The organism is Paenarthrobacter sp. OM7 (genome assembly GCF_029873575.1).
In the GTDB taxonomy this organism is placed as follows: Bacteria; Actinomycetota; Actinomycetes; order Actinomycetales; family Micrococcaceae; genus Arthrobacter.
In genome coordinates, this window is record NZ_CP123579.1 from 1 (window position 1) to 57671 (window position 57671).

General features: G+C 63.1%; 52 protein-coding genes and 3 tRNA genes (1 of these 55 running past the window's edge). 31 read left to right on the top strand and 24 right to left on the bottom strand.

Features of this window, described 5'->3' with window-relative positions; translation table 11 throughout:
- The 11 genes from dnaA (at position 1) to QEH68_RS00055 (ending at position 12150) form a co-directional block, all read left to right on the top strand.
- Complete coding sequence (gene dnaA, locus QEH68_RS00005; protein WP_026541014.1) at positions 1 to 1419, top strand: chromosomal replication initiator protein DnaA; 1419 nt, start codon at positions 1 to 3, stop codon at positions 1417 to 1419.
- Between the two features lie 575 nt (positions 1420 to 1994).
- Positions 1995 to 3119, top strand: a complete 1125-nt coding sequence (gene dnaN, locus QEH68_RS00010) for a DNA polymerase III subunit beta (protein ID WP_089593048.1) — start codon at positions 1995 to 1997, stop codon at positions 3117 to 3119.
- A gap of 41 nt (positions 3120 to 3160) precedes the next feature.
- Entirely contained in the window at positions 3161 to 4045 is an 885-nt protein-coding gene (gene gnd / locus QEH68_RS00015) for a phosphogluconate dehydrogenase (NAD(+)-dependent, decarboxylating) (RefSeq protein ID WP_089593049.1), read from the top strand.
- A gap of 23 nt (positions 4046 to 4068) precedes the next feature.
- Positions 4069 to 5262, top strand: a complete 1194-nt coding sequence (gene recF / locus QEH68_RS00020) for a DNA replication/repair protein RecF (RefSeq protein WP_280625239.1) — start codon at positions 4069 to 4071, stop codon at positions 5260 to 5262.
- The gene (locus tag QEH68_RS00025; RefSeq protein ID WP_280625242.1) at positions 5249 to 5803 is read left to right on the top strand and encodes a DciA family protein; all 555 of its coding nucleotides are present in this window, start codon (positions 5249 to 5251) and stop codon (positions 5801 to 5803) included. The genes recF and QEH68_RS00025 overlap by 14 nt, the downstream gene beginning before the upstream one ends.
- A 337-nt stretch (positions 5804 to 6140) precedes the next feature.
- Entirely contained in the window at positions 6141 to 8219 is a 2079-nt protein-coding gene (gene gyrB, locus QEH68_RS00030) for a DNA topoisomerase (ATP-hydrolyzing) subunit B (protein ID WP_089593052.1), read from the top strand.
- A gap of 63 nt (positions 8220 to 8282) precedes the next feature.
- On the top strand, positions 8283 to 10952 hold the full coding sequence (gyrA, locus tag QEH68_RS00035) for a DNA gyrase subunit A (protein WP_207595586.1): 2670 nt from the start codon (positions 8283 to 8285) through the stop codon (positions 10950 to 10952).
- Positions 10949 to 11650, top strand: a complete 702-nt coding sequence (locus tag QEH68_RS00040; RefSeq protein WP_207595587.1) for a DUF3566 domain-containing protein — start codon at positions 10949 to 10951, stop codon at positions 11648 to 11650. Before gyrA ends, QEH68_RS00040 begins: the two co-directional genes overlap by 4 nt.
- A gap of 113 nt (positions 11651 to 11763) precedes the next feature.
- Positions 11764 to 11837, top strand: a tRNA-Ile gene (locus QEH68_RS00045).
- Between the two features lie 47 nt (positions 11838 to 11884).
- A complete protein-coding gene (locus QEH68_RS00050; RefSeq protein ID WP_232481486.1) occupies positions 11885 to 12004 on the top strand; it encodes a DLW-39 family protein in 120 nt (39 codons plus the stop codon).
- Positions 12005 to 12074: 70 nt separating this feature from the next.
- Positions 12075 to 12150, top strand: a tRNA-Ala gene (locus tag QEH68_RS00055).
- A 208-nt stretch (positions 12151 to 12358) separates the two neighbouring features.
- Here the strand turns inward: QEH68_RS00055 and QEH68_RS00060 are convergent.
- Positions 12359 to 14341: a beta-N-acetylglucosaminidase domain-containing protein gene (locus QEH68_RS00060; RefSeq protein WP_280625248.1), complete on the bottom strand. Its 1983-nt coding sequence runs from the start codon at positions 14339 to 14341 to the stop codon at positions 12359 to 12361.
- Positions 14342 to 14459: 118 nt separating this feature from the next.
- On the opposite strand from QEH68_RS00060, the gene QEH68_RS00065 reads away from it, so the two are divergent.
- Positions 14460 to 15368: a DMT family transporter gene (locus QEH68_RS00065; RefSeq protein WP_280625250.1), complete on the top strand. Its 909-nt coding sequence runs from the start codon at positions 14460 to 14462 to the stop codon at positions 15366 to 15368.
- A 38-nt stretch (positions 15369 to 15406) separates the two neighbouring features.
- Here QEH68_RS00065 and QEH68_RS00070 read toward each other — a convergent pair whose 3' ends face one another.
- The gene (locus QEH68_RS00070; RefSeq protein ID WP_207595590.1) at positions 15407 to 16282 is read right to left on the bottom strand and encodes a glycosyltransferase family 2 protein; all 876 of its coding nucleotides are present in this window, start codon (positions 16280 to 16282) and stop codon (positions 15407 to 15409) included.
- 142 nt (positions 16283 to 16424) lie between these two features.
- Positions 16425 to 17393 (bottom strand): hypothetical protein, encoded by a 969-nt coding sequence (locus QEH68_RS00075; RefSeq protein WP_280625253.1) that lies wholly within the window; start codon positions 17391 to 17393, stop codon positions 16425 to 16427.
- Positions 17394 to 17546: 153 nt separating this feature from the next.
- On the opposite strand from QEH68_RS00075, the gene QEH68_RS00080 reads away from it, so the two are divergent.
- Together QEH68_RS00080 and QEH68_RS00085 are read left to right on the top strand one after the other, a co-directional pair.
- Positions 17547 to 18089 (top strand): peptidylprolyl isomerase, encoded by a 543-nt coding sequence (locus tag QEH68_RS00080; RefSeq protein ID WP_090822161.1) that lies wholly within the window; start codon positions 17547 to 17549, stop codon positions 18087 to 18089.
- A gap of 21 nt (positions 18090 to 18110) precedes the next feature.
- A complete protein-coding gene (locus tag QEH68_RS00085) occupies positions 18111 to 18965 on the top strand; it encodes a rhomboid family intramembrane serine protease (RefSeq protein ID WP_280625258.1) in 855 nt (284 codons plus the stop codon).
- Positions 18966 to 19010: 45 nt separating this feature from the next.
- On the opposite strand, the gene QEH68_RS00090 is transcribed toward QEH68_RS00085, so the two are convergent.
- The 7 genes from QEH68_RS00090 to QEH68_RS00120 all read right to left on the bottom strand — a co-directional run bounded on the left by QEH68_RS00090 (position 19011) and on the right by QEH68_RS00120 (position 23824).
- A complete protein-coding gene (locus QEH68_RS00090) occupies positions 19011 to 19631 on the bottom strand; it encodes a GyrI-like domain-containing protein (protein WP_280625260.1) in 621 nt (206 codons plus the stop codon).
- Positions 19632 to 20451: 820 nt separating this feature from the next.
- Positions 20452 to 21051, bottom strand: a complete 600-nt coding sequence (locus QEH68_RS00095) for a DNA-3-methyladenine glycosylase I (protein ID WP_280625262.1) — start codon at positions 21049 to 21051, stop codon at positions 20452 to 20454.
- A gap of 94 nt (positions 21052 to 21145) precedes the next feature.
- Positions 21146 to 21862, bottom strand: a complete 717-nt coding sequence (locus QEH68_RS00100) for an alpha-ketoglutarate-dependent dioxygenase AlkB (protein ID WP_280625264.1) — start codon at positions 21860 to 21862, stop codon at positions 21146 to 21148.
- Positions 21859 to 22488, bottom strand: a complete 630-nt coding sequence (locus tag QEH68_RS00105; protein ID WP_207595596.1) for a methylated-DNA--[protein]-cysteine S-methyltransferase — start codon at positions 22486 to 22488, stop codon at positions 21859 to 21861. Before QEH68_RS00105 ends, QEH68_RS00100 begins: the two co-directional genes overlap by 4 nt.
- Positions 22485 to 23015 (bottom strand): RNA polymerase sigma factor, encoded by a 531-nt coding sequence (locus QEH68_RS00110; RefSeq protein ID WP_280625267.1) that lies wholly within the window; start codon positions 23013 to 23015, stop codon positions 22485 to 22487. The genes QEH68_RS00105 and QEH68_RS00110 overlap by 4 nt, the downstream gene beginning before the upstream one ends.
- Positions 23015 to 23524 (bottom strand): methylated-DNA--[protein]-cysteine S-methyltransferase, encoded by a 510-nt coding sequence (locus tag QEH68_RS00115; RefSeq protein WP_280625269.1) that lies wholly within the window; start codon positions 23522 to 23524, stop codon positions 23015 to 23017. Before QEH68_RS00115 ends, QEH68_RS00110 begins: the two co-directional genes overlap by 1 nt.
- Positions 23525 to 23569: 45 nt before the next feature.
- Positions 23570 to 23824 carry a cell division protein CrgA gene (locus QEH68_RS00120; protein WP_089593065.1) on the bottom strand — a complete coding sequence of 85 codons (255 nt, stop codon included), beginning with the start codon at positions 23822 to 23824 and terminating at the stop codon, positions 23570 to 23572.
- A 157-nt stretch (positions 23825 to 23981) separates the two neighbouring features.
- Between QEH68_RS00120 and QEH68_RS00125 the strand changes: the two genes are divergently transcribed.
- Both QEH68_RS00125 and QEH68_RS00130 read left to right on the top strand, forming a co-directional pair.
- Positions 23982 to 24809, top strand: coding sequence for a class E sortase (locus tag QEH68_RS00125; RefSeq protein ID WP_280628061.1), 828 nt, complete (start codon positions 23982 to 23984; stop codon positions 24807 to 24809).
- A 170-nt stretch (positions 24810 to 24979) separates the two neighbouring features.
- On the top strand, positions 24980 to 25621 hold the full coding sequence (locus QEH68_RS00130; protein WP_280625274.1) for an aminodeoxychorismate/anthranilate synthase component II: 642 nt from the start codon (positions 24980 to 24982) through the stop codon (positions 25619 to 25621).
- 105 nt (positions 25622 to 25726) lie between these two features.
- Here the strand turns inward: QEH68_RS00130 and pknB are convergent, their stop codons facing one another.
- Genes pknB through QEH68_RS00165 form a run of 7 tightly spaced genes read right to left on the bottom strand, consistent with a single transcriptional unit; the run spans position 25727 to position 35307 of the window.
- A complete protein-coding gene (gene pknB / locus QEH68_RS00135) occupies positions 25727 to 27646 on the bottom strand; it encodes a Stk1 family PASTA domain-containing Ser/Thr kinase (RefSeq protein ID WP_280625276.1) in 1920 nt (639 codons plus the stop codon).
- A gap of 9 nt (positions 27647 to 27655) precedes the next feature.
- Positions 27656 to 29500, bottom strand: coding sequence for a protein kinase (locus QEH68_RS00140; protein ID WP_280625280.1), 1845 nt, complete (start codon positions 29498 to 29500; stop codon positions 27656 to 27658).
- Complete coding sequence (locus QEH68_RS00145; protein WP_207595602.1) at positions 29497 to 30954, bottom strand: penicillin-binding protein 2; 1458 nt, start codon at positions 30952 to 30954, stop codon at positions 29497 to 29499. The genes QEH68_RS00140 and QEH68_RS00145 overlap by 4 nt, the downstream gene beginning before the upstream one ends.
- The gene (locus QEH68_RS00150; RefSeq protein WP_089593071.1) at positions 30951 to 32378 is read right to left on the bottom strand and encodes an FtsW/RodA/SpoVE family cell cycle protein; all 1428 of its coding nucleotides are present in this window, start codon (positions 32376 to 32378) and stop codon (positions 30951 to 30953) included. Before QEH68_RS00150 ends, QEH68_RS00145 begins: the two co-directional genes overlap by 4 nt.
- Positions 32375 to 34069 carry a PP2C family serine/threonine-protein phosphatase gene (locus QEH68_RS00155; protein ID WP_280625288.1) on the bottom strand — a complete coding sequence of 565 codons (1695 nt, stop codon included), beginning with the start codon at positions 34067 to 34069 and terminating at the stop codon, positions 32375 to 32377. Before QEH68_RS00155 ends, QEH68_RS00150 begins: the two co-directional genes overlap by 4 nt.
- A gap of 3 nt (positions 34070 to 34072) precedes the next feature.
- Positions 34073 to 34552: an FHA domain-containing protein gene (locus QEH68_RS00160; RefSeq protein WP_172322000.1), complete on the bottom strand. Its 480-nt coding sequence runs from the start codon at positions 34550 to 34552 to the stop codon at positions 34073 to 34075.
- A 5-nt stretch (positions 34553 to 34557) separates the two neighbouring features.
- Positions 34558 to 35307, bottom strand: a complete 750-nt coding sequence (locus tag QEH68_RS00165) for a DUF3662 and FHA domain-containing protein (RefSeq protein WP_207595604.1) — start codon at positions 35305 to 35307, stop codon at positions 34558 to 34560.
- A 370-nt stretch (positions 35308 to 35677) separates the two neighbouring features.
- Between QEH68_RS00165 and QEH68_RS00170 the strand changes: the two genes are divergently transcribed.
- Positions 35678 to 35760: transfer RNA gene (locus QEH68_RS00170), tRNA-Leu, on the top strand.
- A 138-nt stretch (positions 35761 to 35898) separates the two neighbouring features.
- Here the strand turns inward: QEH68_RS00170 and QEH68_RS00175 are convergent.
- Together QEH68_RS00175 and QEH68_RS00180 are read right to left on the bottom strand one after the other, a co-directional pair.
- On the bottom strand, positions 35899 to 36597 hold the full coding sequence (locus tag QEH68_RS00175; protein WP_280625292.1) for a FadR/GntR family transcriptional regulator: 699 nt from the start codon (positions 36595 to 36597) through the stop codon (positions 35899 to 35901).
- A 10-nt stretch (positions 36598 to 36607) separates the two neighbouring features.
- Positions 36608 to 37735 (bottom strand): mandelate racemase/muconate lactonizing enzyme family protein, encoded by a 1128-nt coding sequence (locus tag QEH68_RS00180; protein WP_090822204.1) that lies wholly within the window; start codon positions 37733 to 37735, stop codon positions 36608 to 36610.
- Between the two features lie 70 nt (positions 37736 to 37805).
- Between QEH68_RS00180 and QEH68_RS00185 the strand changes: the two genes are divergently transcribed.
- On the top strand, positions 37806 to 38090 hold the full coding sequence (locus tag QEH68_RS00185; protein ID WP_280625294.1) for a hypothetical protein: 285 nt from the start codon (positions 37806 to 37808) through the stop codon (positions 38088 to 38090).
- A 36-nt stretch (positions 38091 to 38126) separates the two neighbouring features.
- Here the strand turns inward: QEH68_RS00185 and QEH68_RS00190 are convergent, their stop codons facing one another.
- Positions 38127 to 38753, bottom strand: coding sequence for a response regulator transcription factor (locus QEH68_RS00190; RefSeq protein ID WP_242703461.1), 627 nt, complete (start codon positions 38751 to 38753; stop codon positions 38127 to 38129).
- On the bottom strand, positions 38750 to 39982 hold the full coding sequence (locus QEH68_RS00195) for a histidine kinase (protein ID WP_280625301.1): 1233 nt from the start codon (positions 39980 to 39982) through the stop codon (positions 38750 to 38752). The genes QEH68_RS00190 and QEH68_RS00195 overlap by 4 nt, the downstream gene beginning before the upstream one ends.
- 145 nt (positions 39983 to 40127) lie before the next feature.
- Between QEH68_RS00195 and QEH68_RS00200 the strand changes: the two genes are divergently transcribed.
- From QEH68_RS00200 to QEH68_RS00210, 3 genes are all read left to right on the top strand, one after another.
- A complete protein-coding gene (locus tag QEH68_RS00200) occupies positions 40128 to 40601 on the top strand; it encodes a hypothetical protein (protein ID WP_280625304.1) in 474 nt (157 codons plus the stop codon).
- A gap of 88 nt (positions 40602 to 40689) precedes the next feature.
- The gene (locus QEH68_RS00205) at positions 40690 to 41259 is read left to right on the top strand and encodes a sigma-70 family RNA polymerase sigma factor (RefSeq protein ID WP_280625306.1); all 570 of its coding nucleotides are present in this window, start codon (positions 40690 to 40692) and stop codon (positions 41257 to 41259) included.
- Positions 41256 to 42080 (top strand): hypothetical protein, encoded by an 825-nt coding sequence (locus QEH68_RS00210; protein WP_280625308.1) that lies wholly within the window; start codon positions 41256 to 41258, stop codon positions 42078 to 42080. Before QEH68_RS00205 ends, QEH68_RS00210 begins: the two co-directional genes overlap by 4 nt.
- A gap of 28 nt (positions 42081 to 42108) precedes the next feature.
- Here the strand turns inward: QEH68_RS00210 and QEH68_RS00215 are convergent, their stop codons facing one another.
- Complete coding sequence (locus QEH68_RS00215; RefSeq protein ID WP_280625310.1) at positions 42109 to 42816, bottom strand: TetR/AcrR family transcriptional regulator; 708 nt, start codon at positions 42814 to 42816, stop codon at positions 42109 to 42111.
- A gap of 106 nt (positions 42817 to 42922) precedes the next feature.
- Between QEH68_RS00215 and QEH68_RS00220 the strand changes: the two genes are divergently transcribed.
- The 3 genes from QEH68_RS00220 (at position 42923) to QEH68_RS00230 (ending at position 46822) form a co-directional block, all read left to right on the top strand.
- On the top strand, positions 42923 to 44299 hold the full coding sequence (locus QEH68_RS00220) for an NAD(P)/FAD-dependent oxidoreductase (protein WP_242703655.1): 1377 nt from the start codon (positions 42923 to 42925) through the stop codon (positions 44297 to 44299).
- Positions 44300 to 44402: 103 nt separating this feature from the next.
- Positions 44403 to 45284 (top strand): universal stress protein, encoded by an 882-nt coding sequence (locus tag QEH68_RS00225; protein WP_280625312.1) that lies wholly within the window; start codon positions 44403 to 44405, stop codon positions 45282 to 45284.
- Between the two features lie 23 nt (positions 45285 to 45307).
- Positions 45308 to 46822, top strand: a complete 1515-nt coding sequence (locus tag QEH68_RS00230) for an APC family permease (RefSeq protein WP_207595613.1) — start codon at positions 45308 to 45310, stop codon at positions 46820 to 46822.
- Here QEH68_RS00230 and QEH68_RS00235 read toward each other — a convergent pair.
- Together QEH68_RS00235 and QEH68_RS00240 are read right to left on the bottom strand one after the other, a co-directional pair.
- The gene (locus QEH68_RS00235) at positions 46794 to 48527 is read right to left on the bottom strand and encodes a prolyl oligopeptidase family serine peptidase (RefSeq protein ID WP_280625316.1); all 1734 of its coding nucleotides are present in this window, start codon (positions 48525 to 48527) and stop codon (positions 46794 to 46796) included. The genes QEH68_RS00230 and QEH68_RS00235 overlap by 29 nt on opposite strands.
- Entirely contained in the window at positions 48524 to 49747 is a 1224-nt protein-coding gene (locus tag QEH68_RS00240) for a hypothetical protein (protein WP_280625319.1), read from the bottom strand. The genes QEH68_RS00235 and QEH68_RS00240 overlap by 4 nt, the downstream gene beginning before the upstream one ends.
- 104 nt (positions 49748 to 49851) lie before the next feature.
- On the opposite strand from QEH68_RS00240, the gene amiA reads away from it, so the two are divergent.
- From amiA to QEH68_RS00275, 7 genes are all read left to right on the top strand, one after another.
- A complete protein-coding gene (amiA, locus tag QEH68_RS00245; protein ID WP_242703463.1) occupies positions 49852 to 49953 on the top strand; it encodes a streptamidine family RiPP in 102 nt (33 codons plus the stop codon).
- A gap of 74 nt (positions 49954 to 50027) precedes the next feature.
- Entirely contained in the window at positions 50028 to 50759 is a 732-nt protein-coding gene (locus QEH68_RS00250) for a hypothetical protein (protein ID WP_280625324.1), read from the top strand.
- Positions 50756 to 51865 carry a CocE/NonD family hydrolase gene (locus QEH68_RS00255; protein WP_280625326.1) on the top strand — a complete coding sequence of 370 codons (1110 nt, stop codon included), beginning with the start codon at positions 50756 to 50758 and terminating at the stop codon, positions 51863 to 51865. Before QEH68_RS00250 ends, QEH68_RS00255 begins: the two co-directional genes overlap by 4 nt.
- Positions 51862 to 53253, top strand: a complete 1392-nt coding sequence (locus QEH68_RS00260; RefSeq protein WP_280625328.1) for a YcaO-like family protein — start codon at positions 51862 to 51864, stop codon at positions 53251 to 53253. Before QEH68_RS00255 ends, QEH68_RS00260 begins: the two co-directional genes overlap by 4 nt.
- Complete coding sequence (locus QEH68_RS00265) at positions 53253 to 54401, top strand: hypothetical protein (protein WP_280625331.1); 1149 nt, start codon at positions 53253 to 53255, stop codon at positions 54399 to 54401. The genes QEH68_RS00260 and QEH68_RS00265 overlap by 1 nt, the downstream gene beginning before the upstream one ends.
- Before the next feature lie 13 nt (positions 54402 to 54414).
- The gene (locus tag QEH68_RS00270) at positions 54415 to 56133 is read left to right on the top strand and encodes an ATP-binding cassette domain-containing protein (RefSeq protein ID WP_280625333.1); all 1719 of its coding nucleotides are present in this window, start codon (positions 54415 to 54417) and stop codon (positions 56131 to 56133) included.
- Positions 56130 to 57671, top strand: the 5' portion of a protein-coding gene (locus QEH68_RS00275) for an ABC transporter ATP-binding protein (protein WP_280625336.1). 120 nt of this gene lie beyond the right edge of the window; 1542 of the gene's 1662 nt are visible here — the first part of the coding sequence; it begins with the start codon at positions 56130 to 56132; the stop codon falls past the right edge of the window. The genes QEH68_RS00270 and QEH68_RS00275 overlap by 4 nt, the downstream gene beginning before the upstream one ends.

Here is a 57671-nt window from a genome sequence, read left to right on the forward strand (position 1 = left end):
ATGACAGTAGACGAAGCCAACCACGCCAACACTGTCGGAAGTTCCTGGCGCAGGGTGCTGAGCCTCATGGAACAGGACGACCGGGTATCACCCCGTCAGCGCGGTTTCGTCATCCTCGCCCAGGCACAGGGCCTCATAGGTTCCACACTCTTGGTGGCCGTTCCCAACGAACTCACCCGCGAAGTCCTGCAGACCCAGGTCAAAGATGCCCTGGACGATGCCCTTCGCAGCGTTTTCTCTGACGACATCCGCTGCGCCATCGACGTCGACACCGATCTGGTGCCGGTCCATGCAGAGCCGGAACCCGTCGTCGAGCTTTCCGCCGTATCCGACTTCGCCGAGCCGAAGCCCCAGCCCACTCCGCCCAGTACCTCGCATGAGTTCGGCCGCCTGAACCCGAAGTACATCTTCGATACTTTCGTGATCGGTTCCTCGAACCGCTTTGCGCACGCGGCCGCCGTCGCCGTCGCCGAAGCGCCGGCCAAGGCGTACAACCCGCTGTTCATCTACGGCGACTCTGGCTTGGGCAAGACCCACCTGCTGCACGCCATTGGCCATTACGCCCGCCGGCTCTACAGCGGCATCCGGGTCCGCTACGTGAACTCCGAGGAATTCACCAACGACTTCATCAACTCCATCCGGGACGACGAAGGCACCAGCTTCAAGACCACGTACCGGAACGTGGATGTGCTGTTGATCGATGACATCCAGTTCCTGGCGGGCAAGGACCGGACGCAGGAGGAGTTCTTCCACACGTTCAACGCCCTGCACAATGCCAACAAGCAGGTTGTCATCACCTCGGACCAGCCGCCAAAGATGCTCGCCGGCTTCGAGGACCGCATGACGTCCCGCTTCGAGTGGGGCCTGCTGACCGACATCCAGCCGCCGGAACTCGAAACCCGCATTGCCATCCTCCGCAAGAAGGGCCTCAGCGAAGGCTTGTCGGCACCGGACGACGCCCTGGAGTACATCGCCTCGAAGATCTCCAGCAACATCCGGGAACTCGAGGGGGCTTTGATCCGCGTCACGGCGTTCGCCAGCCTCAACCGCCAACCGGTGGATGTAGCCCTGGCTGAGATGGTGCTCAAGGACCTGATCACTGACGACGGCGCCCAGGAGATCACGGCGAAGCAGATCCTGGACCAAACGGCGGACTACTTCAAGCTCAGCATGGAAGAGCTCTGCAGCAAGTCCCGCACCCGTACGTTGGTGACCGCCCGCCAAATCGCCATGTACCTGTGCCGTGAACTGACGGACATGTCCCTGCCGAAGATCGGGCAGGAGCTCGGCGGCCGTGACCACACCACCGTCATCCACGCTGATCGCAAGATCCGCGAACTGATGGCGGAACGTCGTGTGATCTACAACCAGGTCACTGAGCTCACCAACCGCATCAAACAGCAGCAGCGCGACTCCTGAAATCCACACCGCGGCCGCTACTACATACCTTATTAACAGGTGCATGTGGATAAGCCTGTGGATACTTAAGGGGACAAGCTCGGTTAATGGGCTTAAAACCCTTAAGCCGCCTGTGGATCGTTAAAAACCGGCTTGGGAGTTGTCCCCATCCACACCCTGTTTAAAACCCAGTTAACGCACAATGAGTGAACAGGGCTTAACCGCTGAACGACGCGGCAGGATCGGGTTATCCACAGTTTCCACAGCAGTTATTAACACTACGAATCCCAAAAAATTGAAATCCCTCAAATAACAATCTCGTTCTGCCACCGTCCCGCCCTGCCAGGGGCGGACCACAGACGGACCCCAAAGGCCGCCTGCGGCTGTCCACATACGAAGGGTCCGGCCCGACGGGGATGGGTTAATCGCGGATCTTCCGGCTAAGCTGTCAGCAGCGCTCCCATCCTTGGGTCTGTTTGTAGTTCGCTGAGTGCGGACCATGCAGGTTCCGGTGCCGGAATGCAGAGATTTAGCGGCTTCCACGCAGGAATCCGCAGCTACTACTTGGCAGCAGCAATGAAAGGCGGCACCCCTCCGTGAAGTTCAGAGTCGACCGCGACGTCCTGGCAGAAGCCGTTACGTGGACCGCGCGGTCGTTGTCTCCGCGGCCGCCAGTACCCGTGCTCTCCGGCCTCCTCCTCAAAGCTGAGGCAGGAACGGTCAGCCTCTCGAGCTTTGACTACGAGACTTCGGCGCGCCTGGAAATTCCGGCAGATATTGCTGTTGAGGGCACCATTTTGGTCTCGGGACGCTTGCTGGCCGATATCTGCCGCAGCCTTCCGTCAGCTCCCGTGGAAGTCGAAACCGATGGCAGCAAAGTGACTCTCACTTGCCGTCGAAGCAGCTTCCATCTCGCAACCATGCCCGAGGCTGAGTACCCGGCACTCCCGGCACTTCCCACCATCAGCGGCACGTTGCCCGGCGATGCTTTCGCCCAGGCTGTTTCCCAGGTGATTATTGCGGCCAGCAAGGACGACACCCTCCCGATCCTGACCGGCGTGCGCATGGAGATCGAGGACGACCTCATCACGCTCCTTGCCACCGACCGTTACCGCCTCGCCATGCGCGAAGTCCCTTGGAAGCCTGTTACTCCCGGGATTTCCACCAGCGCCTTGGTCAAATCCAAGACCCTGAACGAGGTAGCCAAGACCCTCGGCGGCAGTGGCGACATCAATCTCGCCCTTGCAGACGACGACAGCCGGCTCATTGGCTTCGAAAGCGGTGGACGCACCACAACGTCACTCCTGGTGGATGGCGACTACCCCAAGATCCGTTCGCTGTTCCCGGATTCCACACCCATCCACGCCACGGTTCAGACCCAGGAACTGGTTGAAGCCGTTCGGCGTGTTTCCCTGGTAGCCGAGCGGAACACTCCGGTCCGACTCGCCTTCACCCAAGGACTCCTGAACCTCGACGCCGGTACCGGCGAGGACGCCCAGGCTTCCGAGGAGCTCGAGGCACAGCTTTCCGGCGAAGACATCACCGTGGCCTTCAACCCGCATTACCTCGTTGAAGGTCTGAGCGTTATCGAGACCAAGTACGTTCGCTTCTCCTTCACCACCGCCCCCAAGCCGGCTATGATCACGGCCCAGGCAGAGGCGGATGGCGACGACCAGGACGACTACCGCTACCTCGTGATGCCGGTTCGCCTTCCCAACTAACCGGAACGTACCCGCCACCTTCGCAGAAAAGAGTTCACACTGTGCACATCGGTCTGATCGGCCTCGGCAAAATGGGTTTCAACATGCGCCAGCGCATGCGGAACGGCGGCATCGAGGTCACTGGTTTCGACCGCAACCCCGACGTCACTGATGTTGCTTCCGTGGATGAACTCATCGCAGCACTTCCCAGCCCGCGTCTGGTGTGGGTCATGGTGCCTTCAGGCGCGATCACCGATGCAGTGGTGACCGAACTGGGTGAGAAGCTCAGCCCAGGTGACTTGGTGATCGACGGCGGCAACTCACGTTTCACCGAAGACCAAAAGCACGCTGCGGCCCTTGCCGAAAAGGGCATCCGTTTTGCCGATTGTGGTGTTTCCGGAGGTGTGTGGGGCCTCGAGAACGGTTACGGGCTGATGGCAGGCGGCGCCGATGAAGACATCGAACTCGCCATGCCGGTGTTCGACGCCTTGCGTCCTGAAGGCGAACGTGCCGACAGCTTTGTCCACGTCGGCGGCGTTGGCGCCGGCCACTACGCAAAAATGGTCCACAACGGGATCGAATATGGCCTCATGCAGGCCTATGCCGAAGGCTACGAACTGCTGGCAGCCAAGGACATCGTGAAGGACCTCCCTGGTACTTTCCGGGCTTGGCAAAAGGGAACGGTGGTCCGCTCCTGGCTCCTGGACCTCATGGTCAAGGCGCTGGACGAAGATCCAGGCCTGGCGTCGATTGACGATTACGTCGAGGATTCCGGCGAGGGCCGCTGGACCGTGGAGGAAGCGATCGCCAATGCAGTGCCGGCACCGGCCATTACTGCGGCGCTTTTCGCGAGGTTTGCTTCCCGCGAGGACAATTCACCGGCCATGAAGATGGTTTCTGCCCTGCGTCACCAGTTCGGCGGACACGCCACCCGTCCGGCCAACTAGGCCGCAGGAGTCCTGCAAACGGCGTGTACCTCGAACATCTTTCACTGACTGATTTCCGCAGCTATGCCCAGGTTGACCTGAAACTTGGCCCTGGCGTGACTGTCCTTGTGGGATCCAATGGAATCGGCAAGACCAACCTGATGGAAGCCATTGGATATTTGGCGACGCTGAGCTCCCACCGCGTCAGCACGGACGCGCCTTTGCTCCGTTTCGGTGCGGAACGCGCCATGATCCGCGCCAAGCTGGTCCGCGGGGAACAATCCACGGTTCTCGAACTGGAAATCAACGCCGGGCGGGCCAACCGGGGCCGTATCAACCGCGGAAACCCGGTGCGGGCCAGGGACATTCTGGGGATCTGCCATACGGTGTTGTTTGCGCCGGAGGACTTGGCTCTGGTCAAGGGCGATCCCTCGAATCGCCGCCGTTTCCTGGATGAGCTGCTGGTCAGCCTCGTGCCACGGCATGCTGCCACGCGAAGCGACTATGACCGCGTCCTGAAGCAGCGCAACGCCCTGCTGAAATCCGCCCGGGCGGGAAAATTCTCGGCGGGTCATGAGGCAACCCTGGATGTTTGGGACCAGCATATGGCCCGGGCCGGCGCCGAACTGCTCCACGCCCGTCTGGAACTGGTGGAACGTTTGCGGCCCCACCTGAACAGCGCCTATGCGCAGCTTACCGATGGATCCAAAGAGGCGGGGGCGGTCTACCGCTCAACCATCCAGGGCGTCCTGGACGACGACGGCGGTCCAGCCGACCACGGTACGGAACCTTCGGCGTCGGTTGACGACCTCCGGCTGCTGTCCGTGGAAGAACTCACCGAACGCTACATCCAGGCTTTCGCAGCATCGCGGAAAAAGGAACTGGAACGTGGCATCTCCCTGGTGGGTCCGCACCGCGATGAACTGGAACTGGTGTTGGGCCAGGCTCCAGCCAAGGGTTATGCGTCCCATGGTGAAACCTGGTCCATGTGCTTGTCCCTGCGCCTTGCTTCCTACTACGTGATGTTGGATGACGCCCGTACGGGTGGAACCGCTCCGATCCTCATTCTGGACGATGTTTTCGCTGAGCTTGACGTCCAGCGGCGGCGTAAACTAGCTGCAATAGTGGCCGGTGCCGAGCAAGTGCTGGTGACTGCCGCCGTCGATGCCGATATCCCCGAGGAGCTGGCCGGACGGCGCGTAACCGTTGTTCCGGGAGGCATCGATGGCGAAGGATAGCCGCGACGGTCTTCAACCCGGTCGCGATCCGGATGAGATTGATGCTGCCCAGGCGGCGTTGAACCGTATGCGCGAGGCCGCGGCTGCACGCGGCGAAGTACGGCAGCGCGCGCCCCGGCCAGGGTCTGCCCCCCAACGCAAGGGAATCCGGGATACCAGGGGTTTTGCGAAATTCCACGGCAGCGGCCGGGATCCTTTGGGCCTCGGCAATGTGGTGGGCCGCTTGGTGGCTGAGCGCGGATGGACGTCCCCTGTGGCTGTTGGATCCGTGATGGCGGAGTGGGAGACACTTGTTGGGGCGGATATTTCCGCCCACTGCACGCCGGAGAGTTTCACTGACACTACGCTCCACGTTCGCTGCGATTCCACGGCGTGGGCGACGCAGCTCCGCTTGCTCAGCACGAGCCTCCTGGAGATGTTCCGCAATGAACTGGGTGAAGGAGTGGTGACCAGCATCCAGGTCCTGGGTCCTTCGGCTCCAAGTTGGCGTAAAGGCGGGCGCAGCGTCAATGGTCGCGGCCCGCGCGATACTTACGGCTAAACGGCGTGCAGGGCGATTCAACGCCCCGGAGTCGTATAGGCCCCCATCGGGACCACCGTAGGGCCATTGCAGATAGGGCCAGCGGCCTCCTATGGCCATATTCAGCTCTCGGCTGCCCCCGTATTTGCAAGGATTCGCGGGTTTCCACGATAGAATTGGCGTAGATCACTGAGCGCCGGTGAAACGTCGTCGGGGTCCTGGATCCACTCTTGTGGCATGGGGACCCTTTTCGTCGGAGTAATCGGCGCAATCAGTCACGTGCCCGTTGACGGCTGCGGTTCGCCGCGGACACCACCGGGAACGGCCGACATCGAGTACAGAGGAGTCGAAAGCGCCTGTGGCTAACGACAATGCAGAGACCTTGGCAGTAGAGCCCGAAGAGGAGACTGTTCCCAAGCCTGATACGCCCGCAGAGGCGCCCAGGGAGTACGGTGCCAGCGACATCACCGTGCTGGAGGGCCTCGAAGCGGTGCGCAAACGCCCCGGTATGTATATCGGATCCACTGGTCCCCGCGGCCTGCACCACCTGGTCTATGAAGTGGTGGACAACTCTGTTGACGAGGCACTGGCCGGGTATTGCAGCCACATCGAGATCACCCTACGCGCCGACGGCGGCGTTCGTGTCGTAGATGACGGCCGTGGTATCCCCGTGGACATTCACCCGACCGAAGGCAAGCCGACAGTTGAAGTGGTCATGACAATCCTTCACGCCGGCGGTAAGTTCGGAGGCGGCGGCTACGCTGTTTCCGGCGGCCTCCATGGTGTGGGTATCTCCGTGGTGAACGCTTTGTCCCGCCGTGTGGACACGGAAGTCCGCCGCCAGGGCCACGTATGGCGCATGACCTTCGCTGACGGCGGCAAGCCTCAAGGCGAACTCGTCAAGGGTGAGGCCACTGACGTTACCGGAACGTCCCAGACGTTTTACCCGGATGGCACCATCTTCGAGTCCACCGAGTTCGATTTTGAAACACTCCGGGCCCGTTTCCAGCAGATGGCCTTCCTCAACAAGGGCCTGCGCATCACGCTGACCGATGAGCGTCCGGTGTCCCGTGACGGCGATGATGATCTGGATCTCGACGCCGTTGCCACCGAAGGCGAAGTCGCCGCCGAGCACCGCACTGTGGTGTACCAGTACCCGGACGGCCTGCTGGACTACGTCAAGCACTTGAACTCGAACAAGAAGGTCGAGATTGTCCACGAGGACGTCATCGCTTTCGAAACCGAGGACACCGAACGGCATATCGCCGTCGAGGTAGCCATGCAGTGGACCACCGCGTATTCCGAGAGCGTCCACACCTACGCGAACACCATCAATACCCATGAGGGCGGAACGCACGAAGAGGGTTTCCGCGCCGCGATGACGTCGCTCATCAACCGGTACGCGCGGGAAAAGAGCATCATCAAGGAGAAGGAAGACAACCTCACGGGTGATGACATCCGTGAAGGCCTGACTGCCGTTATTTCCGTCAAGCTTTCCGAACCACAGTTCGAAGGCCAGACCAAGACCAAGCTGGGCAACTCCGAGGTCAAGGGCTTTGTCCAGCGGGTCGTCACGGATCAGCTGGGTGACTGGCTTGAACGCAACCCCGGCCCCGCCCGCGACGTGATCCGCAAGGCTATCTCGGCTGCCCAGGCACGCATGGCAGCACGCAAAGCCCGTGATAACGCCCGTCGGAAGAGCCCGCTGGAATCGTTCGGCATGCCCGGAAAGCTTTCCGACTGCTCCTCCAAGGATCCTTCACGTTGCGAGGTGTACCTGGTGGAGGGTGACTCCGCAGGTGGTTCCGCCAAGCGCGGCCGCAACCCGGAAACCCAGGCCATCCTGCCATTGCGCGGCAAGATCCTGAATGTCGAGCGTGCCCGCTTGGACAAGGCCCTCGGCAACGCCGAAGTCCAGTCCATGATCACCGCCTTCGGAACGGGCATTGGCGAAGACTTCGATATTTCCAAGCTGCGCTATCACAAGATTGTCTTGATGGCCGATGCTGACGTTGATGGCCAGCACATCACCACCCTTCTGATGACGCTGTTGTTCCGCTACATGCGCCCGCTGATCGAAAACGGCTATGTTTACCTGGCTCAGCCGCCGCTGTACAGGATCAAGTGGTCCAACGCAGCTCACGACTACGTTTACAGTGACCGCGAACGTGATGAGACCATCCGCAAGGGTGCTTCCATGAACAAGAGGCTCCCCAAGGACAACGGCATCCAGCGCTACAAGGGTCTCGGCGAAATGGACTACACCGAGCTGTGGGACACCACCATGGATCCGGATCGCCGCACGCTGCTGCAGGTCACCATGGATGATGCCCTGGCTGCCGACCAGACCTTCTCCGTCCTGATGGGCGAGGACGTTGAATCGCGCCGTAACTTCATCCAGCAGAACGCCAAGGACGTCAGGTTCCTCGATATCTAGGGCTCCACAAGGGCACCTTAATATTCTCGAACTGACATATACCTGAAACGGAAACCTTAGATTATGAGTGACGAAACTCCCGAAGTCCCGGCGGAATCCACTGCCGACGACGTAGTTCTTGAGGGCGATGTGCTGACAGACCGCGTGGAGCAGGTGGACCTGCAGACAGAGATGCAGCGGTCCTACCTCGACTACGCCATGGCCGTTATCGTCGGCCGCGCCCTCCCGGACGTCCGCGATGGCCTGAAGCCGGTGCACCGCCGCGTTCTGTACGCAATGTTCGACGGCGGTTACCGCCCCGACCGCTCGTTCAACAAGTGCGCCCGCGTGGTTGGCGACGTCATGGGTACCTATCACCCGCACGGTGACATGGCGATCTACGATGCCTTGGTGCGCCTGATCCAGGACTGGACCATGCGGTACCCGCTGGCACTTGGCCAGGGCAACTTCGGTTCACCGGGCAACGATGGCGCTGCTGCACCGCGGTACACCGAAACCAAGATGGCACAGCTGGCCATGGAAATGGTCCGGGACATTGACGAGGAAACCGTCGACTTCCAGGACAACTACGACGGCAAGAACCAGGAACCCACCATCCTGCCGGCGCGCTTCCCCAACTTGCTGGTCAACGGCTCTTCCGGCATCGCCGTCGGCATGGCCACCAACATTCCGCCGCACAACCTGCGAGAGGTTGCCGACGGCGTGCAGTGGGCTCTCGAGAACCCCACGGCCACGCGGGAAGAGCTTCTTGAGGCTCTGTTGCTGCGCATCAAGGGCCCCGACTTCCCCACGGGTGCCACCATCCTGGGCCACAAGGGCATCGAAGACGCCTACCGTACCGGCCGCGGCTCCATCACGATGCGCGCCGTGGTCAACGTCGAGGAACTCCAGGGCCGTACCTGCCTGGTGGTGACCGAGCTGCCGTACCAGGCCAACCCGGACAACCTGGCCATCAAGATTGCCGAACTGGTCAAGGACGGCAAGATTTCAGGCATTGCGGACCTCCGCGATGAAACCTCCGGCCGTACCGGCCAGCGCCTGGTGATCGTGCTCAAGCGCGATGCGGTGGCCAAGGTGGTCCTGAACAACCTTTACAAGCACACGCAGTTGCAGGACAACTTCTCGGCGAACATGCTGGCAATTGTCGACGGCGTTCCGCGCACCTTGAGCCTTGACGCCTTCATCCGTCACTGGGTTGCGCACCAGATGGACGTCATTGCACGCCGCACCCGTTACCGCCTGCGCAAGGCCGAGGAAGAAGCGCACATCCTGCGCGCGCTCCTCAAGGCACTGGACATGCTGGATGAGGTCATTGCCCTCATCCGCGCGTCCAACACCACAGAGGCTGCCCGTGAAGGCCTCATGGAGCTCCTCGAGATCGACGAACTCCAGGCGCGTGCCATCCTGGACATGCAGCTCCGGCGACTGGCCGCCCTGGAACGACAGAAGATCCAGGACCGCCACTCCGAGCTCGAGTCGATGATCGAGGAATACAACTCGATCCTCGCTTCGGAGGAGCGGCAGCGCCAGATCATCAGCGAAGAACTCGCGGAGATCGTGGCCAAGCATGGCGATGACCGCCGCACGCACATCCTGATGGGCTTCGACGGCGACATGTCCATGGAGGACTTGATCCCCGAAGAGGAAATGGTTGTCACCATTACGCGCGGCGGCTACGTCAAGCGCACCCGCAGCGACAACTACCGTTCCCAGCAGCGCGGTGGCAAGGGCATCAAGGGTGCACAACTGCGTGGCGACGACGTCGTGGAACACTTCTTCGTCACCACCACCCACCACTGGCTGCTGTTCTTCACCAACCTGGGCCGCGTCTACCGTGCCAAGGCCTACGAGCTCGCAGAAGCTGGACGTGACGCCAAGGGCCAGCACGTGGCCAACCTGCTGGCTTTCCAGCCTGATGAGCACATCGCCCAGGTCCTGGACCTCCGGGACTACCAGCAGGCCCCCTACTTGGTGCTCGCCACCAAGAACGGCCTGGTTAAGAAGACGAGGCTCGAAGACTACGACACCAACCGCACGGCCGGCGTCATCGCCATCAACCTGCGCGACGAGGACGAGCTGGTCTCCGCCCAGCTGGTCAGCGAGACCGACGACCTCCTCCTGGTGTCGCGCAAGGGCCAGTCCATCCGGTTCACGGCCACCGATGACGCACTGCGTCCCATGGGCCGCGCTACGTCCGGTGTGACCGGTATGAAGTTCCGTGAAGACGACGAATTGCTTGCTGCAGACGTCGTCCAGGACGGTTCCTTCGTCTTCATCGTGACCGAGGGCGGCTACGCCAAGCGGACCGCCGTGGACGAATACCGCTTGCAGGGCCGTGGCGGCCTGGGCATCAAGGTTGCCAAGCTTGCCGAAGACCGCGGTGACCTTGTGGGTGCCTTGATCGTGCAGGAAGAGGACGAAGTCCTGGTGGTCATGGAGGGCGGCAAGGTGGTCCGCTCGGCTGTCACCGGCGTGCCGGCCAAGGGCCGTGACACCATGGGTGTCATCTTCGCCAAACCGGACAAGAATGACCGCATTATTGAGGTTGCGCGCAACAGCGAACGCGGCTTGGAAGTCGAAGAGTCAGAAGACGGACTCGACGATGACGTAACGTTGGCTGCAAACGACGGCGCCCCTGAGGCGACCGTGACGGCCGAAACGGAAAACGACGCAGACCCGGAAACCGAAACGGGCGCGGAGCTGAACGAAGACAACACCGGAGGTAACGAGTGAGTAATTCCGACTCATATCCCAAGCCGAGCACAGGTGTCCCCGGCGGACTCCGGCAGCCCTCGGGCAGCGCCCAAGCAGGAACGCCTGCGCGGCCCCAACAGCGTCCAGGAACCGGGGCTGCTGGAACTGGCGCCGCCGGCGCACGCCCAGCAACTGGCACCAACTCCGCGCAGCGGCCCTCCGGGGCTCCCGGACAACGGCCGGCCCAGGCAACCCAGCGTCCTGCAGGCGCTCCGGGACAACGCCCGGCACAGCCCGGACAGCGCCCTGCCCAGTCAGGTCAGCGCCCTGCCCAGGGTGCCCCCGGCTTGGTGAAGCCTGCTCCCAAGGCCAAGGTCCGCCGCGCTCGTTTGCTGGTCAGCAAGGTGGATCCTTGGTCTGTCCTGAAGATGGCGTTCCTCTTGTCCGTTGCGTTGGGCATCGTCACAGTGGTGGCTGCCATCGTGCTGTGGACTGTGTTGGATCTCACAGGGATCTTCAACCAGGTCGATAGCCTCCTGGGGACCCTGGCAGGATCCGAAGGAAGCGGTTTTGAACTGAAGAAGATTGCGTCCCTCGGCCAGGTGGCATCCTTCGCCACCATCATTGCCGTGGTGAACGTGGTCCTGCTGACCGCACTCTCCATGCTTTCCGCAGTGCTGTATAACATTTCCGCAACGTTGGTTGGTGGCGTCGGCGTCACTTTGACCGACGACTAATAAAAATCCGCGGAAATACGCCGAAATTGGCAGAATTTCCGCACGGAAATGCCTCGATTTGAGATCGGGCCGGGATGTGCTGTACAGTCATATCTCGGCCCGATGAGGCATCGGGGCGTATAGCTCAGGCGGTTAGAGCGCTTCGCTGATAACGAAGAGGTCCCAGGTTCAAGTCCTGGTACGCCCACGGAACCGAAAGAGGTTCAGGTAAAACTGAACCGGAATGAGGTGCTTGTGAAGAAGTTGCTGGTAGTTGTAGCAGCGGCAGTCGCAGGTCTCCTGGTCTATAAAAAGGCGCAGGAATCCGAAGCCCGGAAGGATGTCTGGAGCAAGTCAACCGACACGGTGGACTAGCCGAGGAGCCCGGTCTGAGCTGGTAAATACCAGCCTGGACATGGGGTATGATTGACGGGTTGCTTCTTATGGGGGCATGGCGCAATTGGTAGCGCACCTGCTTTGCAAGCAGGGGGTTCGGGGTTCGAGTCCCCGTGCCTCCACCATAAGAAAAGTCCCGGTCAGAAATGACCGGGACTTTTGCTTTAACTCCGTAACCCCGCCACCACCCAACAAGGCCGGTGCCACCTTGCCGCGCCCACGCCGCGCCCACGCCGCGCCCACGCCGCGCGCTTCCACCATTGCCACGCATTTCCGGGCGGCACCAACGAATGTGCGTGTCATCAACGAATGCCCGCGGCACCAAGGGGGAACTCAGCCAGCCGGAACCTGCTGCAAGGCTCGCTCAAGGAACGCTGCCAGCTCGCTGTTCCCCAAGACGGGAGTCACCACACCCAGCTCCAGGGTGGGCTGTGTCTTGGCCCCAGCGGTCTTCAGGGCACCCTGCACTTTGAGCCGTGCTGCGGTTGTGGCCTCTGTATCGCCTCGCTTGTCCGCCTCCAGCATGGTGATGGCCTCCTCCACGCCTCGTCCGTACTCAGCAGCCGCTGCAACCCACGTAGAGCCGTCCTGTGCGAAACCGGGCTCCGCCATCCGTGGCAGGAGCCCGGGAAGCCGCTGAAGCAACCCAGCGCGGTCCTTCAACGCCCCCGAGAGTTGTCTCCCGGCGTCGTACTCCGCCCAGAACTGGTCAATATCGTGCCGCAACTCTGGAGCGGAAGGGGTGAGTTCGTCGTCCTGCCAATCCTGATTCAGGTCCACGAAGGCCCGTACGGCAGCTTGGACCTCAGGATCGGGCCCGGCGAGCAAGGCCAACGCGGCATTCATGGAATGGGAGGCGTCATAGGCGGGGCCGTTCCAGGAGAGGTCAGCGTAGTTGAAGATGGCGGGCAGGGAGAGATAGGGCTGGATCATTGGGTTGGTGACGATGCCCTGGATGGACCGGTGCAGATCTGCGTCCCTGCCGATGACGGGTGCCAGGAAGAGATGGTCCTGGGAGAAGTCGTTGACCGGATAGTTATCCCAGATGACTATGCTGCGGGAGGCGCCGGGTGTCCCGTAGGTCTGGCCCGCTGTCTCAGCTGACTTCCGGGTAATCCGGTGGGAGACGACTTCTTCACCCGTCCACTGCACCACAATTCCGGGGTTTAGCGCCTGACCGAGTTCGCGCTTGTACGGAGTGCTCGGTGAGCCGTTATAGAAGGTGGGGACCGTTTCCAACGGGAGGACCCCGTCCTTGGCCGAGATGAACTTTTCATTCACGTCGTTAAGGAAGGACGCCTGTGCCTTCGCCAGGTTTGCTTGCCCAGCGCCGAATTCCCGGAGGTCTTCCGCGCATTGCACTTTTGTGGCGATGTCGTCCAAGGGAATCACGTACGAACGCACTCCCAGCGCATACAGGGATTCAAGCTTCGCCACTGCGTCCTCAAGGTCGGCCTCGCGCGAATAACAAATGTCGATCCCTGGCGAAAGGGCATAGCTGAAGCGGACGTGATTGGCGGCAGCAGCGTCGATCAGTTCCTTCAGCTCCTCGAGCTCCTGGTCGGTGTACAGCTCGCGCCACTTGTCGCGCAGCAACGGATCGTCCTTGGGCGAGTAGATGTAGGTGTTCATCTTCTGACTGCCCGCAAATTCAATGACATCCAGACGGGCCTGGTGGGACCACGGCGTGCCATAGAAGCCCTCAATAACGCCGCGGGTTTGCATCAGCGGCCAGTCACTGACCAGGACCGGGGCCACAGAGCCGGCCTTGAGCAACTGCCGGAGGGTCTGCACGGCGTGGAAGACGCCGTCGTTATCACGTCCGGCGAGGACCGCCGTCGGAACCCCGTCAGGCTGTCCGGTAGCAATCGCATAGCCTTCGGCGCGTCCAAGGGCATCACGAAGGGAGGAGTCGCCGTCCACGCTCAAAGCCTTGAGTGCCGGACCCATGGCGGACCCGGTGCCAAGGTGGATGGCAGATGATCCGTCGCGGGGGTTGGAAAGCTGCGTCACGACTTCAGCCGTGCCTCCAGCACCGGTCACGAGGTCCTGCACGGCGGCGGTGGAGGCCTGATCGGTTCCGGCGGGTGCCACCACGTACACATGACCGGTCAACGGAACAGGGTCGCCGGTTGCGGTCCGGGCATGCTGCGGTACCGGGAAGATGCTCGGAACACCTGCCCCGTTTCCCTGGGTTCCGTCAGGATGTTCACGTGAAACAGCGGCCCATCCAGCGATAATCAGGGCGGCTGTGAGCACTCCGGCCGCCACCAGCAGCAGGACTGACCGCCGACGCTTGACGGGTGCTTCGCTCAATCAGATAACCCCTTGGGTATGCCGTCACCGGCTGACGGGAATGCTGAGTCAAGACAACCACACTGTTGGAGCATCAGATAGGGGCTGGAACGCTCCCCCACCCCACTAGTGTTGATCCGTGACCTTTCTCATTGCCGCCCTGGGTGTTCTGGGTGTTGCCTCCTCCGGTCCGCTCATTGCGGGCACCCTCGGAGCCACCTCAGTGACGGCACTGGCTATCGCTTTCTGGCGGAATGCGATCGGTGCGGTGGTGATGGCAGCTCCGGTGGCCATCCGCGAGCCGAGAGCATTCGGCAGGATCACCCGTCGGGAATTCGGTTGGTCCACTGTTGCCGCCGTTGCACTGGCGTTCCACTTCGCTTGCTTCATCACCGCCCTTGAACTGACCTCGGTGGCGGCCGCCACTGCCTTGGTGTGCCTGCAATCCGCGTGGATCGCGGTCTTCCAGTTGTTCCGGGGCACACGGCATCGCTGGCCGGTGCTGGTGGGCCTGGGGATCGCTTTCGGCGGCGTGGTGGCCATTACCGGGTTCGATATGGGTTCCTCGCCGGAGGCCCTGCTCGGAGACTTGTTGGCGATTGCCGGCGGCGCTCTGGCGGGTCTCTATACACTTGCGGGCGGGAAGGCCCGCCAATCCATGGGAACGGGTACCTACACCACGCTCTGCTACGGCATGTGCGCAGCGATCGTGGCGGTGCTGGCACTGTTCAGCTCCCAGCCATTGACAGGGTTCGACGCCGGAGGCTGGCTTGGCATTATTGCCATCACGGTTTGCGCGCAGCTGGTAGGGCACACGGCGTTCAACCACTTGCTGGCCACGATGAGTCCGCTGCTGGTGTCCATGATCATCCTGCTGGAGATTCCGGGCGCTGCCATCCTGGCTGCAGTCTTCCTGTCTGAGACCCTGCCTGCCGGGACCTACGCGGGCTTGGCACTGATCCTGGTTGGCCTGGCCGTGGTTGTTGCCGGGCAGCGGCGGGGACGCACGGCAGGAGATCGACGCGAAGCTGAGCTGGGCACGGACTGAGGATCCGCCGTCGGGCGCTTGTCATCGGCGCTGCGCGCCTAGACACCACCGCGGCGGGCGCCCTGTGCGGCGTTGGCCGTGTGGATGGCCCGGAGGATCTTGGCCGGGAAGTACACCGAGAAGAACACCACCATGGGTGCTTTCAGGGCCATCTTTTTGACGTTGTGGGCCTTGTACGTCCGGTCGAAGCGCTGCACGTAGTAGCGGTAATCGCGGGGTGAATCCTCCAGCCGGCGGGCAGACATCCCGGACACCATCTGCGGCACGTACTGCACTTTGAGGTCGTGCTCGAAGAGGTGCAGTGACAGATCAATGTCCTCGTGCATTTCGTCCTTGGGATCCAGGCACGCTTCGTCGCGGATGGTCTCCCAGGCGGTGCGGCGAAGGGCCATGTTGGAGCCAAAGAGGAAATGGTATTGGTGCTTGGCCAAGCGCAACATGAGCTGGCGCATTTTGTCGTCCGCCTTGAGGCCGAAGCGGCGCATGGGCATGTCGTAATAGACCACAGGACCCGTGGCCGCAGCGATCGACGGGTCTGTGAACGCCTTTTGGACTTGTTCAACCCAGTCCGGTTCCAGGACGGAATCTGCATCGATGCGTCCCACTACCTCGCCCGTGGCGCTGTTCAGGCCATGATTGCGGGTGGGGATCAGGCCCTGGAAGGCTTCCTGGCGCAGGAGAATGATGGGGCTTTCCGGGTATTCCTGCTGCATCTGGCGCACGATCCTGGCTGTGCGGTCCGTGGAAAGGTTGTCCACCACAATGATTTCGTCAGCAGGAACGGACTGGTAGATGGCCGCGATGAGGCACTGGCGAATGACGCTTTCCTCGTTATACGCCGGGATGACGATGGACACGCCCGGGGGCACCGGACCATCCTGAAGGGCACCCGCAGAGGGTCTATCGGCTGACATCACTCCAAATCTAACACTCGAGGCAGTGCGTCGGACGGAGCCTTGGGTTACAAGCCGGCAAACACTGAAGGGATCCCGGCGACGGCCGGGATCCCTTCAGTAGATGACGTGCCGGCCCCTGACAGGGACCACTTGTCAGTGCTTAGTTCTGTACACCCTTGGCGTCGGAGTCCGAGCCCTCAGTGTCCTTGTGCAAGCTGGCCGCGATGTTCTTGACGGCAGTCTTGGCGTCGGTTGCCACCTTCGCAGAGGAGTCTTCAACGTTCTTGAAAGCATCCTCGGTGGCCTGCTCTGCCTCTGCTGCGGCTTCCTCCGGCGTGATGTCCTTGGTGCCGGATTCAGTCACTGCGGCAGCCGTTGCTGATGCTGAGGCATCAGCCGAAGCCGGGGCAGCTGGAACCGGAGCGGGCGTCGGAGTAACCGGGGAAGGTGTCTTCCACGGATCCTCCACCGGCTTGGAAGCTTTCCATGCGGCAACGCCGGCGGCAGCGGCCGCGGCGATAACAGTCACGATCAGCCAGCCGCGCTTCTTAGGCTTTGGCTGTTCCTTCACCAAAGCGGTGGAAACGGCCTTGGTGGCCTGATCGGTCACTGCCTTGATCTGCTTGCCTGTGGCCTGCGCCTGCTCCTGGACGCTGTGCACAACGCCGGAATCAACCAGCTTCTGCGCTACGGCGTCAACCTGGGCCGGCGCGTTCTCCAACGCGTGGTGCACGGCTACCGAAGCCTGGCCCAATTGCTCGGACAGCTTGGGCAGGTACTCATCCACCACTTTGTCCCGCGCGTGGCCGAGAGCCGGAGTGGCCTTGTTGAGCGTCTCCTGGATCCTGGGCGTTGCGTCCTCCACTACGTCATGGATCTTCGGCGCAAGGTGCGCCAATCCATCCTGAATCCGCGGCGTAACAACAGCAACGCCGTCGGCAAGGTTGTGCGCAGCGGACTTCAGCCCCTCTTGGATCTTGGGGGAAGCGGTATCAATGCCGTGCTGGATACGCGGAACAGCCCAGTTGACGGCGGCTTCCACGCGGGGTGCTGCCCAGTCGCGGGCGTTGTCCACACCTGCCACAACGGATTGTTCGAGGTCGCGGGCAATACGGTCTGATTTCTTCACAACTACCTCCCGATACACATGCTCGTTTGTTGCTAGCCTACGTCGCTTGTGGAACACCGGCTATTCATCTGCCCGATTCGTCCCGGATTTCACCGAGCGCGGAACCGGCTTTACAACTGCAACGGCGTTGACCCTGCATGGAAGAATGGGGCCATGACCATCGCAACCGCAAAAGCAACGATCCACACGACCCTCGGCGACATCAAGGTTGACCTCTTCGGCAACCACGCGCCCAAGACGGTCGCCAACTTCATTGGCTTGGCCACGGGCGAAAAGTCCTGGAACCACCCTGAAACGGGCGAAGACAAGACCGGGACGCCGCTGTACGACGGCACCATCTTCCACCGCATCATCAAGGACTTCATGATCCAGGGCGGAGATCCCCTGGGCCGCGGCGTTGGCGGACCGGGCTACCAGTTCGACGACGAAATCCACCCTGAACTGACCTTCAACGCTCCCTACAAGCTGGCCATGGCCAACGCTGGTATCCAGATGGGCAAGGGCACCAACGGGTCACAGTTCTTCATCACCACCGTGAACACCGACTGGCTCTTCGGCAAGCACAGCATCTTCGGCGAGGTCACGGACGAGGAATCCCGCAAGGTTGTGGATGCCATTGAGGCCGTCCGCACCGGCATGGGCGACCGCCCCGTTGAGGACGTCGTCATCAACAGCATCGACATCGAACAGCTCTAGTCAGACCCTGAACCTGAGCTCATGAGTTACGGAATCCCGTCGGCAGAGCCGTCCGCTGATATTCCGGTGTGCCCGAGGCACCCGGACAGGCCCTCCTATGTGCGGTGCCAGCGCTGCGGGCGCCCTGCGTGCCCCGAGTGCCAGCGGGCGGCCGCCGTCGGGTTCCAATGCGTTGACTGCGTCAACGAACAAAAACGTACGACGCCGGTCTACCGGTCGCCGTACGGCGGCGCCCTGGCTGTGGGCAAGCCCTTGGTGACGTACGTGATCATTGGCTTGTGCCTGTTGATCTTTGTCCTTCAGTGGATCGTGCCCCGGGATGCGGTCTTCCAGAATTTTGCCTTCGCGAATATCTTCGCCGACAGCCAACCGTGGCGCATGCTCACCGCGGCCTTCCTGCATTCGCAGGGTTTCCTGCTTCATATCGTGCTGAACATGTACACGCTGTGGATCTTCGGACAAGCCCTTGAGCCTTTGCTCGGGCGTATCCGGTTCCTCGCTCTGTACCTGATCTCTGCCGTCGGCGGATCGGTAGGCTACCTGGCCCTGACCCCGATGTTTCCGCCCGTTGCCGTTGTGGGTGCTTCCGGGGCCATCTTCGGCCTCTTCGGAGCCATGCTGGTGGTGCAACGCCACCGTGGCGGTGAAACCAAACAACTCTGGGTCCTGATCGCCATCAATGGAGCCATCGGTTTCTTCGTTCCCAGCATCGCGTGGCAAGCGCACCTGGGTGGCTTGATCACGGGTGGCCTGGCTGCTGCCGTTATCGCCTACGCACCAAAGGGCAAGAACCAAGCCCTGCTGCAGGCCGGCGGGCTGATCCTGGTGGCTGGCCTGTTGGCCGTGGTCACGTGGTTCCGCGTCACTGCCGGATAGCCGCTCGTCAGCTGGTTTCCCCGTCCGCCGCTGGCTTGGCCTTCGTCAGCCTGCAACCGGCATCACCGGCTGCCGCAGGATGGTCCTGAGTTTCTCCGGTGCGGTGCGGCGCGGATCGCCAAGATAGATTTCATGGTGCTTGCCGGTCATAACCAGTGATTGACCGGGAATGAAACTGTTGTGCATCTCCTCAAGCACGGGTGCCTCATCATCGTAGGACCCAATGTGGAGCGTCTGCACGCTCATGCCTTCCTCCAACGGCCCCAATCGGAGTTCATCCAAGGCCGGGGCCTCCCCCTTTTTGGCCACCACTTCGCGTGCTGCATCAAAATGCTCATGCGTGATCCAATCCGGAACCAGGTTCATCAACGTCCAGTCCCACTGTGACTTGTCCCTGGCGCTGGTGAAGGACTCCATGTCATCGGCCCACCAGAGGGCCTCCAGGGGCATCACACCGTAATCCTTGTCCAGCTCGTTCTTACTGAAGAACTTCAGCTTGTAGGCCACCGGATACAGGGTGGTCAGAGCGTCCTTGTAGGCCTGGGCGCTGTTGGGGTCTCCGTGGCCGTCGATCATCAGGAACTGCAGCGGTGGAACTGTTACTACCGAGAACTCGCCGTGCTTGGCGCTGTAGCTGGGGATCAGTTTCTTGAAGTCGCTCTTCATGCCACCACGGTACGCCCAAGCCCACACCGCGTCGGTTTACTCCGTTACGCCCAGCGGCAGTGGCGGGTGTCCGCGATGTTATCCACAACCGTTATCCACACTGTGTGTAACTTACATGCGTGTAGTTAGACCCGCTTCCGGTCGTTGGGGCCGTGAGATCGGTAGATATCCCCCGAAAGGCATGAATTTCTCCACACCTGTGGATAACTTTGTCCCCGTTGGCCCCGGATCTGTGGACAAACAGAGTGATTATGGGCCCAATGTGGACAACCCTGTTAATTACGTCGCACAGCTGCGTGTATCAACAGGCTTATCAACATTGTTAATAACTTACACTCGTGTAGTTCAGGGCATTCCAAGGGCTCTGAGCCCCGTCATCGTGGGGATTTCCACTGAGAAACCCACAAGTTTTCCCCACCTGTGGATAACTTGTGCGTAGGTGGCTGTTATTAAGTGGGTAACTTTTTGGGCCCCTGCTGCCGGCCGTGTGATCAACGGGGCAGTGTGGCTGTGGAAGGCCGGAGCCGATGTGCCGCCGATGTGCCCCCCAAAGCATCCCAGGGCAAAGCCGGCAATCCTACGATGTTGAACATTCGGTGAAACTTGGGGCACTATCCACAGCCCAGTACACAGTGGGTAAAACTGTTCTTACCCGGGAATGTGGCCAAAATTGGCGCCAGCCCAGCGATCCATGGCCGATTTCCATGGATGTCCACAGAGTTTATCCACGCCTGTGGATAAAGTTGCGCACTTCTGTGGACAAGGGCTGGGGGTTGCGGGGGTTGCCGCACGGGAATCACACCCACGCTGAGCCGATGGATCAGGCCCATACTCCCGACGACCCACGGCGATGGCTGTCCATCAGATGGGTGTCAATGATGCCGATTGCTTCCATGAGGGCATACATGGTGGTGGGCCCAACGAAGGCGAAGCCCTTCTTCCGGAGTGCTTTGGAGAGTGCGACTGACTCAGGAGATGTTGTGGGAATGTCCGCATAGGTACGGGGAGCCGGGGTGGTGGGTGGCTGGAAAGACCATACAAAGTCCACCAGCCCGCCCTCTTCGCGCAGGGCAATAGTGGCCTTGGCATTGGTGATGGCTGCACGGATCTTGAGGCGGTTGCGGACAATCCCGGCATCCAGCATCACCCGTTCGACGTCCTCATCTGTGAAGGCGGCAACGCTGTCCGGGTGGAAGTCCAGGAACGCAGTCCGGAATGCTTCCCGTTTCCGGAGAATGGTGGCCCATGACAGGCCCGCTTGGAAGGCCTCCAGACTGATGCGTTCGTACATGCCTTGCTCATCGCGGACAGGCATTCCCCACTCGTGATCGTAGTAAGCCTGCATGAGCGGGTCCGATGCAGCCCACAGGGGGCGGGCAAGGCCGTCCTCACCGACGACTGTGCCGTTGTCCGGGCTCATTCATGCTCCTCCGCTGCCGGGGGCTCCTGGAACCCGCGGCCAGTTGTTGTGGCGTCTGGGGATATTCTGCCGGGTGGCCCTGACATTCATCGCCTCAAGACATTCCAGTTACCCTCATGGTGATGTTGATCCGTCCGTGCGACAGGCCGCAGTCCGCGGGAGCAGTTCCGGGAAAGACTTTGGGAATGCCGTGATAGGCAAACCTGGATGGCCCACCGAAGACAAACAGGTCTCCGGAGTGGAGTTTCACATCCGTATACGGCTTGGTTCGGGTCTTGGTATTGCCGAAGCGGAAGAGGCAGGCCTCGCCGATGCTGAGGGAAACTACGGGTGCCCCCGAGCGTTCGTCTTTGTCCTGATGCATACCCATGGCTGCGCCGTCGTCGTAGAAGTTCACCAGTGCGGCGTCGGGCGTGTAGTTCGAGGCAAGATCGGTCACTGACCCTTCCGGGTCGGCTCCGGACGCGTAGGCGTCCGCTACAGCCTTCCGTCCCAAACGAACCATCCAGTCCGGGAAATCGAGCACGGGACGGCCGTTGACGTCGGTGGCTTCCCGCGTGTACTTGTACGGTTGCCAATGCCACCCAAGGCACACGGTACGGACCGACATCCGGCGGCCGCCCGGAAGTGTTGCAGCCCGCAAAGGCACCGGACCCTGGGTCCATTCGACAAAGCGCCCCACAATCCACCGCTGCTGCTCGGCGTTGAGCCAGCCGGGGATATGGACCGCACCCGGGGCAATCAGCCGGGGTCCGGCGTCGTGCGTTTCAGGCTGCACCAGCTCCAACGGAAACAAGGCGTCATCGCTCACGCTGCTGCCTCCAAAGTCAGCAGCGCGCGTTTTGCCTCCGGTCCCCCGAGGTAGCCGCCGAAGCTGCCATCCGACTTCACTACACGATGGCAGGGGATGATGACGGGAATCGGGTTGGTGGCACAGGCAGTTCCAACAGCCCGGACCGCATTGGGGCTGCCCGCAGCCAAAGCAACGTCCGCGTAGCTTTCGGTCCGACCATAGGCAATCCTGGGCAGGTGCTGCAGCACATTCAGCCGGAACCCGCGGGACAGTCGGAAGTCCACGGTGAGATCGAACTCTGTCCGGGTGCCGCCAAAATACTCCTCGAGTTGCCGCGCAGCACTGTCCAACCGTGCCGGTGCCTGAAGAATGCGGGGGCTGATGGTGTCGGACAAACGCTGCAGGACTTCGGTGTGGTTTTCCACCTCAAAGGCCACCCGCACGATTCCCCGGTCGGTGGCAGCCAAGAGGAGTTTCCCCACAGGGGAATCCACCACTCTGTAAGCCACGTCCAGGGTGTGGGTCAGTTGGGCATCGCGGGCAAGCCGGGCGCGCAGGCTCGTAAGGGCGGGTTCCAGGCCGGCGTCGAGGGGTTCTAGGAGCGACAACACGTCCGCGTGGTCGGGGCTTGATTCAAGGGTCATCGGATTTCTCCCTTCGAAAGTGAATGTGTCAGCGCCGGACGGTCAACCAGCACGCTGCGGAGGGCTTTGACGCCGTCCGTCCCTGCGCGTCGTGCAGCCTCAGGAGTACCTCCCAGAAGTGCGGCTACGTCCTTATAGGGAAGTCCAGCCAGGTAGTGATACGCCACGGCCTGCCGTTGTTTGGGTGGAAGATGGGCCACCGCGTCCAGTAACTCGATGTGGTCCCCACCGGGAATACCAAGGTGCGACGCATGCTCGGGCGGGGAATCCACCGGGACGGCCCGACGGTTGCCGGCGCGCAGGTGATCGATGCATTTTCGGTGCGCTATGGTGACCAGCCAGGCCTGCACGTTGGCGTCGTGCGGGAGGTCAGGATAGGCCTGGAGGGCAGCGAGGAAGGTATCTGACCAGGCGTCGTCGGCGTCGTGCACGCCCAGGACCGCACGGCACACCCGGAGGACGGTGGCCCCCTGTTCGTGCACTACCGATTCGAAGGGTTTCTTGCCGATCGCTTGCCGAAGCCCCATCAGAAAAGTTTTCCTTCTTTCACAGCCGCCGGTTCTTCCAGTTCAAGAAGGAAGCGTTTGTTCCGGAGGCCACCGGCATACCCGGTCAGTTGGCCCTTGCGTCCCACCACGCGGTGGCACGGAATGATGATGCTGATGGGATTCCGGCCGACGGCGGAGCCCACGGCCTGGGCCAGATGAGGATCGCCCAACTCAGCCGCCAACTCGCCGTAACTGACGGTCTCTCCGAAAGGAATGTCTTTTAGGCGTGTCCATACCTTTTCCTGGAAGGGGTTCCCGCGTGCCTCATGCGCTACGTCAAAAACGGTGCGGTGGCCACTCAGGTATTCGTCCAGTTCGTGCCGGACCCGGGTGAACACAGGATCCTCGAGCCCAACAGGAACCCCGAAGTAGTCGGGCGGAGGCATATGCCAGTGGCCCTCGTAGAAGATGCCCGTCAAAAATTCCCCGCGGGCAGTCAGCGTCAACTGCCCCAACGGGGAATCCATGGTGGTGTGCCGGATGCTCATACCTTGTAGACGTCTACGGGCACGGAAATGTGAGGTGTGGCTTTCCTAGGAGCGCCAGCGCGTGGTCATCAGGAAGCCCACAATGGCAATTCCGAAGCCGGCCACGATGTTCCATGAGGCCCAGTCCCGGACCGGGAATTGTCCCTCGGTGATGTAAAAGGTGATGATCCAGAGGAGGCCGAGGATCATGAGCCCGAACATGACGGCTTTGTACCAAACCGGGTTCGGCTTGTACTGCTGCGCTGCGGAAGCCTGCTGGTCCTGACGGGCAGGCCGCTTGCGGGGCTTGGACTCGGGCACGGATCCTCCTTGGCTGTACGTTGGTACCCGTTCCAGCCAGCCTTGATATCCTGCAGGAAGGAAAATTCCAGCGGTTAACGGCCACGCGGCGTTCCGGGTTGGTTCTAGCTGTCAAGTCTAGCCGCAACTCGGGGTCCGCCCGCCGCGCCCGCGCCCTATCCGAGGAGACGCTGTGGCGCATCAGCAGACGACGGCTACTTCTGCCGTGCCGTCCGGGCGCCGCGGGCAGGAAGAAACTCCCCGGACGCGCCTCCGCGCTTCGGACGTCATCCGAAAACTCAGCCAGATCCTGGGTGAACTCCTCATCACGGCCGGTGTCGTCCTGCTGCTGTTTGTGGGCTGGCAACTGTGGTGGACCAACGTTGAGGCAGACGCCAAACAGGCGGAAGCCATCCAGAACTTCGCCCAGCAACTCACAGGGCCCGTTACTCCTTCAGAGTCCGCGACCCCGGCGGACTACGGGGATCCAGTCGTGGGAACAGCCCCTGCCAACGGGGAAACGATCGGGATCATGTACATTCCGCGTTTCGGTGCCGACTACACCCGTCCCATCATCGAAGGAACCGGCGCGGACGTTCTGGACACGCTGGGCTTGGGACACTACGGAAGCACCAGCATGCCCGGCGCAATCGGGAACTTTGCGGTGGCCGGCCATCGGCAGACACACGGAGCGGTCCTGGACAGCATCCACACCCTGGTTCCCGGGGACAAGATCTACGTTCAGACCGCTGACGGGTACTACACCTACGTCTTCCGCAACAACCAGATCGTGCTTCCCAACCGCACTGATGTATTGCTGCCCGTGCCTACCCAGACGGGCGTCGCGCCTGAGGAGAGAATCCTTACCATGACCAGTTGCAACCCGCGTTTCGGTTCGCAGGAACGCATCATCGCCTACTCCGTCATGGAAAGCTGGCAACCGGCCTCAGCAGGACCGCCGTCGGACATTGCCGCCCAAGTAGCCCAGGCCCAAGGAAAGGGGTAGCGGATGTACGCGTGGATTTTCCGTAATCTACCGGGACCCGTCTGGGTGCGGGTCCTGACCTGTTTGGTATTGGTGGCAGCAGCCCTGGTACTGATGGTCCAGTTCCTCTTCCCCTGGTTCTCCCAATTCACCACTTTGACTGACTCAACGATTGGTTTAGTGCAGCAGCCATGAGCACAACAAAAATTCTTGTAGTAGATAACTACGACAGCTTCGTCTACACCTTGGTGGGATACCTCCAGGAGCTCGGCGCGGAGACCACCGTGGTCCGCAACGACGACGTGACACTCGCCGAGGCCACTGAGCTCGCAGCAACGCGGGACGGCGTCCTCGTCTCGCCGGGTCCCGGAACCCCGGCCGAAGCCGGCGTCTGCATCGAGCTCATCAAGTGGTGCGGCGACAACAGCAAACCGATGTTCGGCGTCTGCCTGGGACACCAGGCCCTGGCCGAGGCGTACGGCGGGGTGGTGACCCATGCCCCTGAACTCATGCACGGCAAGACGTCCCCCGTCAGTCATGAAGGCAAGAGCGTTTTCGCCGGGCTCCCCTCGCCCGTGACGGCAACGCGCTACCACTCACTCGCTGCGGTTCGCGATTCCATCCCGGATGTCCTGGAGATCACTGCCGAAACCACCAACGGCGTAGTGATGGGCTTGCAGCACAAGACCGCACCTCTTTGCGGTGTCCAGTTCCACCCGGAATCGGTCCTCACAGAAGGCGGGTACCAGATGCTCGGCAACTGGTTGGAGTCCTTGGGGATGGCCGGAGCGGCCGAACGCGCGGCCAAACTGAGCCCGCTGATCAAGCAGTAGGTGGCGGGGCTGCGGCGGTCGGCAGCGACCGCCGCCCTCCGCGTGCTAGCTCGTTCCTCGCTTTGATGCACGCTTCCGGGCGCCGGCCCGCTGCCTTCGGTCCGGCTATTTCTTGGTGGCCGTCGGTTTGGGGGTCGGCTTGTCCGTCTCCGTGGGTGTCGAAGTGGGGGTCGGCGTCGGGGTGACGGGGGCCTTCGCCACCGTGATGGTGACGGACTTACCCTGATCCACTTCGGTGTTGAACGTCTCGCTCTGGGCCGTCACGGTGCCTGGCGCTACCTCGGAGTTCTCCTGCTCCACCACCACCATGGGCAAGCCGTTGGTCTTGAGCGAGGCTTCCGCTTCAGCCACCGGCAAGCCAATCAGCTGGGGCATGAGTACCTTGCCCGAGGAGACCTGGAGTTCCACCTTGGAGCTGATGGCGATGGCTCCGCCGGGGGCCGGGCCGGTGTTGATCACTAAGCCCACAGGCACAGTAGCGCTGTGCGTCCGGACAGTCACGATATCGCCGGTGATACCCAGCCTGCGCAGGGCGTCACGGGCGTCGGGCTCCGTACGGCCCACGATGTCGGCCGGAATGGTTACCGAGCTGGGTCCGCTGGAAATCTTGAGGACAACTTCGGCGTCCTGGTCGAGCATTGAACCTGCAGTGGGCGATGTGCCAATGGTCATGTCCTTGGCCACCGTGTCACTGGCTTCGCGCACCGTTTTAGGCACCAGCTTGGCCGAATAGAGTTCCTGGATGGCTTGGGACTCTGTCATGTTGGCCACCACGGGCACAGCGATCTTGGCCGGGACCGGCGGTTGCGCGTTCATGAGGTTGTAAAGCCAGAAACCGCCGCCTGCCAGCACGATAAGAGTGAAGATCACCAGAGTTGCAGCCCACGCACGACGGCGGCTCTTCTGGCCCGCTGTACGCTCGCGTTCCGGTGGGAGGCCCAAAGGAAGGACCTCCTCCGGCTGTTGTTCAGCGGGCTCGTCCTTATACTCCGCTTCCTTGAACTGGTCAGCGGCAAGAAAGCCCACTGCGGTGGAGCTCAGGAGTTGGGTATCCGGGTCCTCTTGGTCCACAAGGTCGTTCGGATCAGTGGGTGCCTCGCTTGCCGGGACAGCCGGGACGGGAATGCCGTTGCTTGCCGCGCGCAGGGCGCGGCGGAAGGAAGCAGCGTCCTGGAAACGGTCTGTCCGGCTCTTCTGCAGGGCCTTGGCAAGGACCGAGTCGAGGGCTTCGGAAACGTCGGGATTGTGCGAGCTGGGCATATCCGGGATTTCGCGGACGTGCTGGTAGGCCACCGAGACCGGGCTGTCGCCGACAAACGGCGGCCGGCTGGTCAGCAGTTCATAGAGGAGGCAACCGGCCGAATAGAGGTCGCTGCGGGCGTCCACGGTTTCGCCGCGGGCCTGCTCCGGTGAAAGGTACTGTGCCGTGCCTACGACGGCTTGGGTTTGGGTCATGGTGGCAGCGGAATCTGCCATGGCGCGAGCAATGCCAAAGTCCATGACTTTGACGTCTCCGGTGTCAGCACAAACCATGACATTGGCTGGCTTGATGTCGCGATGGACGATTCCCGCACGGTGGCTGTATTCCAGAGCGGCCAGGACACCGAGGGTGTAGCCGATGGAATTCTCAACGCCCAGTTCGTTCGCCTTGATCATGTCCCGCAGGGTGCGCCCTGCGACGTATTCCATGACGATGTACGGAACACGAACATCCTCGCCGGGGCCACCCGGGACGGAATATTCGCCGGTATCGAAAATGGCCACGATGGACGGATGGTTCAACGCCGCAACGGCCTGTGCCTCACGTTTGAACCGGGCTTGGAACTGCGGATCGCGGGCCAGATCTGCACGCAGGATCTTGACCGCGATGGTCCTCCCCAGCAAAGTATCCGTTCCGCGGTATACGTCCGCCATGCCACCACGACCGATCAAATCACCGAGTTCGTAGCGTTCATTGAGGATGCGCTGTGAAGACACAGGTGTGCTCTCCTCTCGATGCGCGGGACCTTGGCGTGGCGTAGACATGGGACTCAGTTAGTTGCTCGGGCTGCCAGTGCCGCTGGGGCTGGCGCTTGAGGAACCGGGGTTGGTGGGTACAACGGCCTTGGACAGGAAGTAGGTCACTGTAGAACCTGCGGGAACCTCAGCTCCAGCCGCCGGCGAAGACCTTACGAACGTACCGGCCTGTTGGCCTACGGCTCCGTTCACCGGATCCCCGGCTACCCACCGCAGTCCGGCGCCCTCAATGGCCGCGCGAACCTGTGACTCGCTGGCTCCCACGCTGATGGTGGGGACGGCGACCGCTTCAGGTCCCTTGGAGTACTGAACCGTGATGGTTTGTCCCGGATCAACAGGCCCTGTGGGGTTGATGTCTACCACGGTCCCTGGAGCAGCCGGGTTGAAGACCTCCACACCGTCGACGCCGAGGCCCAGATTGCGGAGTTCCGCGCTGACGGTTTGGAAGGGCTGACCCAGATACTGCTCGGGGATCACGTTGATCTTCTGCGGCGTTGACTGCGTCGGCGAGGGTGCCTCGGACGTAGGAGGAGGTGTCGTCGCTGTTGGCGTAGCCGAGGTCGACGTCGGGCTCGCCGACCGGCTGGTGCTGGCAGTGGTGGACTGGCTCGGGCTGGGGGTCGGCGAGAAGAACCCGGACTGGGTGATCAGGAAACCGACCAGCGCGAACAGCACCAGCAGGATCAAGGCAACCATCGGCCAAGTCCAGGGGCTGCGCTTCTTGCGTTCCGGCTCGCCATCGTCGAAGTTCTCGTCATCGGTGTAGACGACTTCCTCGTCGTCGTTCAGCTGACGCTCTGCCTCCAGGGCGTTGGCGCGTGACAGCGGATTGTCGGACGAGGCCGCGGCCGCTCCCACAGCAGCTCCGGCTGCACCGGCGCCCAGCACCGGAAGTGCGGAGGTCGCCGTCGACGACTGCTCTTTTCCGTAAGGCGAGGTGACGACGCCGGTGGGGGCCGTCGCGGTGTCTACAGGCGCTGTGATGGGTCCGGTAGTGGATTCGAACAGCAGCATGCCGGGTACGGCGGCATGGGCCGTGGCGATGTCGCCGTTGCGGATGGCCTCGGCCGCTTCGGCCAACTTGATCGCGTTGGCAGGACGGTTCTTGGGATCCTTGGCCAGCATGGACATCAAGAGGGCACGGACGGGTGTCGGCAAGGTCTCCGGCAGGGGCGGCGGCGCGTCGTTGACCTGCGCCAGGGCAATGGCGATCTGCGATTCGCCGGAGAACGGACGGTGGCCGGTGAGGCACTCGTAGCCGATGACACCCAGTGAGTAGATGTCCGAGGAACCCGTGGCGGTCTGGCCGGTTGCCTGCTCAGGAGCCAAATACTGGGCGGTGCCCATGACCTGGCCGGTCTGTGTCAGCGGAACTTGGTCCGCCAAACGGGCAATGCCGAAGTCGGTGACCTTGACGCGGTTGTCCGGCGTGATCAGCAGGTTGCCGGGCTTGATGTCGCGGTGGACCAGGCCCTGCGCGTGTGCCACGGCAAGGGCGCGGGCTGTCTGCGCGATGATGGAGAGCGTCATGTCCGGAGACAGCACCTGCTCCCGCTCGAGGATTCCGCTCAAGGGATGACCCGGAACGAGCTCCATGACCAAATAGGCCGAGCCGGCTTCTTCGCCGTAATCAAAGACGTTGGCGATGCCCACGTGGTTGAGGAGGGCGGTGTGCCGTGCCTCAGCACGGAACCTCTGGAGGAACCCGGGGTCACCCGTGTATTCCTCTTTGAGCACCTTGATGGCAACGATCCGGCCGAGGATCTGGTCCTTGGCCTTCCAGACCTCGCCCATGCCGCCAATCGCAATGCGACTGGTCAGTTGGAACCTGCCGCCGAGTGTGATTCCCGAAGTAGGCCTCACTTATTCAACACCGCCTCAAAAATCTTCTTTGCGTTCGGACTGGTTAGCTGGGCACCGCTGAGCACATCCACACCCTCCATGACGATGGTGACGGCTACTTGCGGGTCGTTAGCCGGGGCGAACCCGGTAAACCATGAGTTGTTCAAACCTGAATCGCCGAGCTCCGCAGTACCGGTTTTGCCGGCTACCTTGACCCCGGACACGGCTGCTCCCTTGGCAATGCCGTTGTCCACGGCACTGGTCATCCACTCGGTGATTTGGGCCGCGATGGGCTGGGTGGTGCTGGTACGGAGCGCCTCGGGCCTGAGTTCGCTGATGACCCGGAGGTCAGGAGCTCGGACCGTCTTGATCAGGTTCGGCTTCATCTGCACACCGCCATTGGCGATCGCGGCCGTCATCATGTTGATCTGCAGCGGGGTGGCCTTGACGTCGCGCTGGCCCACGGAGGACTGTGCGAGCTGGGCCTGATCGAGGTCCTCGGGGAAAATACTGGGCGCCTGCTGGAGCTTGAGCTGATCGCCGAAGGTCTCGCCGAAGCCAAACTTCTGTGCCTGTTCGCGGATGGCATCCTGGCCCAGGTCCAGCGCAATGCTGGCAAACGGAGTATTGCAGGACTGCTCCAGGGCAAAGGCGAACGACGCCGTCTCCCGGACGTTGCAGTTGCCACCGGCGTAGTTGGGCAGGCTGGCACTGGAACCGGGCAACGGCAGGCTGCTGGGGTTCGGCAGCTCGCTGTCCTTGTTGTACTTGCCTGAGTTCAGAGCAGCAGCTGTGTCGATGAGCTTGAAGACCGAACCCGGCGAGAGCAGGTTGCCCGTGGGGCCGCTGACGTTTTGGTTCAGGTTGATGCCCGGGACCTGGTTCAGCTCTGCGTAGCTCGCTTCTGCGGCGGCCGTGTCATGGGTTGCAATCAGATTGGGGTCGTAGGACGGTTTGGACACCATGGCCAGAACGGCACCGGTCCTCGGGTTGGTGACCACGATGGATCCACGCTGGCCATCGGGTATGAGGTCATAGGCCAACTTTTGGATTTCAGGATCCAGGGTCAGTTCTACCGATGCACCCTTCGGCTCGTTGCCCAGGAACATCTGGCTGATGCGGTCCAGGAAGAGCTGGTCCGAGTTGCCGGCGAGGGTGTCCTCCATGGAGAGTTCCAAGCCGGTTGAACCGAAGCCCTTGGAGAAGTAACCGGTAATGCCGGCGTAGAGCTCAGGCTGGTTGTACTTGCGCTGGAACGCGCAGGACTCTGTGCCGGCAACAGACTCAGCCACCGGCTTGCCGCCGACGATGATGGCGCCGCGGTCGTTGCAGAACGAGGCGAGGATGGCGCGCTGGTTCCAGGGATTGGCGTTGAGGTCGTCAGCGCCAATCACCTGGACATAGCTGATGGCGCCGAAGATCAACGCGAACATGGCGACGGCGGCCATCCAGGAGCTGCGAATAGCCTGGTTCATTGGTGCTTCACCGCCTCTGTTGGTGCGCTGGGTGTCTGTCCTGTGGTGGGTTTACGTGCGGGCGCGCTGCTGCTGGCAGGGGGTTTGCCCACCATGGGAGTGGTGTCCACCGGCCCGCGGGCCGTGTTGGAGATCATGAGCAGCAAGCCGACGATGATCCAGTTGGCCAAGAGCGAGGAACCACCGGCTGCCAGGAAGGGTGTGGTCAGGCCCGTCAACGGAATGAGCCGGGTGACACCGCCGATGACGACGAAGCACTGCAGGGCGATCGCGAAGGACAGGCCGCACGCCAGGAGTTTCCCGAAGGCATCGCGGGTACCGAGGGCGGCGCGGAAGCCGCGCGTGAAGAGCAGCAGGTACAGCATGACTACGGCGAAGAGGCCGATCAGGCCAAGTTCCTCGCCGATGAGGGCCACGATCATGTCGCTGTTGGCGAACGGAACCAGGTCCGGGCGGCCTTGGCCAAGGCCCGTACCAACCAGCCCGCCGTCGGCCATGCCGAACAAGCCCTGCACAATCTGCCCACTGCCACCGGGCGACCTGCCGAAGACCTCCGGGGTGAAGGCGTTGATCCAGCTGTCGATGCGGAAAGCCACGTGCGAGAAGATCTGCGAGGCAATGAATCCGCCGCCAAGGATCAGCAGCAGGCCAATGACAACCCAGGAGATACGGCTGGTGGCCACGTAAATCATCACGATGAACAGGCCGAAGAAGAGGATGGAAGAACCGAGGTCACGTTGGAAGACCAAGACCCCAATGCTCACCAGCCAAGCGGTGATCATGGGCCCGAGGTCCTTGAACCGCGGGAACTGCATGGGGCCGATCTTCCGGCCGGCCAAGAGGATGAGATCCCGGTTGGAGGAAAGGTACCCGGCAAAGAATATGGCCAGCGTGATCTTGGCGATCTCACCTGGTTGGAACGTCATGGGTCCCACTCGGATCCAGACGCGGGCACCGAGGATTTCACCGGCGGAAATGCCCGGTATCAAGGGGAGGATCAGCAGGAACGCACTGGCTGCCAGTGAGATGTACGTGAAGCGGCGCAAAATCCGGTGGTCCTTGAGGAACCAGATCACGGCGATGGATACTGCCATGGCAATCAGGGTCCAGCGGAGCTGGTTGTTGCCCGTATCGTCACCTGGACCGTCCATGCGGTGGATCAGGGCAAGCCCCAGACCGTTCAAGGCCACGACAATGGGAAGTATTACCGGATCGGCATACTTCGCGCGGAGCCTGAGGACCATGTGGAAGGCAAAAGCCGCCACGGCCAGCAAGCTCGACTGGAACCAGAAGTCCCGGTCTAGCCCGACGTCGGAATTTATGCTCACCAAGGCACTCGCGCCTACGCCCACGGCAAGGGCCAGCACGATGAGGACAAGCTCAACGTTCCGGCGTGGTTTGGGAGCAGTTTCAGTCTGTATCACTTGGCCGCCTCACAGGGAGTCGGGACGGGCGAAGGTGTAGCAACGGCTGCAGTACTCGGTACGGGCACAGTGCTGGTGGGCGACGGCGTGGCTGTCGCTGTCGCCGGAGCAGTGGTGGGGCAGTTGGCTGAGGCGCTGCCGGTGTTCTTCAGGTTCTCCACAATGGCCTGTGCGTCGTCGAGGTCACCTGCGGGAACCGTCTGGCGTACGCTCTGCTGACCGTATTCCGGCAATGAATCCACCTTGATATCGGTTACGGCTTCGAGCCGGGAGAGCTGGATGGGGCCGAGTCGCTGCGAGATGCCATTGAAGATAGCGACGCGCTGATCGTATTCGCCCACGTAATAACGGGTTTGGGTCCACGCGTAGCCAAGCCATAGGCCAACTACGACTCCCACTACAACAACCGCTGCGACGGCGGGCATCAACCAGCGGACGCGGCGCCGTGCAGGTTCCTCGACGTCCAGTCGATCCTGTTCGGCCTTGTGGGTGAGGACGGTGGCAGCCCTGCGGGCAACCGTCCGGCCTGCCACAGTAGGGATGGAGCCGGTCTCCGCAGCTGTTGCCGCAGCGCCGACCAGCTCATGGGGGCGGCTGGCCAATTCTTCGCGCAGGACCTCAGCGGACAGGTGCTCGCCCAGGTGCGGATCCGTGGTGATGGGAGGTTCTTTGGACTCATCCGAGGATGTGGACGCCTCGTCGGATTCGTCGTCTGTGGCGCTGGGGTCGGTGGCACTGAATGACGATCCAGCTTCGGCCTCCCTCGCGGCCTTCTCCTTGGGCTCGGCCTGCGCGTCCTCGGCCGACTTGGTGGCGGAAGGACCCACAGAGGGCTTGGAGGCGGTGACCGCCCCGGGCTCGTCCACCGCGGCAAGCGCCGCAGCCGGAACGACGTCGACGGCGGCCGTGTTGACGTCGTCGTCGGTCTCTTCCACGATCTCCAACATCACTACGGTGACGTTGTCCGGGGCGCCGGCTTCCAGCGTGAGATCAACCAGGATCTCAGCGCATTCGCGAAGGTCCTTGGTCTCACGAACCATGCGCTCCACCACGTGCCCGGCCACGTAGTTGAGGCCATCGGAGCAGAGCAGCCAGCGTTCGCCGGGTTCGACGTCGAGGACGTCCAAGTCCAGTTCCGGGCTGGCATCGACGTCGCCAAGGACGCGCATCAGGACGTTCTTGTGGGGATGGGTTTCGGCTTCTTCGGGACGCAGGCGTCCCTCGTCAATGAGCCGCTGCACGAACGTGTGGTCGATGCTGATTTGCTCAAACTTCTTGTTACGCAGCCGATATGCGCGGGAGTCACCAATGTGCGCGAAGTGGAGCTTGCGGTCTTCCAGGAGGAGGGCAGTCACAGTAGTTCCCATGCCGGAAAGCTTGGGATTCTGGTGAACAAGCTCCGAAAGCAGCGAATTGGCCGTCTGGATCTCATCCGCGAGGACAGTCTCTGCGCCGTCAGGATAGTCGTCATGATCGAGGTGGATCATGTCCAGCACCGTTGACGCCGAGGCAACATCGCCGCCGGCGTGACCACCCATACCGTCGGCCACGACTGCAAGATGGCGGCCCACGTACGCGGAGTCGTCATTCTTGGAGCGGATCCGTCCGACGTCGGAACGCGCCGCGTAGCGCATGATGAGCGGGCGCTCCGCGGGCTTTTCCTTGCCTTCGGTGGTCTCGGGGGAGGCCATGGACTACGGCCTCAATTCAATGACCGTCTTGCCGATTCTCACGGGGACGCCAAGCTCAACCGGCAATGCACGGGTGAGCTGTTGATCGGCCAAGTAGGTGCCGTTGGTGGAGCCCAGGTCCTCAATGAACCAGCGGCTGCCTTGCGGGAACAAGCGTGCGTGCCGGCCCGAAGCGTAGTCGTCTTCCAGGACCAGGGTGGCTTCCTGCGCGCGGCCCAAAAGAATGGGGCTGGCGGCCAAGGGGACAGTGGTGCCCTTGAGTGGACCCTCTGTCACCACCAGATTGCGGGCATGCTGGATGGCTGGCGGCGGGGAAGCAGCCAGTTCCGGATGCTTGCGGACTTCGCGGGCTGTGGGAACTCCGGTGACGGCTTTACGGCCGATCTGGAAGTCGCGGCGCATGGTGGAGACAATGCTGAAGATCAAGACCCACAGCAGCAGGAGGAACCCGAAGCGAAGCGCTGTGATGGTCAGTTCGCTGATGTCGTTCACGCGTTGCCACCCGGGGTTTGGGGGAGAAGGCGGAAAATGATCTTGGTACGTCCCATCGTGATGGTTGAGCCGTCTGTAAGTTCCACGCTGCCGTTTACCTTATGCCCGTTGACGTAGCTGCCGTTGGTGGAGCCAAGGTCAACGGCCCACGTGCTGCCGTTCTGTGTGCGGACCTCAAGGTGTTTCCGGGAGACGCCGGTGTCATCCACCAGGATGTCGGCCTCCGAGGAGCGTCCCAGCACCACGGACTGGGCATTGAGGGAGTACCGCTGGCCACCAATGTCCAGAACTGGCTGGAGACGGGTGGGACGCCGGGCCGGTGCGGCCGGAACGTTGGCCCGTGGGGCCTGGGGGGCGGGTGCGGCGTCATCGGAGGATTTTTCGGTCCGGGAAGTGATCTCAAAGTGCCCGGCACGTTCTTCGTCATTGCGGCGGAACGAAATCCTGACTGCGCCTTGGAGCGTGTAGCCCTGGCTGCGGACGTGCTGGATGACGACGTCGCAGAGTTCCTCTGCCAAGGGAGTTCCCCATTCCTGGGCCCTGGCAAAATCTTCGTCACTGAGCAGGACATCGAAGACATTGGGAGCGAGGGTGCGGCCGGCAGCGATGGTGATGGACTTGTTGTCCAACTCGCGCCTCAACTTGCTCGCAATCTCCACCGGCTCAACACGTGCCCGCGACCCTGTGGAGAAGACGTTGCGAACGGCTTTTTCAATGCCGCGCTCGACTTTGTCCAGCAAACCCATGTCCTTCTCCTTTCCTTGCCGCGGCACCCGTTGTGCCTGGTCCGATAGTCCGTCTGCGCACACGGCGAAGTACGCGCCTGACGGCCCTTCCACTTCCCGATACTACTGGGACTGACTGGGAATGGCCTTAATCCACAACGCCTTGCGACCCGGAAAAGTTCGCTCCCGGCCCTCGCTGGTGCGGGAGGCGGCCCATGAAATTTCCGTGGAGTTCCGCCGCTGGGACGGGATTTTTCCGGGCTCCGGGGTCTCGCGGAGGGGGTGCCATCTCCCGATTGGTGTTTTGCCGGGAATGTCCGTTATGCTTGATCTCGCTGCTTTTGAAGGAATCGAAGCTGGGAAACCCGCTGAATCTGGAAAAAGAAGTTGCGCGCGAGTGGCGGAACGGCAGACGCGCTGGCTTCAGGTGCCAGTATCCGAAAGGGTGTGGGGGTTCAAATCCCCCCTCGCGCACGCAATTGAAAGAGCCCCGGTCTTAGGACCGGGGCTCTTTTGTTTTCCAGGGGATCCCAACTGGGTGACAGATAACGTTCTGTTGGCGCTTCGTAGGAGCAGTTGCTGTTACCTAGTTGGGTGAGGCGCGCGGAACCTTCAGCTGCGCGCAGAACCCGTGAACCGGCGTCGTGAGTTGCTCAGGTGCAGGCGCATGGCTGCCGCGGCAGCCACTTGATCACCCTCTGCGATTGCTGCGTATATAGAGGAGTGCTCGTGGACGACCTGGGCGAAGCGTTCGGGGGAGTCCTGGTCTTCGCTGGCGACGAGGCGCGGGCGGGGCATGGTGATCATGGTTTGGCCCAGGGCGGAGATGCAATCCGTATAAAAGGGGTTGCCTGTAGCTGCAGCCACAGCGCGGTGGAACTCGAAATCCGCTTTCATGGAGTGCGCCGGGTGGCCTGAGCTCGCGGTGAACTGCTCCAAGGCGCCGTGGACCGCCTTGAGTTGGTGCTCGGAGTGGTTTTTCGCGGCCAAAGCAGCAGCCTCAGTCTCGACGCCGATCCTGAAATCGAGCATGTGCAGCCGGTCTTCCATGCTGGATACCGAGCGTGTTCCTGGCGCTGCTGCTGGACCTTCCGCGGGCGGGGTCAGCGCGAAGCTGCCGCGCCCGCGTTCGGTTTCCACCAATCCCTCGGCTTGCAGTCGGGTCAGGGCCGAGCGGACGACCGTCCGGCTCACCCCGAACTCGCTGATGAGGGTGTTTTCGCTGGGGAGCTTCTCTCCTGGTTGGATGGCGCCGTCGACGATGCGGTTGCGGAGGTCGGCGGCGAGATCCGCGGTCAGGTTTCGGCTCATGAGTTCAAGATTACGCGCCGAACTCCACTGATTCCGTGGTCCACGCGCGGGCCTGATCGCTGAGCGTGACTCCCAAACCGGGGCGGTCCGGGACGATCATGCGGCCGTTTTTGGTCTCCAGGCGTTCCTCGAACAGGGGGTCGAGCCAGTCGAAGTGCTCCACCCACGGCTCGCGTGGGTACGCGGCGGCCAGGTGCAGGTGGATCTCCATGGCGAAGTGCGGTGCCAGGCCGAGTCCGCGTTCATCCGCGAGGGCGGCGAGGCGCAGGAATTGGGTGATGCCGCCGACGCGGGGTGCGTCCGGCTGGATGATGTCGCAGCTGTTGGCGTTGATGAGGCCCTTGTGTTCAGCAACGGATGCGAGCATCTCGCCCGTTGCAATGGGCGTATCCAGGACCTGGGCCAAGTGTGCGTGGCCCTCAAAGTCGTAGGCATCCAGCGGTTCTTCGATCCAGATGAGGTTGAATTCCTCCAACTGGCGGCCCATGCGCAGCGCCGTGGCACGGTCCCATTGCTGGTTGGCGTCCACCATAAGCGGGACGTCCCAGCCGATGTGCTCGCGGACTCCGGCCACGCGACGCAGGTCTTCTTTGGAATCGGGCAGTCCGACCTTGATCTTGATGCCGCCGATGCCCTCATCGATGGACCGGGTGGCGCGTTCCTTGACCTCGTCCAGTGTGGCGTTGAGGAAGCCGCCTGAGGTGTTGTAGGTCTGGACGGAGTCGCGGTAGGAGCCGAGCAGTTTGGCCAGAGGGAGTCCGGCGCGCTTGGCTTTGAGGTCATAGAGTGCGATGTCGATCGCGGCAAGTGCCTGCGTTGCCACGCCCGAGCGGCCCACCGATGCGCCGGCCCAGAGGAGCTTGGTGTAGATCTTGCCGATGTCGTTCGGGTCCTCGCCGATAATGCCTTCGGCGACTTCCTTGGCGTGGGCGTACTGTGCGGGTCCGCCTGCACGCTTGGAGTAGCTGAAGCCGATGCCGCTGTGGCCCTGCTCCGTGGTGATCTCGGCGAACAGGAACACTACTTCGGTCATGGGCTTCTGCCTGCCGGTGAAGACTTTCGCGTCGCTGATCGGTACGGTGAGGGGCAAACGAGCCGTGGACAGCTTGACGTGGCGAATGAGATCTACGGTGCTCATGGTTCTCCTAGTGGGTGCGGCATCCTTGCCTGCCACTTAGGATACAAGTTGTAAACTTATACTACAAGGGGTGGGGATCGTTGTGGCGACTGCCGAGGCATCACATACTCACTTGTTTCCCGGGGCTGTTGTCAAAGTTCACGGATCAGGGGCGCAGTTGGTGGTCACCTTCTCGGACGGCGCTTCCGCAGCCGCTGAAATAGTCGACGACGGCGGCAAGCCCGCCTTGGTCGTGGAGGCGTACACCACGGGTGCCGGGACGGTGATCCCGCGCAAGATGTGGTTTGTGAGCGCTTCCGAAACAGAGGGTACTGAAGGGTGGCTGAAGGTGGGCCGGGCAGTGGTGTTGGAATGATGAACGTTCAGGCGGGCTCGACCGGGTGCGGGATCATCAGATCCATCCCTGTTGCCAGGCTTTCTCCGCCGCTTCGTGCCGCGAAACGGCCCCGAGTTTCATCATTGCCGAGGACAGGTAATTGCGCACGGTTCCGGGGGCGAGCCGCAGTTGCCCGGCAACCTGCGTCACGCTGGACGTTGACCTGCTGTACCTCAATACATCAAGTTCGCGGTCGGTGAGGGGGCAGCGCTCGGCGGCCAGGGCCGTAGCTGCAATTTCAGGGTCGATATACCGTTTGCCGCCGGCCACGCCCCGGATGACGTGGGCCAGGTCTTCAGCGGGGGTGGATTTGGGAACGAAACCCGAAACCTTCGAGGCCAAGGCCCGGCGCAACACCCCGGGGCGGGCATGGCGAGTGACGATGATGACACGTGTTGTGACGGTTGCCAGGATGCGGGTTGCTGCCTCGACTCCGTCCATCCTGGGCATTTCCAAATCCAAGAGGCAGATGTCCGGCTGAAACTCCAGTGCCAACTCCGCGGCGGTGACACCGTTGTCGGCGCTGGCAACCACCTCGATGTCAGGCTCCAGCCCCAAAAGAGCCTCCAAGGCGCCGCGGATGAGATGTTCATCGTCGGCTATCAGCAAGCGAATGCGCTGCAGGTCATCAAGATCGTTCACGAAGCAATTCCTTGGGAGGGGACCGATGCCTGAAGTTCAAAGCGCTCCGCGTCCAAGATCGTTTCGACCTGACCACCCAGTGCCGAAATCCGTTCGCGAAGGCCCTTAAGGCCATTGCCGGGTGACTTGTTGACGAGCGAATCGCTTGTTACTCCGTTGTTACGAATGGTGAGGTTGCAGCTATCCGCGGAAGCAACCAGCGTGATGGAAGCCAGTGTTGCATCGCTGTGCCTAAGGATGTTGGTGGTGGCTTCGCGAACCGCCATGGCCAGCGCCTTATGAACGTCGGGGTTTCCAGGAATCGGGTCAATCGTGAGTTCGCAATGCGCTCCAGCGGCCGAAAGTACTTCGCGTGCGTTCTCGAGTTCGTTTTCGAGAACTGTTCCGCGGTATCCGGAGACCAGGGAGCGGGTTTCCTCCAGCGCCTGTTTCGCGGAGAGCCGCGCATCGTGAATATGCCCGCGGGCAGCATCGAGATCGATAGTGAGCAGTCGTTCCGCAAGTTCGGACTTCAGGGCAATGACTTGGAGGTGGTGCCCCTGGATATCATGCAGGTCCGCGGCAAAGCGTAGCCGCTCCTGGGCAACGGCCAGTTCCCCTGCCATGAGCCGGTGCCTGTCCAGCTCCACAACTATCCGCCACCACCACAAGCTGCTGATCAAGACCACGGGCATCAATGCGGCATAGCTGAGAAGCATGCGTAAGCCGGGCTCTTCCGGGAATCCGTAGCTGTGGCCATGCAGCAGCGAGTAGATGGTGGGATGCAAAAGCGTCGTTGCGAGGCCAGCGCCCAGTACGACCAGCCGCTGGCGGGAAGGAAGCAGGCAAGCCACCAGGGACGCAGCCAACCACAGCGGCAGGCTCCACATGAGCGCATTGCTGGTAGAGAACAGGCCCAACACCCAAACGGCGACAGAAGAAACAAGCAGCGCCAGCGTCCAGGGAGTGCTCGGAAGTCCTCCGTTCAGGCCTGCCCGCAGGAACCAGCAGTACCGGATTTGGGCGGCCACCACGATGAACAGTGCAAGAAGGAGAAGCCCGGCAACGCCTTCGGAGCGGGAGGTGAACGGTTCCAGGGCAAGAATGACCAGCATGAAATCGAGAACCACGAGGATGAACACCATGGAACCGAGGGTGTACGTCCACGTCGTGCGTACGCTGCGACCCGGGCGTGCGGTGGGCTGCGGAACCTCAAGGTTCGTGGCTGCAAGGTTCGTGGCGGCTGGCATGACGCCCAGTGTAGGGCAATGACATTTGTCATGGATTCATCTGAAAAAGTGCAGGTGAAACAGTGACAGCAAGGCACTACATGGACCCCGATTGGCCCCTGAAGGATGGGACTGTCAACGTTTTCCATCCATGAAAGCAGCCACCATGATTGAGTCCCTGCAAGATTTCACGTCCTCGCTACCGCCCGTGTTGAAGTGGCTCGGGGTAGTGCTGATAGCGGCCATCCCGTTTGTTGATTCCTACTTCGGCGCTGTGGTGGGAGTGTTGACCGGTTTGAATCCCGCGGTGGCCATAGCCGCGGCTGTTGCGGGAAACGTCATCTCTTTGCTCATCTTTGTCTTTGCCGCACACCGCGTGCGCACCAAAGTGGCGGCAAACAGGCCGACCAAGGAAATCACCCCGCGCCGCGCCAAATTGCGCGCCACCTTCGATAAGTTCGGTGTAGCAGGAGTGAGCCTGATCGGCCCAACAATCCTGCCCAGCCAGATCACATCCGTTGCCATGATCTCTTTCGGCGCCTCCAGGAACGCCGTCATCCTCTGGCAGGTCATTTCAATCATTATTTGGGGGACCGCGTTCGGAATTCTGGCCACTCTGGGCGTTTCGCTTGTCCGCTAGGGCATCTCGCACACGGCGTGTCCTTCGAATTCCAGAATATTTTGAGCGACTGCAACACACTTAGCTGCGTGGCGGACAAGTATTGGGTATGAGCTACCTATCAAGAGCCCCCGACGGGGAAGACGCCTTTCGGGGGCTTTACGAATCCGCCTATGCTGACCTGCTCAAGTTTGTTCAGCGTCGCGCGGATGCGGCGAATGCCGAGGACATCGTGGCTGAGGCATTTCTTATCGTGTGGCGGCGGTTTTCGGAAGCGCCGAAGCACCAGGAGGACGCCCGGGCCTGGCTCTTTGGCATCACACGGAATCTCATGCTGAATGCCCGCCGCGGAGAACAGCGGCGGCAGGCCCTGGGCGTCCGCCTGGCTGAGACGACAGCCACATCCCATGTCGATTCCCACGCTGACCTGGTCAGCAGCCGCGTTGACTTAGGCAGAGCCTGGGCCCTTCTCTCCGAAGTCCACCAAGAGGCCCTTGGGCTTGCAATCTTCGAGAACCTGGCTGCACCCCAGGCAGCGCACGTGGTGGGCATCTCCCCAGTCGCGTTCAGGCTCCGGCTCACCCGCGCAAGGCGGGCCCTGCGACTGCTTCTTGACCACGTCCCCCAGAATGAGTCGCTGCCGCCAGCGACGTTTCCCGAAAAGGCCACGACACCATGAAAAACAGCCGGAATATCGACACGCTGCTGCGCTCCATGGACGCAGCCGGGCAGAGTGGAGCTCCCAACCCGGGCCGTTCGCAGAGCGACCTGGAACAGATCCTCAGATCCCGCCCAACTTCTGCGGACAGAGGCGCAGGACCTGTGGAAGACAAAAAGTCGACGACGTACCCAAGCGGCCGTCGTCGTCGAACCTTCGCGTTGGGTGCCGTTGCTTTTGCCGCCACAGTTGGGTTCCTCGTGGTGCCAGCACTGTCCGGAGGCGACCCGGCCTTTGCGACATGGACCGCGGCGCCGGGTGCGCTGATAGGTGCCGAGCGCGACAGCGCGGTCTCCGACTGCATCCGGTCAACTAAAGGTGTCGGGGACGGAATGTTTACCAACGATCTGGAAGCGGCAGAAGTGGCCATCGCTGAAAAGCGCGGCGCTTGGACTACTGTCGTCCTCGCTGGATCCGGCGGGTTCGAAGCAACTTGCACCACGGATACAACGGCTCCATGGTTCAAAAAGGGATCCATCGGCTCAGTGGGAAAACCCGGAGACGGTCAGCCGCTCTCGTCCCGAGAAGTCAGAGCCACCCAGCTCGGAACTGGTGTCATTGCCAACAACCCGCTCTCAATGGCGTCCGGAAAGGTAGGCGCTGACGTTGCGGCTATTGCTTACACCGCAGCGGCTGGCGAACGGATCACAGCCACGGTCTCCAAAGGCCAGTTCGCCTTCTGGTTTCCCGGCACAGAACTGACAAACTCGTCCGACCAACCCGTGCCTGTCGAAGTGACCTACACCGACAACACAACCGAAATCCGCTACCTCAGCCTCTGACGGGCGACCCTTGAATCAAAGGAAAAACCTACCCCCGCAGCGCCCCGAAACCCGAAATCAGGGCCTCGAGTCCCAAGCTGAAGGCAACATCAGTGGGACGCGCATGCTGTTCCAGGGCCAGCCGGTCCACGGCGGCCGTGAAGTTGGGGACCTGTTCGGCGAGGCGGCCGGCGTCGAAGATGTCCTCCGGCGCGGTGACGTCGTAAGCGGCCCCGAACACAAAGGCTTCCAACGCGACAATTGCCGAGATGATTTTTTCTTCGGGGAATCCGGCGTCCCGGAAGCCTGCGGTCACGGCCTCGTACATGGCCAGGGTCTTCGGGGCATTGGCCACCGGAAGTACTGCAATCACGGGGATCAGCGGCGTATGCTCCGAGAACACATCCCGGTAGGACCACGCCCAACGACGCACGGCAACATCCCACGGCTCCACCCCAAAGGCTGAGACATCCACCATCGCCGCCAAGTGGTCCTCCAGCAGCAGCAACACGTCATCCTTGGAGGCTACATGGTTGTACAGGGCAGAAGGCGCGACGCCGAGGGAGCGTGCCAGGGCCGCCATGGTGAGTCCGTCGTAACCCTTGCTGCTGATCAAGTCGAGTGCCGCCGTCGTGATGCCGTCCTGGTCCAGGACCGCCGCGGTCGGCCGACCGGCGCGGCGGCGCGCGGGGAGCGCGGAAGGAGCGGGAGTTGGTGCGGGCATCGGAAGCCTTTCTGCTGCCTGTGTCCCCAGCATTATTCCATCGGGCCTTCACAGCGGCCGACTCCAACGCTACTATGGATATAAATGAATGGCATTCATTTATTGGTCAGCCACCACGGACGGCCACGGAGAGGACATCATGCAGAATCTTGATCGCGACGTTGTGATCGTCGGTGCCGGACCGTCAGGGCTGACGGCGGCACGCGAATTGAAGAAGGCCGGACTCAGCGTTGCAGTGCTCGAAGCACGCGACCGCGTGGGCGGCCGCACCTGGACCGACACCATCGACGGCGCCATGCTGGAAATCGGCGGCCAGTGGGTTTCCCCGGACCAGACGGTGCTCATGGAGCTGCTGGACGAGCTCGGACTGAAAATGTACTCACGCTACCGCGACGGCGAGTCCGTCTACATCGGCGCAGACGGCAAGCGCACGCAGTACACCGGTGACACTTTCCCGGTGAACGAAACCACCAAGGCCGAGATGGACAAGCTCGTCGCCATCCTGGACGGCCTCGCTGCCGAGATCGGCCCCACCGAGCCCTGGGCACACCCCAAGGCACGCGAGCTGGACACCATCTCCTTCCACCACTGGCTCCGCCAGAACTCCAGTGATGAAGAGGCCTGCAACAACATTGGCCTCTTCATCGCCGGCGGCATGCTCACCAAGCCTGCCCACGCCTTCTCCGCGTTGCAGGCAGTCCTCATGGCCGCCTCTGCCGGCTCGTTCACGCACCTGACGGACGAGGATTTCATCCTGGACAAGCGCGTCATCGGCGGTATGCAGCAGGTCTCGCTGCTGCAGGCAGCAGAGTTGGGCGACGACGTCGTCCTCAACAGCCCCGTCCGCACCATCAAGTGGGACGACAACAACGTGACTGTCGTGTCCGAGCAGGCAACCGTCAACGCGCGGTACGTGATCATGGCCGTGCCGCCGAACCTGTACTCCCGCGTCTCGTTCGAGCCCCCGCTGCCGCGCCGCCAGCACCAGATGCACCAGCACCAGTCCCTGGGCCTGGTCATCAAGGTCCACGCCGTGTACGACACGCCGTTCTGGCGCGAAGAAGGACTCTCCGGCACCGGCTTCAGCGCAGGCGCGCTGGTCCAGGAGGTCTACGACAACACCAACCACGGCGACACCCGCGGCACTTTGGTGGGCTTCGTATCCGACGAAAAGGCCGACGCCGTCTTCGAACTCAGCGCCGAGGACCGCAAGAAGGCCATCCTCGAGTCCATCGCCGGCTTCCTGGGCGATAAGGCCCTCACGCCCGAGGTCTACTACGAATCCGACTGGGGCTCCGAAGAATGGACCCGCGGCGCCTACGCTTCCAGCTACGACCTCGGTGGCCTGCACCGCTACGGCAAGGACCAGCACGCCAACGTAGGACCGATCTACTGGTCTTCCTCCGACCTCGCGGCCGAGGGTTACCAGCACGTCGACGGCGCCGTCCGCATGGGCCAGGCAACCGCCGCCCGCATTGTTGAGGCCAACAAGCTGAGCGCGCTGCCCGTCGCCTAAGGCATTTCGTACGAGCACCGGCAGGCCGGGGGAGCACCATTCCCGGCCTGCCGGCTCCACTGTTTAAGCAGTAACCGGTTTAAGCACCACAGGAAGGACCACCATGCGCTACGTAGTGGGCTACACCGCCAACGCGAGGGGGCACGACGCCGTTCACCTTGCCGTCGCGCTGGCCCGGAACCACAATGTCAGCCTTGACCTGGTCCTGGTGGTGCCTGAGGATTCCCCGTTCAACGCCGTCTACCCGCCTGAGACCGGCTATGACGACATCCTCAACGAGCAGGCACAGCGCTGGCTCGATGAAGGCCTCGCCTTGGTTCCGGACGACGTCACTGCCCGCGCCCACATCCGGCGCGGTGATTCCGAGGCCCAGGCGCTGATCGATGCCGCCGTGGAATTCGACGCTGCGGCACTGGTCATCGGCGCCACCAACAGCGGCCTCTTCAAGCGCTTCACCATCGGCTCTGTGGCGGGTTCGCTGCTCCACTCGTCGCCCGTGCCGGTGGCTTTGGCGCCTCACGGCTATCACCGCACCGAGCCGATCACGCGCTTGAGCTGCGGTTTCGGTACCCGGCCGGGTGCTGACGAACTGCTCGACGTCGCAGTGGAGTCTGCGCGGGACCGTGGCCTTCCACTGCGGCTCGTCTCCCTGTTGGCGCTCGACGGCGGTAACTCGCCTGGGTTGGCCGACGCTGCCTGGGTGCATGCGGCCGACCGGCTTGCCGCCGTCGGAAGCTCCGCAGACGCGAGCGGCGGAGCGGGATCCGTAACAGAAGAGCCGGAGATCGTCGTAGCCCAAGGGCGCACCATCGAAGAAGCCGTTGACCGACTCGACTGGGAAGACGGCGAAATCCTGCTGATCGGTTCCAGCCGCCTGGCCCAGCAGCGGGCCACTTTCCTGGGCAGCACCGCAAACCGGATCCTGCGTGCCCTCCCTGTACCCATGATCGTGGTTCCCCGCGACTACACGCGCCATAGCGCCTAGCAATCGCCTGAGAGGCAAAACCCATGTCAACTGCACCAAAGACGGTCCAGTCGAAAGAATCGCCAGCCCTGAGTGAAAAAGGGCTGAAGGCCGGATCGGTGGGCCTCATCGGCGCCGTCGTGATCGGCGTTTCCTGTATCGCACCCGCCTATACGCTCACCGCGGCCCTCGGCCCCACCGTGTCCGAGGTCGGTGTGCACCTGCCCGCCATCTTCCTGGTGGGCTTCATCCCCATGTTGCTGGTGGCGCTGGGCTACCGCGAACTGAACAACGCAATGCCCGACGCCGGTACCTCCTTCACGTGGGCGACGCGCGCCTTCGGTCCGTGGATCGGTTGGATGGGTGGCTGGGGGCTGATCGCGGCCACGATCATTGTCCTCTCCAACCTGGCGGCTGTGGCGGTGGACTTCTTCTACCTGATGCTTGCCCAGATCTTCAGCAACCCGGAACTCGGTGAGCTCAGCAAGATCCTTCCGCTGAACATCGCCACCACGCTGGTGTTCATCGCCTTGGCTTGCTGGATTTCGTACCGCGGCATGGAGACCACCAAGGGCGTCCAGTACGTGCTGGTGGCCTTCCAATTGCTGGTCCTGGGCTGGTTCGCAGTCTCCGCATTTGCCCACGTGGCAAACGGCACGGCTTTCGATGCCACCGCAGTTTCACCTGACTGGTTCAACCCGTTCGCCGTGGACTCGTTCTCACAATTCGCCGCAGGTGTATCGCTCTCGATCTTCATTTACTGGGGCTGGGACGTCACCCTCACCATGAACGAGGAAACCAGGAATCCGGAGAAAACCCCGGGTCGCGCCGCGACCATCACGGTGCTGGTCATCGTGATCATCTATATGACCGTTGCACTGGCTACCTTGTCCTTCGCCGGCGTCGGCGAGACCGGATTGGGTGCCGGAAACCCGGAAAACCAGTCCAGCATCTTCGCCGTGCTTGCCGGTCCAGTGATGGGTCCCTTTGCGATTCTGATGTCGCTGGCCATTCTGAGCAGCTCAGCGGCATCTTTGCAGTCAACGTTCGTTTCCCCGGCCCGAACCATGCTGGCGATGGGCCACTACCGCGCCATCTCGCCGAAGTTCGGCAAGATCAGCCCTACGTTCAAGTCGCCCAGCTTCGCGACCATCGCCGCTGCGATCGCCGCCGCCGGTTTCTACGTGATCACCCGCACCGTGTCCGAGAATGCGCTGTGGGACACCATCACAGCTCTGGGCATGATGATCTGCTTCTACTACGGCATCACAGCACTGGCCTGCGTTTGGTTCTTCCGGGCCGAGGCATTCCGCGGTGCGCGTTCGTTCTTCTTCAGGTTCCTGGCGCCCTTGCTGGGAGGCGTGATCCTGTTGGTCATGTTCGTCAAGACGGCCATGGACTCAATGGACCCGGAGTATGGTTCAGGCTCCTCTGTGGGCGGCGTGGGGCTGGTGTTCGTCCTGGGAATGGGCGTGATCCTGCTGGGCGTCGTGATCATGCTGGTGATGTACAGGGTGCGGCCAGAGTTCTTCAAGGGCAAGGTTCTGACCCGGGCGTAGCCTCGCGGGAAATGGACGCCGCGAAGGCGAGCACGGCAGCGGAGAAGTCCAGTACGTCCGGCGCTGCACGCTGGCCGTGACCACCACGGTCCTCTTGGAGCAGCCAGGCCCGGCCCCCGCGTTCGCGGATTCCGGTAACAACCTCCACGGCGGCTTTGTTGTCCACGCGTTCGTCACGCCCCAGGAGGCAGCACAGGAGGGGCGGAAGCCCGGCGGCGGAGCCAAGCCCGCCCACCACATGAACCGGGGAGTAGGCCGCCCGATCATGGTCAGAGCACTCCCCGTCGGCGCCAAACTCGTGCAGCCATTGCTTTCCCAAGCCATGGCGGTGAAGGTCCACGGTGTCCAGCAACGGAGCCACGGCCACCACTCCGCCGAATGAGGCGGGGGACAGGAGGGCTGCTGCGGTGACCACCAAGCCACCATGCGAGGCCCCGAACGGCACGGTTTGCCCAGGTGTCGTCCAACCGGCCGATGTAAGGAATCCGGCCACGTCGATGAGGTCCTGGATGGTCCGCATCTTCCGTGGACCCCGGCCCGCCTCATGCCAGTCCCGGCCCATTTCCCCGCCCCCACGTAGTTGCGCAGCCACGTACACCCCGCCGCTCTCCAGCCACGCCGGCACGCTGGGTTCGGCCTCGGTCCTGTGTGTGACGCCAAAACCGCCGTAGCACGTGAGAATCAGGGGCAGTGGCCGCACCGGGAGGCCGTCCGGCCCAAGGTCTGAAGCCCGCGCGGAGATGACCAGGGGGATGCCGACGCCGTCACTCGCCACCGCTGTGACCCTCTGATGGAGTATGTTGCCGCTGGGGTCTCTGGAACTTTCGTTCGAGCGCACCGGTTCATCCACACAGAAAACCCCCGATGGACGTTCCGGGGAGGCCGTCTGGAGCCAGAGGTCAGTGCCATCGGCATGGGGTTGGATGGCGAAGGATGAGACGTATTCGGCTGGGGATAAACGGTACACGGGGCGGCTATCCAGTGTGACCGTGGTGCCGTGGTGGTCGGAGGCCAGTTCCACGCGGATCCCGCCGGCGGGCGCGGCGGTGGGATGCCAGGCCCCTGATTCCAACTCCCACTCTCTTGTCCCGGTCCCCGGGTTCTTCGCCGCCAGTCGGAGATTCCCCCTGGCGCGCGTCAGCGAGAGCCGGCTGCCCGTGGTGCTGCCAAGATCCGTTGGAAACGGGAGCTCCTGGGGGTGACCGGCGTCGAGCGGGCAATGCATGATCTGCTGGCAGGGCGGCTTGCCGGTCAAGACCCAGATCCCGCCACCGTCTGGCTCCCAAACCGGCGCAGCGTACCAAGCCGTCGCGCCCGGGATGTGGACCGGCTGCGTCCCGGCAGCGAGGATCCAGGTTTCCGCTAGTTCGCTGGCGGAGGTGCTCAGCAAGGCCGCGATACGCGTTCCGTCAGGGGAGATGGTGAATCCGCGGACAATGGTGCCCGGTGCCGTGGGGAGCCGGACGCCGGGCGGCGCAGCCACACCCGGGTGGGCCCGGCGAACATTCCAGGCATCCCGTAGCCCGGCCTCGGCTGCCAGGTGCAAGGAGGCAAACGCTTCGCCCGGCCCACGCCAGAGAAAGGCAGCCAGTCCGCCGGCGAACTGGGGGAGCCCTTGGCGGGGTGTGGAGTCCCAGCGTTCCAGGAGGGAACGGAAATGCGGCCGAAGTCCTCTGCCAGGAACGGCCTCCTCGAGGGTGTTCACCGTCCCACCGTGTCGCCCGGCGCTGCGTCCACAGCAGATACCCAAGCGAGGTGGCCGCCGTCGTGCAGGGGACTGCCCAGGGTGATGGTGCGCAGGGGGCTACCGGCCGCTGATGTGTCCACTACGTGCAGTTCGCCATGTCCACCGCGGGTCACGGCGACGAGTTCCGAGGACGGTGAGGCGGCAATGGCGCGTCGTTCGGCGTTGTCCCAGGGTTCATTGCCGGGCCGTGGGGCGCCGTCCATGCGGGGGAGATCCCACGTGCCCCGCAGCGCCGGTGGGCCTGCCTCCAGCGGTCCAAGGTGGTGCACCGAAAGCTCGTCGCCCTCCGGATGGACGCGGGCGGTCGCGATGCCGGTGGCAGTCAGCGCGAAACGGAAGACCAACCCCTGGCCCAGTGGTGTGGTCTGCGTCAGCCCGGTATCCAGGTTGTGCACCCACAAAGTGTTGCCCCATTGGGCCCAGTCTCTGGGCTCCCCGCCACCGTGGCGAAGGACGGCCACCAGGACACGCCGCCCCGGGCAGAAGCGCAGGAAGTAGGCGCGGCCGGGAGCATCCCACGCGATGGCCTGGAGGGCCTCCGGCTGCGGCTTGCGGATGTCGAAGCGTTCCAGGCCCTGGCCCGTGGCCACGAACATGGTGCCCGTGACGGGATCGAAGGCGTCGCCGTGGCCGTCGGGGGAGGCCTCAGCCCGCAGCCCTTGCATGGGCGGGCAGTGCACTCCTTCGGCCAGGATCCGCTCCACGCTGAAGGATTCGATGCCGCCGGGTTCGCGGTGACGCACGACGGCGGCAGGCCCCTCTGGCGTTTCGCCCACCACGACGCCAGGCTCCCCCGCCCTGGTGCGGATGCGGCGTGAGGTGGGTCCGCCGTCGGACTCCAGGTCCACAACCGTGAGGAGATCGCTCCAAGGTTCCCAGGAGACACCAAGCCCGGTGGTGACGGCAATGAAGCGGCCCGAGGGGTCGCAGGCCAGGTGCTCACCCGGGATGGCCACGGGAATGGTGCGGAGCGGGGTGTTGGTGAAGGCATCGGCGATGACCAGGGCACCTCCGGCGTCGTCGATGAACGCGCATCGTCCGCCTCCCAACGGCAGGAACCCGGCGTGCTCCGCCAGGACCACGGAGTCCAGGCGGCGCTGGACTGCCCCGGTGACCGGATTCAGGAACTGTACGTTGCCCGCTTTTTGGTCGGCGACCACCAAAACTTCGGAGTTCATTGGCTCTCCCTTTCACTTAATTTGAGAATGGTTCTCATTAACTATAGTGTGACGTTGTCGCCGCAACAGCGGAGGCAACCACCACCACCGAAAGGAGACCAACCATGGAAAAGACCACGGTTTTGGTTGAAGTTGAAGAGACCGAGCAGCTGGCACACCTGTCGGCAACGCACTCGAATGCACTGGTTGAGAACCCGTTCGACTAGTCACTAAGCCAGGGGGTGGGCGCGCCGGCGCGCCCACCCCCTTAGCTCCACCCCCGCAACTCTTGGAAGGAACCATGGGCACCGCAATAGACAGCTTTGACGTCGCGGGAAGATCAACCATCCGCAGCGGTGACGGCGCCTTCTTTCATCTCCCACCCTCGGCAGGCAGTGGCCAGAACCTGGTGACGGGCATCAGCGACGAACTGCTGCAACGCCGCCAGGCTGGTGCGCGTCCCCTCGCCGGACGGGAGCGAATCGGGCTGGTAGCCCCCGAACCCGTTGCTGCCGCACTCCTGCCGGTGTTCCACGAGGCCGGGGTTGACCTGACGGCGGGTGACGACAGGGAGCGCGGCTCCGTAGGACTCCTCCTCCACCTGGCAGCTACGCCCGCCGAGCGGAACCGCTTTGAGGCACTGCCGGGGGGCCGTGCGGCCGTGCTCCGCTTCTACGGAGAAGGCGACCTGGTCTTCGTAGATCCGCTGTCTCTTGAACCGGCAGACCCAACAGGGTGGCAGGTACTCCGGCGCAGGCTCGCAGCCTCACCGGCCGCCGCCGAACTGAGGGCCTGGCTGGATACGCCCGCTGCTGCCGCGGACTTCGCTCCCCAAGGGGTAGCCATGGACCTGCTCACGGCCAGACTGCTCACCATCATCACCGCTTGGCAAAGGAATTCGCCGTCACTTGCCGCTCACCGCCGTACGCTCTGGCGGCTGGACACCCTGACGTTGGCAGCCAGCGAACATCCCGTTCTGCCCTTCCCGGAACCCGCCAGCCTGGGCGAGGGCTTGCGGGCTCCGCTGCCATGAGACCCGCCACTGCGCCGGATCACCTGGACATCACCGCTGACGACGGCGTTCGGCTCACCGCAGACCACTACCGCGCACCGGCGGAAGGGGAAGCCCAAGGGGCGGTCCTGATCCGGACACCCTACGGCCGGGCCCAGTACGCGGCCCAAGCCTACGCATGGTGCCGTGCCGGATACGACGTAGTGGTCCAGGACGTCCGGGGGCGCTACGGGTCCGCCGGCGCATGGAATCCCTATGACAAGGAGGGCGCGGACGGAGCTGCAACCGTCCGCTACCTCGCCGGGAACGGGTTGCTCAGGGGCCCCCTCATTCTGGCTGGAGCCTCCTATGATGCCCACTGCGCAGTTGAAGCAGCACGGGTTCTGGAGAAGGAACGGGCTCCGGAGGAAACACGGCGTCCGGTGGCAGCCGCTCCCAAACCCCTGGCCGTGGTGGCGATGGTGCCGGCGCTGGGCCTCTGCGAAACAGCCAGGGAACCCGATGGCACACCGCGCCTGCGGGACCGGATTGGTTGGTGGCACCAGCACGGTTTCGGTAAGGAGTCCGGCCACCCTTTACCTGCCGCAGAGCTCCGGCGGATATACCGGCAGGCTGAGGAGCGCGGGATGGACTGGATGATTCACAACCTCATGGATGACGCCACGTATGGTCCGGGGTCCACCGCTGGTTGGAAGCGGCTCTGGGACGCCACACCAGCCGACCTTCACGCCCTTTATGGCCAGCTGAACACGCCGCTCCTGATGATTTCGGGACAACGGGACTTCTTTGTTGCCGAAGCTGCGAACCTGGTGAGGGCCTGGGGCAGCGCAGCACCGCGGACCTTGGTGGAAACCCTTTGGGGACCATGGGGACACCGACTCGCCAACGACCTCGGCGCCGGAGCCGCCGCAGCACTCCGCCAACAGGGTGGCCTGATGGCCCGGATCAAGGACTTTCTGGCTGCCGCCAGCGGCTGGGATCCAAACGGCGCCCAGCCCGGGCCCCTTGGAGACCGCCGCCCACCAGTCCTCCAGTGGGAACCCGGCGACCAGCCACACACATGGCACTGGGCGCCTGCGACCCCCGAGACGTTGCCGCACCACCTGAACAACCACGGAGAATCATGACCACAACAGCCGAAACCCTGGGCCTGCTTCCCTTGCACACCTTGGTGGACGAGCAGACCGGGATCATCCGCAGGGTCCGTCCCGTTCTCACCCCGGAGAACGCCCCACCCGCATACACGTCCATGACCGCGGAGGTATCGAACGCGCGGTGGCTGGGAGACTGGCCCGCCGACCGCGTTTCACTGGGCACCACGTTCGGCGACAGCCGGCAAGCCTGGATCGCGGCCGTCGCCGAAGGCATGGAACGGTACTGCGGCAACTTCATTCCCGCGGACCTCCCGGACCACCACTACTTCACCGGGACGGCCCGTGAGCTGACAGCGTCAGGCCGGGCCGCCGTCGGGCTTGAACAACTGCCGCGATTCGCGGACTGGCAGCTGGAGCGTGCGGCATTCCCCTACCGGAACCTCGACGCCGACACTCCCGCGCTGTGGACAGCGTGCAGGCGGGAATCGGACAGCTCGGAGGTGTGGCTTCCTGCGAGCCTCACCCTCCTGAACTGGCGGCAACGGCGCTTCCGTGACCTCCCGCGGATCCATCATCTGAACTACGCGGGGATCGCCACCGGGCAGGGCCGCGCTGATGCCACGGACAGGGCGGTGCTGGAAACCATCGAACGCGACGCCCTGGAACTGTGGTGGCATTTGGACGGTCCCACCCGCGGTATCAGGCCTGAGAGTGTTCCCGGGCTGGTGGACGCCATGGCCGGTTGCCGGCTGCAGTACTGGGTGGTGGAAATGCCCAGTGAGTTCGCACCCTGCATGGCGGCTCTGGTGTTCGATCCGGACACGGGGCTGTACGCCGCCGGATTCTCCTGCAAGAACGAACCCGCTGAAGCGGCACGCAAGGCAGTCCTGGAGGCTGTCCACACCTGGATCTACTCCCAAGGTGCCACCGACGCGGACGGTTGGGTTTTCCAAGCGGTGGACGCAGGGCTCATGGCCAAGGGGCTGTACTTGGAACACCGTGAAGACCGTCAATACCTGGACGACGTGGGGCCCGGGTTCGGTTCAGTCCGCGACCTCGGTGCGCATGTTCAGGTGTGGCTTGATCCCCGGACACACGTCCTCGCGGAACGCTTCACCGAGCCCGCAGGTGGGCTGGTGGACATTGCTGCCGTGGATGACGTGTCCATGCCGGAGCTCTACAGGCGGCTGGAATGGGCCGGCCACACCGTCTATACCCGTGAACTGACCACTCCGGACGTCGCGGCGACCGGCCTGAGTGTTGTCCGCGCCGTGGTGGGAGGGCTGGTCCCCAACGCGCCGGCCGCTTTCGCCTACCTCGGCTGCCCCAGGTTCACCACAGCGGCGTTGGAGCGCGGGTGGCGTGAAACGGCGCCGGCCCTGCCCGAGGACTTCACCCTCACCCCACCTCCCCACATGTAATGGACGTCCCCCACGTACTCCTAGCCCCAGGATTTGCCCGCGCCTGGAGCCACGAGGTTCCCGGTCCCGTGCAGCCGCCCGGCCCTCAAGGTTCCCCGGCGTCCGGCACAGTTGAGAGCCCGCGGCATGATGGGCTCCCGGTGGGCGCCATGCTGCGGGCCATCTGGTGGAGCGAGGACTTCCACCCGAATCCCGCCACCGGCCTGCCCGGGAAGGTGCGGAAACGCCCAGTGCCGTCGGCCGGCGGGTGCTATCCGGTGCAACTGCGGGTCCTCTGCGGGGAAGGCTGCGACGTGCCGCCCGGAACATACGTGTTTAACGGCACCGGCTTCAACGGCAGCGGCGGTGAGTTGCTCCGCCTGCGGAACCACGACGACGGTACCCCACCCCAAGGGGGTCTGCGGGCACCCGCGCGGGGCGCCGTCGTCGTGCTGACTGTGCTGCCGCAGCGCACCCTGGCAAAGTACCACCACCGTGCGGGTCCGCTGCTGATCGCGGATACTGCCTACGCGGCGGTGGCCTTGGTTCACCATGCCGCTGCCCGGGGTGTGGACGCCCGGTGGGATGCCGTGGCACCCCGCCGTTGGCCCGGCTCTGTTCCGGAGTTCGCGCTGGCCACGGTCTCTCTGGGAGTGTCCCCGGCGAGGTGCCAGCAGCCCCGCCATGACCGGATCGCCGGGGTTTCGGAGGCGCAGCTGGCTGCCCGCAGGAGCTGTGGGTTATCCCGCTTGCGTGCCCGCGCGGCCGCCGACGCAGGCCGGGTGGTTGGGGAACTCCTGGAGCGTTCCCTCCTTTCCTTCCCGCAGGCAGCCCCTTCGTCCTGCCGTGCCCGGGTCCTGTCCGCGGAGTCGCTCCGTGATCCGGAACTGGCCGATCGATGTGCTGGGCAGTCCTGGGTCAGGAGCCTCGACGCCCTGTTGGTTTTCGAGATCCTGGGCACGCCAACCCCGGCTGCCATGTGGTGGACCACCACGTTGGCCGCTCATATCCTCTACACCGCGCTTGGCGCGGACCTGCCCCTGGAATTTCGTCCGGTGGGCGGCTGGACCGGCTCCCGCTGCGGCTGGACCACACTCCATGGGCTGGGCGTAGCAATCCGGAAACCACTCACCACAAACCACGAAAGGGCCGCGAATGCTGGTCAATAAGAGGCTCTTCCAAATGACGGCTGGGCACCGCGGCCGGCTGGCTGGAGTGACAGCCCTGCTCTGCGTCACCACGGCGAGCTACTGGTTGCAGGCGTGGTTCCTGGCTCAGGCCCTGGCGGCGCTGGTGGTTCTGGTACGGGTTCCCGGAAACCCCGACGGCGGCACGTACGTGCCGCTGGCTCCCTACCTTGCCGGGGTTCTCGCCTGTGGCCTGGGGCGCCTTGTGATCCAGCAGTTCCACGCCCGGCTTGCCAGTTCTTTGGGCTCCGGGGTGCGGTTGCAGGTACGACGGAAGTTGGCCGACAGCCTGCTCCAGCCCGAACGACTCAGGGATACCTCGGACCGCGGCGGAGCCCGGCGGCTGGCCCTGAGCGAAGGTGTGGACGGAGTGGACAGCTACATCAGCCAGTACATCCCCCACGCTTTCCAACTGCAGATAGTGGTGCCCGCGCTTCTTGTCTGGATCGCGTGCCTGAATCCCTTGCTGGCACTCGCCTTGGCCCTTGCCGTGGCCGTGGCTGTTGGTGCGCCGAAAGTCTGGGGAAAGGCCTTGGCGAAACGCGGAAAGCAGCACTGGGACAGTTACGAGGCACTCAGTGCCGACTTCCTGGAGGCCCTTCAAGGGATGCGGACCCTCAAGATCCTTCACGCGGTTCCCCGGACCAGGGCGCGGCTCCATCACAGGTCCCAAGAGCTTCATAAAGCAACCGTGTCCACCATGCGCACGTCCCTGGTGGACACGGCGTTGGCGGACTTCGGAATCCAGTCAGGGATGCTGGCCGCCGCCGCCCTGGCCGCATACGCAGCGCTGGGGCAGCGGCCGTTGCCCGGACCGGAGACTGCGGCGATCACGTATTTCCTGCTGATGCTCTCGTCGGAAGTTTTCAGGCCGGTACGGGATCTTGCACGGCAATGGCATGCCGGGTATCTGGGGCTCTCGGCCTTGGGCAGTATTGACGCGGCGGGAGGCGCGGACGCCCGCGGCGATAGCACGCTGACGGGCGAGGGGCAGGCGCGATCGGCGCAAGGAGACCCTTCCGCGCCCGGGATGCGCCCCGGCGTCGTGCCTCCCGGTCGTCTCACTCTGCAGAACGTGAGCTTCCGATACTCAGCTGCCGACCCCTGGGTTCTGCGGGATGCGTCGGCGGAGATCCAGCCCGGCGGCCTCACCGCGCTGGCGGGGGTGTCAGGGGCGGGGAAGAGCACGTTGTTCGATCTTCTGCTGGGGTTCCTGCCGGCGGGGGAGGGCCGCATCCGCCTGGACGGTCAACCACTCAGGCCAAGTGACGTCAGCGTGGTCTCACAACGCAGTTACCTCTTTCCGGGGACCATCCGGGAGAACCTCCGCGTGGTGGCGCCTGCAGCTACGGAGGTGGAAATTCAGCGTGTCGTGGAGATTGCCGGCCTGGCAGACGATCTTCGGCAGTGGCCCCACGGGCTGGACACTGTGCTGTCCGAAGGGGGCGGATCCGTCTCGGGAGGCCAGCTCCAACGGCTTTCGATTGCACGGGCACTCCTGGTGGACAGGCCGGTTCTTCTCCTGGACGAGCCAACGTCCGCCCTCAATACCGAGCTCGCAGGACAGGTGTTGGAGGGGCTACGCCGCGAAGCCGGACGCCGGATTGTGCTCATGATCGCCCACCGGCCCGAAGCCCTCGCTGCCGCGGACACAGTACTCCGCCTGGCAGACGGCCAACTCCACACACAGCAACAGGAAGCAGCCACGCTATGAGCCTCACCGCACGCACACCCCGCAACCCGCTCCTGGGCCTGGTTCCGCACATGTCCGGCGAGTGGGCAGGCATAGTATGGACAGCCGTTGTGGGCATCCTGAACAACCTGGCCCTCATTGTCCTGGCGGTTGTGGGCTCCTATGTTGTGGCGCTGGCTGTGATGAGGCAAGAGCCCGCAGCCGCCCAATGGTGGGTTGCCGGGGTGGCGGCCGTGGTGTTCAGGGCGGTGCTGACGTGGCATGAGATGGACATCTCGCACAGCATTGCGTACCGGATCCTGGCCGCGCTGCGCATGGCGCTCTTTGACGGTTTCGCGCGCGGCGTCCCTTCCCGCACGCCGGACCAGCACACCGGAAAACTCGCCGCCACGGCCATGGGCGATGTTGAAAAGCTGGAGTTCTTCTACGCCCACACGGTTGCCCAGCTGGCTGGCTCCGCAGTGCTGTTCGTGGCCGGGGTGGCTGCGGTGTGGCCGCTGGGGCCGGGCCTGTCCGTGGCCTTGCTGCTGGGGTTCGTGGCGCTGGTGGCGGTGACGCTCCCGGGATTGCGCCGGGGCGCCGTGCTGGGGGCGAGGGTGCAGGAGGCCAGATCCGGGGTGTCGGTACTCGCCGTGGACCTGCTGGCCGGCACCCGCGAGATCCTGGGTTTCGGACTGCGGGAGCACGCGCAACGCCAACTAAAGGAACAGAGCCTGGCAGTGGATGCCGGCCAGCGCAAGCTCAATTCCTTCCTTGCCTTGGCAGCGTCCTTGCGCGAGCTGTGTGTCCTGGGCACCGTGGTGGCGGTCTTCGTCGCCGCCATCTCACAACCCGGACTGGATTCTGTGTGGTTGCCCGCCCTGGTTGCCGGCACTCTGACTCTCCTGGCTCCAGTGGCCGAGGGCGTTGCCACCGTAACCCAGCTCCAGCCGCACCGTGCCAGCGCCCAGCGCGTTGGGGAGGGCATCAGCCTGCCCTCGGCCGCAAAGGTTTCGGGGCCCCTCGTGGAGTTCAACTCCCAAGGGCCGCTGGGTCTGGAGGTCCGGAACCTGCAGTTCACGTACGACGACGGCGCGCCGGCTTTGCGCGCGACGTCCCTGTCCGTGGCGCCCGGCGAGCATGTGGGGATCAGCGGCCCATCCGGTGCAGGAAAGACCACGTTGGCCCGGTTGTTGGTGCGCCTGTGGGTGCCGGATTCGGGGAGTATCTCGCTGGTGTCGCGCAGCGGGGAGTCCGTGGACGCCTGGGCCGTGGACGAGGCGTCGTTCCGGCGTATGGTCACGTTGGTGGAGCAGGACGCCCCGGTTTTCCATGGTTCCGTCCTGGACAACATGCGCCTGGCCCAGCCCACGGGAACTGAAGCCGACGTCCTGTCAGCCTTGGACCTGGCCGGGCTTCCGCTCGCTGGCGAACGATGGGCGGATGGCGTGGATACTGTGATCGGCGAGCAAGGGGTGAGCCTGTCCGGTGGTGAGCGTGCCCGCTTCTGTTTGGCGAGGGCCCTGCTGATCAAGCCGAAGATTTTGGTGCTGGATGAAACCACAGCAAGCCTGGACCCT

Bases quoted from the DNA above. Each gene is read 5' to 3' on its own strand.
- dnaA (WP_026541014.1), top strand. From the start codon at position 1: ATGACAGTAGACGAAGCCAACCACGCCAACACTGTCGGAAGTTCCTGG.
- QEH68_RS00025 (WP_280625242.1), top strand. From the start codon at position 5,249: ATGGCGAAGGATAGCCGCGACGGTCTTCAACCCGGTCGCGATCCGGAT.
- gyrA (WP_207595586.1), top strand. From the start codon at position 8,283: ATGAGTGACGAAACTCCCGAAGTCCCGGCGGAATCCACTGCCGACGAC.
- QEH68_RS00070 (WP_207595590.1), bottom strand. From the start codon at position 16,282: ATGTCAGCCGATAGACCCTCTGCGGGTGCCCTTCAGGATGGTCCGGTG.
- QEH68_RS00080 (WP_090822161.1), top strand. From the start codon at position 17,547: ATGACCATCGCAACCGCAAAAGCAACGATCCACACGACCCTCGGCGAC.
- QEH68_RS00085 (WP_280625258.1), top strand. From the start codon at position 18,111: ATGAGTTACGGAATCCCGTCGGCAGAGCCGTCCGCTGATATTCCGGTG.
- QEH68_RS00090 (WP_280625260.1), bottom strand. From the start codon at position 19,631: ATGAAGAGCGACTTCAAGAAACTGATCCCCAGCTACAGCGCCAAGCAC.
- QEH68_RS00095 (WP_280625262.1), bottom strand. From the start codon at position 21,051: ATGAGCCCGGACAACGGCACAGTCGTCGGTGAGGACGGCCTTGCCCGC.
- QEH68_RS00105 (WP_207595596.1), bottom strand. From the start codon at position 22,488: ATGACCCTTGAATCAAGCCCCGACCACGCGGACGTGTTGTCGCTCCTA.
- QEH68_RS00110 (WP_280625267.1), bottom strand. From the start codon at position 23,015: ATGGGGCTTCGGCAAGCGATCGGCAAGAAACCCTTCGAATCGGTAGTG.
- QEH68_RS00115 (WP_280625269.1), bottom strand. From the start codon at position 23,524: ATGAGCATCCGGCACACCACCATGGATTCCCCGTTGGGGCAGTTGACG.
- QEH68_RS00130 (WP_280625274.1), top strand. From the start codon at position 24,980: ATGAGCACAACAAAAATTCTTGTAGTAGATAACTACGACAGCTTCGTC.
- pknB (WP_280625276.1), bottom strand. From the start codon at position 27,646: ATGTCTACGCCACGCCAAGGTCCCGCGCATCGAGAGGAGAGCACACCT.
- QEH68_RS00145 (WP_207595602.1), bottom strand. From the start codon at position 30,954: ATGAACCAGGCTATTCGCAGCTCCTGGATGGCCGCCGTCGCCATGTTC.
- QEH68_RS00155 (WP_280625288.1), bottom strand. From the start codon at position 34,069: ATGGCCTCCCCCGAGACCACCGAAGGCAAGGAAAAGCCCGCGGAGCGC.
- QEH68_RS00165 (WP_207595604.1), bottom strand. From the start codon at position 35,307: ATGGGTTTGCTGGACAAAGTCGAGCGCGGCATTGAAAAAGCCGTTCGC.
- QEH68_RS00175 (WP_280625292.1), bottom strand. From the start codon at position 36,597: ATGAGCCGAAACCTGACCGCGGATCTCGCCGCCGACCTCCGCAACCGC.
- QEH68_RS00180 (WP_090822204.1), bottom strand. From the start codon at position 37,735: ATGAGCACCGTAGATCTCATTCGCCACGTCAAGCTGTCCACGGCTCGT.
- QEH68_RS00195 (WP_280625301.1), bottom strand. From the start codon at position 39,982: ATGCCAGCCGCCACGAACCTTGCAGCCACGAACCTTGAGGTTCCGCAG.
- QEH68_RS00200 (WP_280625304.1), top strand. From the start codon at position 40,128: ATGATTGAGTCCCTGCAAGATTTCACGTCCTCGCTACCGCCCGTGTTG.
- QEH68_RS00205 (WP_280625306.1), top strand. From the start codon at position 40,690: ATGAGCTACCTATCAAGAGCCCCCGACGGGGAAGACGCCTTTCGGGGG.
- QEH68_RS00210 (WP_280625308.1), top strand. From the start codon at position 41,256: ATGAAAAACAGCCGGAATATCGACACGCTGCTGCGCTCCATGGACGCA.
- QEH68_RS00215 (WP_280625310.1), bottom strand. From the start codon at position 42,816: ATGCTGGGGACACAGGCAGCAGAAAGGCTTCCGATGCCCGCACCAACT.
- QEH68_RS00220 (WP_242703655.1), top strand. From the start codon at position 42,923: ATGCAGAATCTTGATCGCGACGTTGTGATCGTCGGTGCCGGACCGTCA.
- QEH68_RS00225 (WP_280625312.1), top strand. From the start codon at position 44,403: ATGCGCTACGTAGTGGGCTACACCGCCAACGCGAGGGGGCACGACGCC.
- QEH68_RS00230 (WP_207595613.1), top strand. From the start codon at position 45,308: ATGTCAACTGCACCAAAGACGGTCCAGTCGAAAGAATCGCCAGCCCTG.
- QEH68_RS00240 (WP_280625319.1), bottom strand. From the start codon at position 49,747: ATGAACTCCGAAGTTTTGGTGGTCGCCGACCAAAAAGCGGGCAACGTA.
- amiA (WP_242703463.1), top strand. From the start codon at position 49,852: ATGGAAAAGACCACGGTTTTGGTTGAAGTTGAAGAGACCGAGCAGCTG.
- QEH68_RS00250 (WP_280625324.1), top strand. From the start codon at position 50,028: ATGGGCACCGCAATAGACAGCTTTGACGTCGCGGGAAGATCAACCATC.
- QEH68_RS00255 (WP_280625326.1), top strand. From the start codon at position 50,756: ATGAGACCCGCCACTGCGCCGGATCACCTGGACATCACCGCTGACGAC.
- QEH68_RS00260 (WP_280625328.1), top strand. From the start codon at position 51,862: ATGACCACAACAGCCGAAACCCTGGGCCTGCTTCCCTTGCACACCTTG.
- QEH68_RS00265 (WP_280625331.1), top strand. From the start codon at position 53,253: ATGGACGTCCCCCACGTACTCCTAGCCCCAGGATTTGCCCGCGCCTGG.
- QEH68_RS00270 (WP_280625333.1), top strand. From the start codon at position 54,415: ATGACGGCTGGGCACCGCGGCCGGCTGGCTGGAGTGACAGCCCTGCTC.